This window comes from Collinsella sp. AF31-11, assembly GCF_003475605.1.
Classification (GTDB): Bacteria; Actinomycetota; Coriobacteriia; order Coriobacteriales; family Coriobacteriaceae; genus Collinsella.
Genome location: NZ_QRQS01000002.1, coordinates 173,242 through 221,090, shown reverse-complemented (window position 1 = coordinate 221,090; position 47,849 = coordinate 173,242). Strand labels below are relative to the sequence as shown.

At 58.2% G+C, this 47,849-nt stretch carries 36 protein-coding genes, 5 tRNA genes and 3 pseudogenes (1 of these 44 running past the window's edge); 21 read left to right on the top strand and 23 right to left on the bottom strand.

Annotated elements, in window-relative coordinates; translation table 11 throughout:
• Positions 1–685 precede the first annotated feature (685 nt).
• The 10 genes from DWZ22_RS02045 to DWZ22_RS02000 form a co-directional block, all read right to left on the bottom strand.
• Positions 686–761: transfer RNA gene (locus DWZ22_RS02045), tRNA-Lys, on the bottom strand.
• 28 nt (positions 762–789) lie between these two features.
• A complete protein-coding gene (locus DWZ22_RS02040) occupies positions 790–2,070 on the bottom strand; it encodes an aminopeptidase (protein WP_118098374.1) in 1,281 nt (426 codons plus the stop codon).
• A gap of 89 nt (positions 2,071–2,159) precedes the next feature.
• Positions 2,160–2,735, bottom strand: coding sequence for a hypothetical protein (locus DWZ22_RS02035; RefSeq protein ID WP_118098372.1), 576 nt, complete (start codon positions 2,733–2,735; stop codon positions 2,160–2,162).
• On the bottom strand, positions 2,736–3,614 hold the full coding sequence (locus DWZ22_RS02030) for a phosphoribosylaminoimidazolesuccinocarboxamide synthase (RefSeq protein ID WP_118098370.1): 879 nt from the start codon (positions 3,612–3,614) through the stop codon (positions 2,736–2,738).
• Between the two features lie 118 nt (positions 3,615–3,732).
• Entirely contained in the window at positions 3,733–5,298 is a 1,566-nt protein-coding gene (locus tag DWZ22_RS02025; RefSeq protein WP_117734831.1) for a cell wall metabolism sensor histidine kinase WalK, read from the bottom strand.
• An 11-nt stretch (positions 5,299–5,309) separates the two neighbouring features.
• Positions 5,310–6,032, bottom strand: a complete 723-nt coding sequence (locus DWZ22_RS02020) for a response regulator transcription factor (protein ID WP_117734830.1) — start codon at positions 6,030–6,032, stop codon at positions 5,310–5,312.
• Between the two features lie 152 nt (positions 6,033–6,184).
• Positions 6,185–7,396: a twin-arginine translocation signal domain-containing protein gene (locus DWZ22_RS02015; RefSeq protein WP_117734829.1), complete on the bottom strand. Its 1,212-nt coding sequence runs from the start codon at positions 7,394–7,396 to the stop codon at positions 6,185–6,187.
• Positions 7,396–7,659: a TIGR03905 family TSCPD domain-containing protein gene (locus DWZ22_RS02010; protein WP_117629999.1), complete on the bottom strand. Its 264-nt coding sequence runs from the start codon at positions 7,657–7,659 to the stop codon at positions 7,396–7,398. The genes DWZ22_RS02015 and DWZ22_RS02010 overlap by 1 nt, the downstream gene beginning before the upstream one ends.
• Positions 7,660–7,787: 128 nt before the next feature.
• Entirely contained in the window at positions 7,788–9,134 is a 1,347-nt protein-coding gene (gene purB, locus DWZ22_RS02005; protein ID WP_055251306.1) for an adenylosuccinate lyase, read from the bottom strand.
• Between the two features lie 555 nt (positions 9,135–9,689).
• Positions 9,690–9,764, bottom strand: a tRNA-Gly gene (locus tag DWZ22_RS02000).
• 297 nt (positions 9,765–10,061) lie between these two features.
• Between DWZ22_RS02000 and DWZ22_RS01995 the strand changes: the two genes are divergently transcribed.
• On the top strand, positions 10,062–13,493 hold the full coding sequence (locus DWZ22_RS01995) for a SpaA isopeptide-forming pilin-related protein (RefSeq protein WP_118405300.1): 3,432 nt from the start codon (positions 10,062–10,064) through the stop codon (positions 13,491–13,493).
• A gap of 66 nt (positions 13,494–13,559) precedes the next feature.
• Here DWZ22_RS01995 and DWZ22_RS01990 read toward each other — a convergent pair whose 3' ends face one another.
• Positions 13,560–13,778 carry a hypothetical protein gene (locus tag DWZ22_RS01990; protein ID WP_118405299.1) on the bottom strand — a complete coding sequence of 73 codons (219 nt, stop codon included), beginning with the start codon at positions 13,776–13,778 and terminating at the stop codon, positions 13,560–13,562.
• Between the two features lie 21 nt (positions 13,779–13,799).
• On the bottom strand, positions 13,800–16,997 hold the full coding sequence (locus DWZ22_RS01985; protein ID WP_118405298.1) for a hypothetical protein: 3,198 nt from the start codon (positions 16,995–16,997) through the stop codon (positions 13,800–13,802).
• Positions 16,998–17,195: 198 nt separating this feature from the next.
• Here DWZ22_RS01985 and DWZ22_RS01980 point away from each other — a divergent pair, with 198 nt between their 5' ends.
• Positions 17,196–18,218, top strand: coding sequence for a YafY family protein (locus tag DWZ22_RS01980; protein WP_117855532.1), 1,023 nt, complete (start codon positions 17,196–17,198; stop codon positions 18,216–18,218).
• Positions 18,205–19,122, top strand: a complete 918-nt coding sequence (locus DWZ22_RS01975) for a YafY family protein (protein ID WP_117855531.1) — start codon at positions 18,205–18,207, stop codon at positions 19,120–19,122. The genes DWZ22_RS01980 and DWZ22_RS01975 overlap by 14 nt, the downstream gene beginning before the upstream one ends.
• Here the strand turns inward: DWZ22_RS01975 and DWZ22_RS01970 are convergent.
• Together DWZ22_RS01970 and DWZ22_RS01965 are read right to left on the bottom strand one after the other, a co-directional pair.
• A complete protein-coding gene (locus tag DWZ22_RS01970) occupies positions 19,119–22,013 on the bottom strand; it encodes a helicase C-terminal domain-containing protein (protein WP_118405297.1) in 2,895 nt (964 codons plus the stop codon). The two genes, DWZ22_RS01975 and DWZ22_RS01970, sit on opposite strands and share 4 nt — an antisense overlap.
• Positions 22,007–22,972: a D-alanine--D-alanine ligase gene (locus DWZ22_RS01965; RefSeq protein ID WP_118405296.1), complete on the bottom strand. Its 966-nt coding sequence runs from the start codon at positions 22,970–22,972 to the stop codon at positions 22,007–22,009. The genes DWZ22_RS01970 and DWZ22_RS01965 overlap by 7 nt, the downstream gene beginning before the upstream one ends.
• A gap of 85 nt (positions 22,973–23,057) precedes the next feature.
• On the opposite strand from DWZ22_RS01965, the gene rlmN reads away from it, so the two are divergent.
• Positions 23,058–24,110, top strand: a complete 1,053-nt coding sequence (rlmN, locus tag DWZ22_RS01960; protein WP_117794613.1) for a 23S rRNA (adenine(2503)-C(2))-methyltransferase RlmN — start codon at positions 23,058–23,060, stop codon at positions 24,108–24,110.
• A 199-nt stretch (positions 24,111–24,309) separates the two neighbouring features.
• Here the strand turns inward: rlmN and DWZ22_RS01955 are convergent, their stop codons facing one another.
• The 9 genes from DWZ22_RS01955 to rpmH form a co-directional block, all read right to left on the bottom strand.
• The gene (locus DWZ22_RS01955) at positions 24,310–24,564 is read right to left on the bottom strand and encodes a hypothetical protein (RefSeq protein ID WP_022093798.1); all 255 of its coding nucleotides are present in this window, start codon (positions 24,562–24,564) and stop codon (positions 24,310–24,312) included.
• Positions 24,554–25,459: a ParB/RepB/Spo0J family partition protein gene (locus DWZ22_RS01950; RefSeq protein WP_199406604.1), complete on the bottom strand. Its 906-nt coding sequence runs from the start codon at positions 25,457–25,459 to the stop codon at positions 24,554–24,556. Before DWZ22_RS01950 ends, DWZ22_RS01955 begins: the two co-directional genes overlap by 11 nt.
• Positions 25,452–26,252, bottom strand: a complete 801-nt coding sequence (locus DWZ22_RS01945; RefSeq protein WP_117734820.1) for a ParA family protein — start codon at positions 26,250–26,252, stop codon at positions 25,452–25,454. Before DWZ22_RS01945 ends, DWZ22_RS01950 begins: the two co-directional genes overlap by 8 nt.
• A gap of 134 nt (positions 26,253–26,386) precedes the next feature.
• Positions 26,387–27,118 (bottom strand): 16S rRNA (guanine(527)-N(7))-methyltransferase RsmG, encoded by a 732-nt coding sequence (gene rsmG / locus DWZ22_RS01940; RefSeq protein WP_233546424.1) that lies wholly within the window; start codon positions 27,116–27,118, stop codon positions 26,387–26,389.
• 102 nt (positions 27,119–27,220) lie between these two features.
• Entirely contained in the window at positions 27,221–27,790 is a 570-nt protein-coding gene (locus DWZ22_RS01935) for a R3H domain-containing nucleic acid-binding protein (RefSeq protein ID WP_022093802.1), read from the bottom strand.
• A gap of 44 nt (positions 27,791–27,834) precedes the next feature.
• Positions 27,835–28,605 carry a YidC/Oxa1 family membrane protein insertase gene (locus DWZ22_RS01930; RefSeq protein ID WP_117734818.1) on the bottom strand — a complete coding sequence of 257 codons (771 nt, stop codon included), beginning with the start codon at positions 28,603–28,605 and terminating at the stop codon, positions 27,835–27,837.
• Between the two features lie 29 nt (positions 28,606–28,634).
• Entirely contained in the window at positions 28,635–28,859 is a 225-nt protein-coding gene (gene yidD / locus DWZ22_RS01925; protein ID WP_117734817.1) for a membrane protein insertion efficiency factor YidD, read from the bottom strand.
• Positions 28,856–29,194: a ribonuclease P protein component gene (rnpA, locus tag DWZ22_RS01920; RefSeq protein ID WP_117734816.1), complete on the bottom strand. Its 339-nt coding sequence runs from the start codon at positions 29,192–29,194 to the stop codon at positions 28,856–28,858. Before rnpA ends, yidD begins: the two co-directional genes overlap by 4 nt.
• Before the next feature lie 20 nt (positions 29,195–29,214).
• Positions 29,215–29,349: a 50S ribosomal protein L34 gene (gene rpmH, locus DWZ22_RS01915; protein ID WP_019127408.1), complete on the bottom strand. Its 135-nt coding sequence runs from the start codon at positions 29,347–29,349 to the stop codon at positions 29,215–29,217.
• A 345-nt stretch (positions 29,350–29,694) separates the two neighbouring features.
• Here rpmH and DWZ22_RS01910 point away from each other — a divergent pair, with 345 nt between their 5' ends.
• The 17 genes and pseudogenes from DWZ22_RS01910 to DWZ22_RS01830 all read left to right on the top strand — a co-directional run.
• Positions 29,695–30,840, top strand: coding sequence for an ATP-binding protein (locus DWZ22_RS01910; RefSeq protein WP_118405294.1), 1,146 nt, complete (start codon positions 29,695–29,697; stop codon positions 30,838–30,840).
• Positions 30,841–30,855: 15 nt separating this feature from the next.
• The gene (locus DWZ22_RS01905; RefSeq protein ID WP_118405293.1) at positions 30,856–32,580 is read left to right on the top strand and encodes a DnaA ATPase domain-containing protein; all 1,725 of its coding nucleotides are present in this window, start codon (positions 30,856–30,858) and stop codon (positions 32,578–32,580) included.
• Between the two features lie 238 nt (positions 32,581–32,818).
• Positions 32,819–33,922, top strand: a complete 1,104-nt coding sequence (dnaN, locus tag DWZ22_RS01900; protein ID WP_117734813.1) for a DNA polymerase III subunit beta — start codon at positions 32,819–32,821, stop codon at positions 33,920–33,922.
• 9 nt (positions 33,923–33,931) lie between these two features.
• Positions 33,932–35,038, top strand: a complete 1,107-nt coding sequence (locus DWZ22_RS01895; RefSeq protein ID WP_117734812.1) for a DNA replication/repair protein RecF — start codon at positions 33,932–33,934, stop codon at positions 35,036–35,038.
• Entirely contained in the window at positions 35,025–35,588 is a 564-nt protein-coding gene (locus DWZ22_RS01890) for a DciA family protein (RefSeq protein ID WP_117794617.1), read from the top strand. Before DWZ22_RS01895 ends, DWZ22_RS01890 begins: the two co-directional genes overlap by 14 nt.
• A gap of 105 nt (positions 35,589–35,693) precedes the next feature.
• The gene (gene gyrB / locus DWZ22_RS01885) at positions 35,694–37,724 is read left to right on the top strand and encodes a DNA topoisomerase (ATP-hydrolyzing) subunit B (protein ID WP_117734810.1); all 2,031 of its coding nucleotides are present in this window, start codon (positions 35,694–35,696) and stop codon (positions 37,722–37,724) included.
• Positions 37,725–37,765: 41 nt separating this feature from the next.
• Positions 37,766–40,516, top strand: coding sequence for a DNA gyrase subunit A (gene gyrA, locus DWZ22_RS01880; protein ID WP_199406615.1), 2,751 nt, complete (start codon positions 37,766–37,768; stop codon positions 40,514–40,516).
• Positions 40,517–40,528: 12 nt separating this feature from the next.
• Positions 40,529–40,753: pseudogene (locus DWZ22_RS01875) on the top strand (dTDP-glucose 4,6-dehydratase); the annotation flags it as partial.
• A gap of 1,061 nt (positions 40,754–41,814) precedes the next feature.
• Positions 41,815–43,467: an RNA-binding domain-containing protein gene (locus DWZ22_RS01870; protein WP_117734808.1), complete on the top strand. Its 1,653-nt coding sequence runs from the start codon at positions 41,815–41,817 to the stop codon at positions 43,465–43,467.
• Between the two features lie 769 nt (positions 43,468–44,236).
• Positions 44,237–44,953 (top strand): annotated as a pseudogene (locus DWZ22_RS01860) (dTDP-glucose 4,6-dehydratase); the annotation flags it as partial.
• 971 nt (positions 44,954–45,924) lie between these two features.
• Positions 45,925–46,074, top strand: a pseudogene (locus DWZ22_RS10370) (IS256 family transposase); the annotation flags it as partial.
• A gap of 249 nt (positions 46,075–46,323) precedes the next feature.
• Positions 46,324–46,770 (top strand): VanZ family protein, encoded by a 447-nt coding sequence (locus tag DWZ22_RS01855; RefSeq protein WP_233546423.1) that lies wholly within the window; start codon positions 46,324–46,326, stop codon positions 46,768–46,770.
• A tRNA-Ile gene (locus tag DWZ22_RS01850) sits at positions 46,735–46,811 on the top strand. Before DWZ22_RS01855 ends, DWZ22_RS01850 begins: the two co-directional genes overlap by 36 nt.
• A 67-nt stretch (positions 46,812–46,878) precedes the next feature.
• A tRNA-Ala gene (locus DWZ22_RS01845) sits at positions 46,879–46,954 on the top strand.
• A gap of 4 nt (positions 46,955–46,958) precedes the next feature.
• Positions 46,959–47,035 (top strand) — tRNA-Ile (locus DWZ22_RS01840).
• Positions 47,036–47,220: 185 nt separating this feature from the next.
• A complete protein-coding gene (locus tag DWZ22_RS01835; protein WP_118405292.1) occupies positions 47,221–47,721 on the top strand; it encodes a bifunctional nuclease family protein in 501 nt (166 codons plus the stop codon).
• Positions 47,722–47,849: the beginning of a hypothetical protein gene (locus tag DWZ22_RS01830; RefSeq protein ID WP_118405291.1), read on the top strand. 262 nt of this gene lie beyond the right edge of the window; only the first 128 of its 390 coding nucleotides appear in the window; it begins with the start codon at positions 47,722–47,724; its stop codon lies beyond the right edge, outside the window.

Below are 47,849 nucleotides of genomic sequence, written 5' to 3'. Positions count from 1 at the left end.
AGATATATTGCCAGACCGGAGGGGCCCCGGGGGCGGGAATCACGCACTCCATATTTTGTTCACAAATAAATAGATCCCTCAGTCGCGTCACTGAGGTTAAAACTGAAGCATTGGCTTCTGATATTGGCGATGACCAGCTGTTTTACGAGTATTGAGACATCGGTCATCTCTGGAGCGCTACTTTACTCCAAAAGTATCAGCTATTTGTTTCTCATCGGTAAAAGGCGGGTTTTGTTCGCCAAGCGTTCTTATATATAGATAGATACGGGTTCGAACCCATGAAAGGGCGAAAAAAAGACGGCCAACCGAAGTTGACCGTCTCAACAATCTTTGGTGGGCCGTCAGGGGTTCAGCCTGCTTCGCAGGCGGCCGCTGCGGCGCTTTCTCGCCTCGCGCGCTGCGCTGGCAAACGCTCTCGCGTTTACTCAGCTCCGCGCCCCGACGGGTTCGAACCCGTGTACCGGCAACAAAAAAGCGGCCGGCATCCGCCAGTCGCTTTTCTTTTCTATGGTGGGCCGTCAGGGGTTCAGCCTGCTCCGCAGGCGGCCGCTGCGGCGCTTTCGCGCCTTGCGCGCTGCGCTGGCAAACGCTCACGCGTTTACTCAGCTCCGCGCCCCGACGGGTTCGAACCCGTGTACCTGCAACAAAAAAGCGGCCGGCATCCGCCAGTCGCTTTTCTTTTCTATGGTGGGCCGTCAGGGGTTCGAACCCTGGACCTTGGGATTAAAAGTCCCCTGCTCTGCCAGCTGAGCTAACGGCCCGCGGGTGGCATTGTACCACGGTCTGGGTCTATTCCCAACTCCATTGGCCGTTCTGGAAAATCACAACTTCACGTCCATCAGGCGTAATGCCCGTAATATCGATGTCGTCCGTGCCGATCATAAAGTCAACATGCGTGCTCGAGACGTTAACGCCATGCTCCAGGAGCTCCTCCTTGGACATGTCATACCCGCCCTCGATGCACTCGGGGAAGCCGACACCCAGCGCAAGGTGGCAGCTGGCGTTCTCGTCATAGAGCGTATCGTAGAACAGAACGCCACTTTCGCGGATCGGCGTGTTCTTGGAAATGAGCGCGACCTCTCCCAGATGAGCAGCGCCCTCATCGGTATCGATGATGCTCGCAAGCGTCGCCTTGCCCACGCGGGCGTCGTAGTCCACCACACGGCCGCCCTCGAACTTAATCCAAAAATCGTCGACCTTGTTACCGTGGTGGATGAGCGGCATGGCCGAGTACACGATACCGTCGGCACGCATGCGATCGGGCGAAGTGAAGACCTCCTCGGTGGGGATGTTGGGGAAGAAGGGATGTCCATCGGGCGTCTTACCCTTGCCGCCGGCCCACTCGTGACCCTTCGTCATGCCAATCGTCAGATCGGTTCCATTTGCCGCGGTGTAATGCAGCCGGTCAAAACGATTGTCGTTCAGGAAGCGCAAGTTCTTTTCGAACGCCGCGTCATGAAGCTCCCAGTCGCTCTCCGGGTCCTGGCCATCGGCGCGAGCGGTGTGCAGAATCGCATTCCACAGCTTATAGATTGCAACCTCATCGGCGTCTCCCGGGAACACCTCGTGCGCCCAAGCCACGACCGGAGCGCCGGCGATGCACCACGGATTGATGTTGTAATCCAGTCCACGGCGGAAAACTTTGCACTGCGTATTCCTCGCCTTGGATGCCGCGGCCGGCTTGGCTGGATCGATGCCCTTGAGGGCTGCGGGATCCGCACCCTCGATAAAGATAAAGCAGGCACCGTCCTGGGCTAGGGAATCCAGCTGCAGGCGCTTCCACTCGGGCGTCTGCTCAAAATAGCTTTTATCGACATGCTCGTACGTGAGCCTCGTCACGGCATCATCGGCCCAAATGACCGTCACGTGGCCGGCGCCGGCAGCATAGGCCTCCGCGACCACCACGCGCGCAAACGGCGCGCACTCGACCGGAGACTGAACGACGACTTCCTGGCCGGGCTTGACGTTTACGCCCTTGCAGACAACCAGGCGAGCGTAGTTTTTAATCTTGGGCTCCAGGGCCTTCATGCCCTCCAGAGCTTCTTCAACCGTCAGGGCAGCTCGAATCATGTGCCACTCCATCTATCTATAGAACAGTAAAAAGGCGCGTCGCAAAAACGACGCGCCTTATATCTTAGCGATAAGTATGAATGCAAACGCTATTTCTTCTTGGAGTCCTTTTTGTCCTCCTCGGCAGCCGCGCGCTCAATAAGAGCGTTGAGCTTGTTCTCGGACATGCCCTCGGCCTGCGTGCGGTACATGTTGCGTAGGGGGCGGATGCGCACGAAGTCATAGATAAAGTCGCCCAAAATGATGACGTAGGACAAAACGATGCCGACCATCTGGACGGGGCTGGACACCATGCCAGCGGGAGCGAAGTACAGCGAAGCCCAAATGGCCACGACGAGCACCATGCCAATGGCGAGCACAATCCACCAGATGCGACGGCGCTTGGTGTAGTCCTCGTCCTGCTTGAGGAGGATATTCGACACCGTATAGATGCGGTCCTCCTTGGCGCGCTGCTTAGCCTTGCGGGCGCGCTTCTCCTCTTTAGAGAGGCCCTCGAGGTTCTCACCCTTCTCGAGCTCTTTGCGGCGTGCCTTAGACGAAGCCGGCACGACGCGAACGGAGCTCGCTGCTTGGCGGGCGGGCTTAGCAGATGCGGCAGACTTGCGCGCAACCCCGGTAACTTCGTGGGATTGCGTGCGCTTGTTCGTGGCGCTACGGGTACTCACTTATGCGTTCTCCTTCATGCTTTTGAACTGGGAGCCCGTGATGATCTGGAAGGCCTCGCGATAGCGCTCAGACGTGCCATCGATGACCTCGGCGGGCAGGTGCGGGGTCTCCCCCGTCATATCCCAGTTGGCCTTGAGCCAATTGCGGACGAATTGCTTGTCGTAGCTAGGCTGGATCTTGCCCTCCTCGTAGCTGGCAGCAGGCCAGAAACGGCTGGAGTCGGGCGTGAGGCACTCGTCGATCAGCGTGACCTTGCCATCTATGACACCAAACTCAAACTTAGTGTCGGCAATGATGATGCCACGGGTCGCGGCGTACTCAGCAGCGGCCTTGTAGATCTTGAGAGACAGGTCACGAATCTGCGTGGCGATGTCCTCGCCCACGATCTCGCAGCAACGCTCGAACGAGATGTTCTCGTCGTGGTCACCGATCTCGGCCTTCGTGGACGGCGTGAACAGCGGCTCGGGAAGCTTGGAAGCCTCGATCAGGCCCTCAGGCAGCTGGATGCCGCAGACGGTGCCGTTCTCGTCGTAGGTCTTCTTGCCCGAACCGGTCAGATAGCCGCGGACGATGCACTCGATAGGAATCGTCTGGGCCTTCTTAACCAGCATGGCGCGGCCAGCGAGGTAGTCACGATACTCAGCAAACTCCTCGGGGAAATCCGCCGGGTCGATGGAGACGAGATGGTTGGGGACGATATCGGCAAACTTGTCGAACCAGAACGCCGAGATGCGATTGAGCACCTCTCCCTTAAACGGAATCTCGTCGGGAAGAATGAAGTCGAACGCAGAAATGCGGTCGGTGGCGACCATCAGCAGGTTTTCACCGGCATCGTAGATATCACGAACCTTGCCACGGGAATCCGGACGACGCTCCATCGTTGTCACGTGAGTCACTCCTTACCTAAATACGACAGAAATGCGGGTTCTTTCCCACACGTTTTCGCAAACTCGGAGCGGCAGGGACGCGGCCCCTCCTTCACCGAATAGCGAAAAGCTAGTGCTCCATTGTAGTAGATGCCGCGTCCGCCGTGTGCTCGCGGGGCAGATGAATTGTAAAAGTCGTACCCTTTCCAAGCTCCGACTCCACGGATATGTAGCCATGGTGACGCTCGACGATCTGCTTGGTCACGGCGAGGCCAACGCCCAGGCCGCCAGCTTCGCGGGCGCGGCTGGCATCGGCGCGCCAAAAACGGCCGAAGATGCGCGACAGATCGTCCTTGGCAATGCCGATACCGGTATCCGAAACGGCAATACTGACATGCTTGCGGTCACTGAGCACCGACACCACGACCCAACCGCCCTCGGGGGTGTAGCGCATGGCGTTGCTCATGAGGTTGATGACGCATTGCGTGATCATATCGGGGTCGGCCTCGACGACATCATCGTGACCTTGGGTCTCGTCTGCAAAGCGCAAGCGCAGATCGCGGTCGACAAACAGGCGCTCCTGAGCGTTGACGATGGAGCGCACGAAGGGGACCATGTCCACCTGCTCAAGGTTGAGCGGCGCCGTGCTGTTTTCCATGCGCGAAAGGTCGAGCATCTGCTGCACCAGACGGGCAAGTCGACGCGTCTCGGAAGCAACGGTTTCCAAATGCTCATCATCGGTGGGATACACGCCGTCCTGCATGGCCTCGACCGTTGCAAGCATGGCCATAAGCGGTGTGCGAAGCTCGTGCGCGACATCCGAGGTCAGGCGCTTTTCGTGCTTCATATCCTTCTCGAGCGAGGTGGCCATCTCGTCAAAGGTCTCACCCAGCTGATCGATTTCGTCATCGCCGCGCAAGCCCGTGCGAGCGGATAGATCGCCATCGCGAATTTGCTTGGCCGTGCTGGTAATACGATGAATCGGCTTGGTGAGCATGCGCGACATGAGCGATCCGATAACGACCGAGATGCAGACTGCCACAACCGCGGCAAGGGCCATGGCGTTAAAGGTCTTCTCTCTAAACGCAGAATCTGCCTTGGTGAGCAGGGCGTCGGAGCCGATGGCCCATAGCTTTACCTGTCCGACATGCTCGCCGGAAGACGTTATGATTTCGACGTTGGCAACACTATCGGAGTCGGTGGGCGCCGACGAAACCGGGCTATGCGAGGCCTTTTTACCGCTCGAGCTGCTCGACGCCGATTCGCTCTCGCGCACATCGGCGGTCGCACTTGCCGAAGGCCATGAGTCGTCATAAACGATCACGCCCTTTTTGTTGACGACCTGCATGCCCAGATCGTCGGACACCAAACTCGATGTCGCGACCGTGCGCAGCTCGCCCGCCGTCCAATTGCCGTTTTCCTCGTACGACGTCGCAAGCTTTTCGGCGGCAGAATTGGCGATCTCAACGATATTGGAACGCGTGTAATCCGAAAAGACGGTGCCCCATACAACGGAGACAACGCCCACCAGCACCAATACCGTCATGAGCGACGTCAGGGCAAAAGCCAGGGCCATACGCGAGGGATAGCTCATCGTTGGCCGTGAATCGGAACGAGGCGTGTTCCAACTTGCTTTGGAACCCGCCTCGTTCTCCTGCTTGTGCTTTTGTCCGATTTCAAAGCGCGCAGGTGTCATATGTGATTTCCCTATTTCTCGTCCGCCTTATCGGTCTTGGCCGGGGCCTCGAAGCGATAGCCAACACCGTGGACGGTGTAGAGCCACTTAGGCTTCTTGGGGTCGTCGCCCAGCTTGGCGCGAAGGTTCTTCACGTGGCTGTCGATGGTGCGCTCATAGCCCTCAAAGTCGTAGCCGAGAACCTTCTCAACCAGCTCCATACGGTTGTAGACACGACCGGGATGACGAGCAAGCGTGGTGAGCAGCTTAAACTCGGAAGCGGTCAGGTCCACTTCCTTGTTCTCGACCAAAATCTTGTGGCCCGAGATATCGATGACCAGATCGCCGAAGTCGAGTACCTCGACGGCGGGCTCGTCGGCCTGATGGGCACGGCGGAACAGAGCGCGAACGCGCGCAACAAGCTCGCGCGGCGAGAACGGCTTGATCAGATAGTCGTCGGCTCCGAGCTCGAGGCCGATAATACGGTCCTCGATCTCGCCCTTGGCGGTAAGCATGATAATAGGCACATCCGAGGTGTCGCGAATGGTGCGGCAAACGCGCTCGCCGGGAATCTTAGGGAGCATGAGGTCGAGCACGACCAGGTCGAACTGATGCTTCTCGAACTCCTCGATAGCAGACTGGCCGTCGCCCACGCCCACAACCCAATAGCCCTCGCGCTCGAGATAGGCAGCGACAGCGTCACGGATTGCCTTCTCATCCTCGACCAGCAGAATCTTTTTTGCATCTGAAGCCATAACACGGCCCCCCTGTCTCAATTAGCTAAGAACAAGCCCATTTTAACGCACCTATGCCCACCGAGCACCGCTGCAGTGCGGCGGCTCGGCGGGCGGTACTCACAATTACAACGCGTTTATTCCCCCGTTGGCGCCTTTTTAACCCCTCGGTACTAAAGAGAGAATAGGCGGGCAGTGACCGTCTCGGGGATTCCCTGGCTGTTGCGTACCGTGGCATAGGTCAAAAACGTATTCGATTTACCCGCCGTAGCTGGATAATCGCCATATTCAAGGGCGCGGTCGGGCGACAGCAGCGAGCCATAGGTTTTGGCGGAGGTATCGATCAGAAAATGCGATGCCTGAACCTTAACCAGATATTTGTTCTTCCTGCCGGCAGCACATGCAAGCGGCTCACGCGACAGGAATAGGAAGGTCCCGTTCTCGTTGCCAATATAGGTGCCCATGTTTCCAAGACTTCCCACGCCGTTATAGGTCGCCTCGATGGAGAACACAAATGTGTCACCCATATATACGGCCTCAAAGGGAGACACCGAGGAGGGAAGGACCAGCTGAGCCCTTTTGGTATTGTTACCGTCCGTCAGGTCAATCGCCGTCATGCCGTAGTAGACACCCTCGTCATTGCGCACGCGCGGGGATATGGTCAAGATACCGTCACTCACGCGCGGGGCAGATGCAAAGCGACCCGTTGACTTCCAAATGGTCTCGACCTTTGCCTCATCGAGCGAACGGCGGTAGCAATACGAATCGCTACTCGTCTTATTTCCGCCCGTTGAGGGCATCTTGTACCAAATGACAGACGATTCGAACGCCGTAAACATCGGCGGATCGTAGTCCTTGCCGCCTCGGTCGAGCTCAACCACATCGCCGACAAGCGACGCGCCTGCCATACTTTGCGCATAGAGCTTCCATGACGAGTTCGCAAAGTTCATCTCGACCCAAGCAAACACGCCATCGCCGGCGCGGACATCGTAAAACGAATATCCCGTACCTTCGACGGGATCCTCGATAAGCGTCGTGAGCGAGCCATCGCCCAGGTTGAGCACACCAAGCGTATTGGCATGCAGGGCAGAAGCAGGCGCCATCATCGCGGCAGCGTAGTCACCATCGCAGTAGTACAGTAGCGTGCCCAGCGGCAGCGTCCACGAGGCCGCAGGCTCAAGATCGATATCAACAGCTTCGTACTCATCCGTAATCGAGACAATCTTTGAGTCGTCTTTGATAACCTGTGGCTCGCCGGCAGCGTCGTCGCTGGTACCCGTTTTCTTTGAGCATCCGGCAAGCACCGTGGCAGCGCCCGCGGCAGCCCCTCCGAGCACAAAGCCGCGGCGCGATATTCCGTTCTTGATCTGGTCGGCGATACTCATTAGGCGATCTCGGCGCGAGCGGCCTCGATAGCGCGCGTGAGCTGATCGGCGCAAGAAGTCTTCTTCATACCGCAGGTATTACCAGCGAGAACCTCGATGACGCGATCGGCAGGAGCGCCCTCGACCAGCTTGGAGATAGCCTTGAGATTGCCGTTGCAGCCACCGGTAAACTCGACGCCCACCACCTTGTTGCCGTCATCGGACAGGTCAAGGTGAATATTGCGAGCACACACGCCCTGAGGCTTGTAATCAAACGAAATCATGCGATCCTCTCTCAGAATGTTATTCGAGACGACTATTATCCCCGTCTTTCCCTAAATGCAACGAGGCGCTTTGCCGGCAACACACATTACCAGCAAAGCGCCCTAAAAAGCTAACGTTATGCCCGAACCTACTCGAAGCTCAGCTGCTCCAGGCGATCGAAGACCGTGTCGATACGGGTGAGGAAGTCCCACGGATCAAAGATCTCGTCGAGCTTCTCCTGGCTGACGGTGCAGCGCGGGTCGGCCTCGAGACGCTCCTTAAAGGTGGGACCGGAGACGCAATCCTGCACCTCGTGCCAGGTAGCCATGGCGTTTTCCTGCACGATGGCATAGGCATCCTCGCGGGTGATGCCCGTATCGACGAGGGCCAGCAGGACCTTGGAGGAGAAGATGAGGCCGCGAGTCTTGTTGAGGTTGGCCATCATGCGAGCCGGATACAGCTGCAGGCCGTCGATAACGCGGATAAGGCACTGGAACATGTGGTCGAGTGCGATAAAGCTATCGGCCTGGGCGACGCGCTCGGCAGAGGAGTGCGAAATGTCGCGCTCATGCCACAGGGCGACATTGTCGAAGGCAACCTGGGCATTGGACTTCACGACGCGCGACAGGCCACAGACCTTCTCCATGGTGATGGGGTTGCGCTTGTGCGGCATGGCGGAGCTGCCCTTTTGGCCCTTGCGGAAAGGCTCCTCGGCCTCGAGCGTATCGGTCTTCTGCAGGTTGCGGACCTCGGTAGCAATGCGCTCGCAGGTGGCCGCTGTAGTGGCAAGGACGCCGGCCAGGTAGGCATGATGGTCGCGGCTGATGACCTGCGTGGACAGCGGATCGTGAACCAGACCCAGGTGCTCGCAGACATATTCCTCGACAAACGGCTCGATGGAGCTATAGGTACCGACGGCACCCGAGATAGCGCCAAAGGCAACGTTCTTGCGGGCGTCCTCAAGACGATCCAGATCGCGCTTGAGCTCCCATGCCCAAGAGCCAAACTTCATACCGAAGGTCATCGGCTCGGCATGGATGCCATGGGTGCGACCGGCACAGAGCGTGTTGCGCTCCTCGAAGGCGCGGCGCTTGCAAATCTCGCCGAGTTTTTTGACGTCCTCGATAATCAGGTCACAGGCCTGGGTGAGCTGGTAGCACAGAGCCGTATCGCCCAGGTCGGAGCTGGTCATGCCATAGTGAACCCAGCGGCTGGGCTTGGGGTCGCCCTCGGGGACATCGGCGTCGATGTACTCCTTCATGTTGGTCAGGAAAGCAATAACGTCGTGGCGCGTGACTTCCTCGATCTCGTCGACCTTTGCCTTCTCAAAGTTGGCGTGGTCGCGGATCCACTGGGCTTCGTCTTTAGAAATGCCGATCTTGCCGAGCTCCGCCTGGGCCTCACAGGCCAGGACCTCGATCTCCTGCCAAATGGCGTACTTATTCTCGAGGGAGAAGATGTGTCCCATCTCCGGGCGGGTATAGCGATCGATCATAGCGGCTCCTTTTTGGTTATTGGCACGTTGGTCGTAACCCAACCATTGTACCGTGCGCGGGTGCGAGTATGGACAGTAGGCATGAACCTAACATTTTGGAATTGGAGCGGGCAACGGGACGTCCGCGCGCCCGCGTCGCGGACGCGCACCGGCTGTGGGCGATCTCCTCGGATTCACGGAGACGATGGGGAGGCTTTGTTGAATTGGCCGTCCCGAGGTCTCCCACGCTCGATGGAGCGGGCAACGGGACGTCCGCGTATTTGCTTCGCAAATCCGCACCGGCTGCGGTCGGCATGCTCCGGTCCACGGAACCGCTGAAGGAGACCCGGTCGAGCCGTGTGTCCCAGCGTCTCCCTTTGCTGGGGGAGCGGGCAACGGGACGTCCGCGTATTTGCTTCGCAAATCCGCACCGGCTTCAGGCGCCTGCCGGCGCCTTCGCCTGCTCGCTACAAACGCTTCGCGTTTGCTTTACGCTCGCACCCTGTCGGGTTCGAGTCCCGGCACTTTATTGAAAAAAGCACGGCACCGTGATGGTGCCGTGCTTGTGCTCTTAACTGGAGCGGGCAACGGGACTCGAACCCGCGAGTGTCAGCTTGGGAAGCTGATGCCTTACCACTTGGCGATGCCCGCTTGTGTGTTGGCTAGTATAACGCGGTTGTCTTGTTCGATACAAGGGTGGCGATGCTTGTTTTAGCTGTGGAGATTCGTTTGAATATCACATCAATTGTGGAGACGAGGACCTTTGACCTCCTGTTCTCCCTATCTTCTACCTGCGCTTTTGTCTGATTGTTGTATTTGAGCTCAATTTGTCAGGAATTGGGCAAGCTTTTGGTCAGGCTCCGGTACTTACCCGCATGAACCTCGGCTGTAGCCTCATCCTACGCGCCGCAGCCTCCCCGTGCGGCGCACGAGGGATAAGGAGCAGCCATGTCCAACGCACCCACGCACTCTGTCCACAGCGCAATCGCAACAGGTCCGCTGCTCCTGCTCCTCTTCCTGCTTTTCAGCTGTCTGGCACCGGGAGCCGCATTTGCCGTCGATGGCTACGATCAGCTCGGCTTCCGCACCATTAGCGACGATTGTGGACCCTTCTTCATCGGCAAATATGAAGCTCAGGACGCCTCGATTGCCTACTGCATGAACCAGGAACGCCCCGGGCCCACCAAGCCGGGCGGCCCATGGCTCAACTTTGATCAAGGCTGGGTGTGGCTCGACGACGAGTTCGCGGCAATCGTTTGTCACGGATATCCTACCGCCGCGTCGTTTGGCGGTTATCATCTTTCACCAGATCGCGCCCGCGCCGCCACCCAGCTTGCCGTATGGATGCTCAACGGCACTACCCATGTCGACGGCACCTACTCCTACACGACCGCTCAGGGCAAAACCAAGAGTGGGCACTTTACCGCCGACAATGAAGTCGTGGCGGCTGCGCGGTGGCTCCACGACAACGCAAAATCAGGAAGCATCAAAGCTGCTCCGCACCGCGCGCGGCGCTATTTTGGAACCGTATCGAGCGGCAGCAAACGTCAAGACATGCTCTATGTACTGCCGGCGGTCTCTGTTTCCTTCCAAAAGCAGTCTGCGAACACCGTTATTACCAGCGGAAACAATACCTATCAGTTTGACGGGGCAACATTCGCTGTTTTTGAGAGCGCCAGCGACGCACGTGTCGGCACCATCCAGATGGACGGCAACGGTCGAGCGCAGGCAGCACTTCTGCCCAATACGGCATACTACCTAGTTGAAACGAAGGCGCCGGCCGGCTATGTCCCCCGTCGTGATCGCATCGCCTTTACCACGGGGAATGACGGTGGACAGGTCGCCATTGATGAACAGCCCGGCACCATCAACCTGTGTATCGTAAAACTCGATGCCGCGACGAATGCCGGCCCCCAGGTGGGATCTTCACTCGCAGGAGCAGAGTTCACGTGTGTGTCGCAATCAACCCCCGGATGGGCGCAAATCCTCACGACCGACGAAAGCGGTCGAGCCACCCTCACCGATGTCCCCCTAGGAACCTTTACCATCTATGAATCAAAAGCCCCCGAGGGCTACCTGCCATCCAACGACAGCTGGTCCTATACCGTTGGAGCCGACCAGCTCGGTGATTCAGGCGTGGTCGAGATCGAATCGCGCGTTTCCGATATCCCCATTGCGTTTGACCTTGAGATTTCCAAATTCAAGGACTACGGCAATAGCGATCAATCCGGCCTGGAGCAGCCGGCGGGAGGTGTTGTCTTTGAGGTTGTCAGCAACAGCTCTCAGCAGGTTGTTGGCACACTGACCACAAACATCTATGGCTTTGCCTCCACCAAAGATCAGCCCGAGGCATGGCTCGGCGCAGGCAAGCGACCCGCCGGTGTCCACGGAGCCATCCCATACGACCGCGCCGGCTACACGGTTCGCGAGGTTCCGGAAACCGTCCCCGAGGGTTTTAAACGGGCAGGGGAATGGACCGTCGGGGCCAATCAGATTTCCGACGGCGCCGAGCTTCAATATATCGTGGACAACCACGCTCTGTCGACGCATCTCCAAATTGTAAAACGCGATGCCCAAACAGGCGCTTCTGTTCCACTAGCCGGATTCACCTTCCAACTACTCGACAGCAATCACGAACCTGTCTCACAAACTTGCTGGTATCCAGCACATAACGTAATGGACACCTTTACGACTGACGCGACCGGGACCATCACACTGCCCGAATCGCTCGTGCCGGGCACCTATTATGTACGCGAAACCTCGGCCAAAGAGCCCTATCTCGTCGGCAAAGAGATCGAGGTAAGTATACCCGCCGACATGAACCTAACACCCGTTGCAATCGCCTCGTATTATGACCACGCCGCGACCGGAAACATCAGGATCGTTAAAACCGATGCCGTAGACGGCAGCAGCCTCGCGGGCGCCATCTTTGAGATCCGCGCCTCGGGTGATATCGTGCGCCCCGACGGTAGCATTGCCGCGCTCGACGGTGAGACTGTCACTACTGTCATTACGGATGAAGCTGGAGAAGCGCGCGCGGACGACCTCCCGCTGGGATCTGGTACCGCGCACTACGAGGTTGTCGAGACTCAAGCGCCGGCAGGCTTCTTACTCGACCGGACGCCCTATATCGTAGACCTCGCTTATGCCGACCAAAAAACGCCCGTTGTAGAAGCACGGCTTAACGTATCCGACGATTACACCAAGGTTGATATCTCCAAGGTCGATGCAAGCGGAGAGCAGGAAGTGAAAGGCGCACAACTCACCTTATATGGTCCCGATAAAACCGAAATAGACTCCTGGACCTCATCCGACAAGCCGCACCGCGTCGAACATCTTGCACCCGGCACCTACTCGTTGCGCGAAATGATGTCTCCGCGGACCTATGACCTTGCCGAGGAGATAACGTTTGAAATAAAGGATACGGGAGAAGTCCAATCCGTCGCGATGAAGGATGCGCCCATCGAGATCAAAGGACAGGTCGACAAGCGTCAGGAGCTTGTCCAACCTATCGGGAAGGGTCTGCTGGCCAACGGCGATGGTAAAAATCGCGCCGCAACGCAAACCAATACGGACGGACTTTTCTCCTATACCATCGACGCTCGAAACGATTCAGCTACCTGGGTTGATGAGTTCACAATTACCGATGATCTTGAGTGTGCCGAGGACGATGCGGCGAGATTCGTCTCAATCGAAACTCCCGTCGCCATCGGCGACCTCAACGGTCTGTGCAACGTGTGGTATCGCACGACGCCGTTGGACTCGACAGACGTCGATGAGCCGGCAAACGCGACACTTGACGATGGGCACGAAAATCCTTGGCTTGAGTCCGACGAGGTAAAGGAGAGCCTTGGTGAGGACTGCCGCCTCGTCGATTACGACGGCTGGCACCTCTGGAAGGCGGATGTCTCGACCACGGAATCCACCACACTCGAGGCGAAAGAACTCGACCTTGCATCCAATACCGTCGTAACGGGTATTCGCATTGAATACGGTGCAGTAGCCGCCAACTTTACGACTCGAAGCGATGCAGATTCCTGGACCCGCGATGATCTCAAAGATGAGCACGACGACCTTGACGATGCCAAAGCAATCCTTGGCACAGACGCTCGGGGCGCAGTCGTGCACATGCAGGCAACGTCGGCTTATACGCCCCAAACCGCACTCACCAACAGCGCGCGCGTCGATCTTTGCCGCAACGGCGGCGGCGATAAACTTGAGTCACATGACGAGGACCGTGTCATTCAACGCTGTACCCTACCGCAGGACCTACCGGCAACAGGATCAGTTCCCATCGCCGCTTGCATCACCGCGCTCCTTACCTCGGGTGCCGCAGCCATATGGTTCGCTCGCCTTAGGTCGATCCCAAAGAAGCTCTAGCGCGATAAAAAAGCGGGCGCGCCAGTCCCCCGGCTCGCCCGCTTTCAATCATTTAAATCGCCGTATCTACTCTGCAGACGAAGATCCACCATCAACGATTGCCTGCTCGGACTCAGGAATCCCATCGGCACCCGTGCTCTGTTCTTGCTCCACCTCTTCGCTGATTACGGAGGCGGGGGTCGAGCCCTTCGCACCCACGATGTAGGCAGCCCCAAATCCTAACGCAATGGCGATCAAGGTCAAAATCACGTAGACAGGCCAATGGCGCTTAATATACGAAAACACGTTGACTCCTTAGAGCTCCGTCTACGAACGGCGGATAACCTCGGTCACGACCTCGGATACCGTGGCAATGTTCGTCGGGTTGACATTGTGGGGCAGGTCGTCCTCGGTACGAGCGCAAGCCAGGCGCGTGCCGTCCACGCCGGCGATGGTGAGGGCTCGGCGGCTCGCCTCGAGCGCGGAGTAGGCATCGGTCTTGGCATAGGGCATCTCGAGCGCGCCACAATCGACATGGAACGACTTGCACACCTTGCTGACCAGGTTCATGATGCGGCGATCGCCCTTGAGCAGCTGCTGTTCGCCCTCAATCGTCACCACCGAAAGCCTACCGGCGCCGACGGATTCAAGATTGATGAAGAATACGCCGCGGAGCTTATCGCGATGCGAAGCCAAGAAGGCCTTCATACCGGCGCCATCACAATCCGAGGCGCCCGTTGCCACAAACCAGATATCGTGACCGAGCAGCTCATCATCGCCCATAGAGGCGACAGCCGAGAGCATATCTTCGGAAGAAGCGCCGTCGGAAGACGTAGCGCCGCCCTTCCAGCCATCGTTATCGTCCTCGAAATTATCCCACGAACCGATGCCGCGACCGGACTTCTTGGCATCGTAATCGTCTTCGACGCCCAGCCAATCACTCATGCTGTCCTGTTCGTTTTTCTTTTTACGACCGAACAGGCCGCCCAGGCCGCGCTTGCGAGACTTGGGTGCCGCCGGGGCGGGAGCCGAAATAGTCTCGATCGGCTGAGCGCCCGACGCAACGGGCATAGGAGGCGCAACGGGTGCCGATGTGGGTTCGGGACCCTGAGCGGTAGCAAAGGGGTCGTTGACCTGTGCGGAGGGGTCGGGAAGGTCGAACAGCGACGTGCGAGACGCAACGTTTGTCTGCTTCATCGACGGCAGCGACGGATCGGGAACCGAAGCCAGCGGAGACGAGGAGGGTGCAGGCGACGGTGCCGACGCCGGATCGGGAACATTCATCTGCGGACGCGGCGATGCTTGGGAGGAAATCTGGGCCATAAGGGAATCGACCGTTTCGTCCTGAGTGGGAGCGACATCGACAACCGTGGCACCGGAACCACTCGGGATCGGCATGGTGAAAATCTGCGTGGAGTAAGGCCTCGACCCATCTGTCTCGGGAGCCTCGGAAACCGCAGGCACTTCCTCCTGCTCGACCTCGGTCGAATCACCTTGATCGGCTGCCGCGTATTGCTCTTCGTCACAGTTGACCTCGACGGGCTCGTGCCCGACGACATCTTGGATTTCGGCAGCATCAATAGGCTCGTCATCGTCTGCCGCGTCGCCCTGCTCATCGGAAACAGGAAGGGGCTCGGCAATCGCGGTGCCTTGCTTTTCAAACGTTATCGTGGAATCGAACTGTGCGGCATCAAACGACATGGTGCTATCGACGTGCTGCTGAGCCTCGAAAGACGTCGTCGCCTCAGCAACATCCGCGGACGCCGGTTGCTGGGACTCAAAGGACGTCGTAGCTTCGGCAGCGTCGACGGGCACGGACTGCATAGCCTCGTTCTGCTCGAGCTCTTGCGCCGCGCGCTCACGTGCCGCCTCGGCTGCCTGCTGCTGAGCGATAGCCTCCTGCTCGGCAGCCTCGCGTGCGGCAGCGCGCTTCTCCTCGAAATCGTCGACAAATTTCTTGCCCTTTGCAAGCGCACCCTTAAAGAAGTTGGAAGCACTGGCGCCAATCGAAGAGAACGCGGATGCAATATCGGCATGGGGCGTTGCCGCGGGAATCTCGGCCGAGAAATCAGTATCGCTCTCGTAAGACACGCGCCTCGGCTGTTCAACGTAATCGTCGTCAGACTCGTCCGTAACGTCTTGCGCCGGCGCGGCGGGAGCCAAAATGTCCAGTCCTGCCGCGGGATCGATCGCGGACACCGCCTCGGGCTCGGCAACGGCAGCGGTAACCGCGGCAGACTCATCATCCACGGCGACAACGGGCGCAGGTGCAGTCACGACGGGGGCAGGCTCGGGCTCAAACGTCGGCTCCTCGCCTTCCTCGTAATCGAGCGTGCAGGACTCGGGAAGCATTCCGAGCGCACGGATGGCATCCGAACCAAAGCGGATGTTGCCGGCGGCATTGCGATAGAGCTTGGGCTCGGGCTCGGCCGCGACAGGCTCCTCCGCCGGCTCGGCAGCGGGAACCTCGTCATTGAACTCTTCGGCCTGGACAGCCTGATTCTGATCCTCGGGCACGATGGCGCCAATCAGCGTCTCGTCGGCAGACGCACCCTCAAAGCCCTCGATCTGCTCGTCGAAAGCCTCGCCCTGTTCGGGCTCGGTCTGAGCGTCGGAAGCAATCGGCTGGCCGAACTCGTCCTCGGCGTAGGTAGGCTCTTCATACTCGATGGTGTTGCCGTAGTCGTTTTGCTGTTGGGCCGCGGCATACTCCGCCGCTGCGCGCGCCATTTCCTCGGCACGACGCTTCTGCTCCCCAAAATAGGTATCGAACGGAACATCGTCGGGAAACTCGTTTTCGCCCTGGAAGGGAGCAACGTTGTCCATAACGCCGAGCATAGCGGCGACAGAAGACTTGTTGCACACTGCGCCGGACGTATAGGGAAGCACAAAACGGTTAGAAATGATGTTTGCCGCGTTGGCGAGCGCAACGAGGGAAGCGAGGATCGCGACAATCCACAGCAGAACCTTGAGCGCGCCGGGGAGCGGCAGGATACGCAAGATGGCAACGGCAGCAGGGGCAACCGTGGCAACGGGCAACAGCTTGGCGATGAGCGCACGATAAGAAGCATAGGGCTCGCGGGCGAGCAGCTCAGCACGGGGAGAGTCGTAGTGTGCGACAACGACCACCGGGCGGTTGCGCGGAGACGCGAGCGGGCCCGAGGCCTTGTGGTAGGCGATGACATTTTGGCTCACGCCCGTCTTGCCCAGGCGCGAAACCACGGGGTGGCCCGTGCGTTCGAGCACGTAAAGAACGGCGCCGGCAATGGCCAGCAAGGTGCCGACCAAGCCGTTGCCGCCGCCGATGCCCATCAGTAGGGCGCCGGCAAACGCAAGAATACCGGTAACGGCAAATGCCAACCTACTGGGCGCCGGGGCATTGAACTCCTGAACCTCTGGATCAAAGCCGTGGTTGCGGAAGATCTGAGCGATATCCTCGGCAGCCAAGCGCTCTTCTTCGCTGCATGCCGGCGTAATGCCGGTGTTCTGCAGCAGGTGGTTAATATAGTTCTGGGTGTTCGCCATGTGCGCTCCACATCCATAATCCGACAAATAGGCCCAATGCATGCACATTAGAACCGTATATAGTCGAAAGTATACCCCGAGCGAGCGCAAACGACCGAATTCGGGCCATCTTAACGCCCCGAGCGGACAAGGATATAGCCTAATCTCCATATCGGACTAAAATCATGGCAGCAAACCACCTTCTCATGCGAGGACTCTATGACGGCAAGCGACGCGACCGCGACAATTAAAAAGGAAAATTCGGAGCCCAGTTTCGATAAAACGGCTCAGCGCATCCTCAATCTTTTCTTTGTGCTCAACAGCTCCCCCGAACCGCTGACGACCGAGCAGATCGTCTTGGATTCTGACCTGGGATATGGCTCGGGCAACATCGACTCTGATAAGCGCAAGTTTCGGCGCGATCGTGACAAACTGCTCGAACGCGGCATCCTAATCAAGGAGGTTCGCCCTGCCGGCGCGCAGGAGACCGAGGAAAGCTCGTGGACAATCGACCGCGAGCACACGTTTGCAGCAGGTGGCCTCATCACCGCAGACGACGCCGACATCCTACTCAACGCCATCGACCAAACGCTTGCAAGCGGCTCTTCCACCTTTGCCGCACCACTTGCCGATATTCGCTCCAAGATTGCCTACCTCACCGGCAGGACGACGGCGGACGAGGCGACGATCAGCCGCTCTCCCACCGTCGATGCGGTTTGGAGCGCCTTTGCCGAGCGATGCGCGCTGCGATTTTTATATCAGAACGGACGCGGTGAGCAAAAAGAGCGTACCGTCTGCGTCTACGGCATGTTCGAGCGCGAGGGCGTGGCGTACTTCTGCGGCCTCGACAATGCCACCGACGACATCAGGACATTCCGCTGCGACCGTATCGTTCGCGCTTGGCGTCCTTCGAAGGCCTACACCATCCCTGCGGACTTCAACCTCAACGACTACCTGTTCTTTGAATTCGATTTTGCCGACCGACCGTCCGTTGCAGCTACGTTCTCATTCGCCCCTCAGACGCAGATCGATATGATCAACGGTCTCACGCGCGGGCGAGGTAAGCTCGCACACACCGATGCGGGATGGATCTGGACCGTTGACGTGCGCGACCTTGAAGCCGCCGCTTCATTTTGCATGGCCCACGCCATGGACGGCATGAGGCCCATGGCCCCCAAATCGCTCAAACAGGCGTGGAACCACCTCATCGAAAGGACGGTGCACGAGCATGCCCGTGCGTAAACTCACCAGCGAGCAGAGGCTCTCGCGCGCCATCGACATCATGGAGGCCCTCTACGCCGCCGGCGAGAACGGCATGACTCGAAACGAGATTTGCAGTCGCTTTGACATCACGGGGGCGTCGCTCGACGAGATTCTCGAGATCGTCTCGACGCTCGCGGACCGAGAATCGGGCGCGCGCATCATCTGCGAATGCCACGGCGAGCGTGTGGTCCTCACCGGTGACGCCGGTCGTGTGCTACCGCTGCGCCTGAGTGCCGCCGAGGGCGCCGTGCTCAACCACGAGCTTGAATCGTTGGGGATCGAGCCGCAGACGGCGGCTCGGATTCGATTTGCTCTTCTACCCGAAGAGCTCGGCTATAACCAGCGCGTCTTTGACACCGTCAACCACGGGTCGCACTGGCAGCAGCTGAGCTGCGCCATTCAGGACGGCGTTCGCTGCCGTATCTCGTATCGCTCGATGGACGATGCACGGCCACGCGAGCGTCTGGTCGACCCCTTGCGCATTACGGCAAACGGCGACCAAACATACCTGATTGCCTGGGACATCGCAGTCGATGAGCAGCGCACCTATCGCATGGATAAAATCGAGGGACTCGCCTTAACGGAAGACTCCGTCGTGCCTCACGCACCGGACGTCGCATCCCTCCACGATTCCCTTGCCCGGACGCAGCGCAGCGCAAAGCTCTTGATGCCATTCGATATGGCGGAGCATCTGGACTGGGCCGGCATCACCCTAATCAAGCGCAGCGGGACAGACATGGCAACGGTAACCGTACATTACGGCTCCGAGCGTTGGCTGCTGAGCCAGATAATCGCAGCGGGCGGAGCCATCCGCATCTTGGATGACCCCGCCCTGTCAAAGCGTCTGTGCGATATGGCAAAAACCCTCGTCTGTCCGCTTTAGCGCCGCCGCTCGTGGCGTGCACGCCACAGCTGTAGATAGTGCCCAATCTGCGCCGATTCGATGCGCTGGTAGGAGCTCGTGGGCAGCGACGTTAAGAACTTCTTGCCATAGCCCTTCGTCACCAGGCGAGGATCCGCCAAGATCAGCACACCGCTATCGGTCGACGAGCGAATCAAACGCCCCGCGGCCTGCTTAACCTCGAGCACCGCCTCGGGCAGCGAATAGCGCGCCCATGCGCGGTCTTCGCGCAGGTTGCGCTCGCACGAGAGCGGGTCCGTGGGGCTTGAGAACGGCAACTTGGGAATGATGACGCAGCGCAGCGTCTCGCCGCTGGCATCAAACCCCTCCCAGAAGGCCTTGAGCGCAAAAAGCGACGAGGTCGGTTCGTTGATAAACCGGTCGCGCAGGCGACGAGGAGATGAGTTGCGCTGCTGGCAGTTGAGCTCCAGACCCGCACGGGCCATCTTGGGCTCAACGCGGGCGTATAGGTCCTCCATGTCGCGCCGATTGGTGAACAACGTGAGCACCGATCCGCCCATGGCAAGATGGGCGTCGACCAGTACGCGCTCGAGCGCCGTAAGATAGCTCTCACGATCGCGCGGATCGGGGATATCGCCCGCAACGACTACAGCCATGTTCGAATCGAAGTCGTAGCTCGAATCCAAGTGCAGCGATGACGACGTTGAAGCACCGATGCGATCAAGGCCGACCGCATGGTTAAAGTGCTCAAAGCTTTTGGACACCGTCATGGTCGCCGAGGCAAAGATAGCCGTGTGAACCTCGGGTAGCCACTCGGTTGCCAAAGCCTCGCCAATGTCGATGCGCTCTGCGGTCATCGACTCTCCGCCGGCACGAAGTCTGCGATTGACCTGCAGCGAATACACGTAGTGCTCATCGGTGCCATCAATGATGAGTTTGAGGTTCTCGGCCAGCTCGTGCAGGCGGCGCGAGATATCACCCAGGTCGACAACAACCTCGGGCTTGTCGGCGGCGACGGCTTGCACCAGCGCGTCGACGCTCTTGTCAGCTTGTTCCAATGCGTCGATGCCAGTGTAGGCCGACTGTAAGAAATCATGCCAGTCGTCTGATTCGCGCAGCTCGGGGCCAATCCATAGATTGGCATTGTCATAACCCCCACGCGCACGGCGGCCGAGCTCGCGAACGCCATCGAACACGTCGGCGATTGCCATGCTCGCGCGGGCAACCGTCGACGTCGCCTTGGCAGTAAGGCCCAGATAGAGCGTAGAGCCCTCGGAGGTTGCCAAATCACGGGAAACCTGGCTTAGCGCGCCGGTGCTCGAGCCACCCAGGCGCTCGAACAGGACGCGTGATTCGTCCGCCGACACCACGCGCGCCCACTGACGGCGCGCCTCGCGCTCGATGGAATGGGCCTCGTCGATTACCCAATGACGAATCGGCGGCAAAATCCTGCCCTCGGCCGCGACGTTGCGGAACAGCAGGGAATGGTTGGTGACCACCACATCGGCATGCGTCGCACGACGGCGAGCGCCGTGGACCAAACATTTATCAGGGAAAAACGGGCAGAGGCGACGAGCACACTCGCGCGAGGCCGTCGTAAAGTCGGGACGGTTGACGCTGCGCCACCGAATGCCGAGCGAGTCGAGGTCGCCATCGGCTGATTGGCAGACGTACGCCATAATGACCGCGACCGCCGTGAGCGTGTCCGCCGGATCGCGCTTGGTGGTAATCTCGACCTGGCCGCGGCTCATGCGCTCAAGCTTGCGCAGGCACGGATAGTGGTCATACCCCTTGAGAGCGCAAAATGACAGACCACCGTCCAGTTGCTCCGCAAGTTTTGGCAGCTCATGGTACATGAGCTGGTCGGCAAGATTGTTCGATTTGGTCGCAATACCAACCGTGATGTTGTTACGGCGTGCTGCCTCGGCAAAAGGCACCAGATAGGCCATCGATTTGCCGACGCCGGTGCCTGCCTCAATTACTCGATGAGTGCCCGTGACCAGCGCATCGCGGACCTCGAGCGCCATCGCGATCTGCTCATCACGCGGCTCGTAGGTGGGATACATGCGATTGACCAGGCCACCTGGCGCATAGTCTGCCTCGATCTCCTCACGACTCGGCATCTTGAGAACCGGCAGTTCATCGGCGTCCACCCGATCGTCGGCGCGATCGGCCTTGAGAACGTCAGCACGAGCGGCGCTGAGAGAGAAGATGGAACCAGGGTTCTGCCCTGCCAAGAATGAGAAGATAGGACGATAGGACCAAGGCACGTCCGGATGCATGTCGGCTAGGCGCGCCATGAGGCCCTGGGGCAAGTCGGTGAGCGCCACGAGCAACACGCGCCATACGCCACACAGGGCGTCGACGTCGGCATTGGCACGGTGTGATACCGAGTCGCAGCCAAACAGATCGGCCATAAAAGACAGCTTGTGCGAGGCCAGGCGCGGAAGCGCGATGCGCGACAGCGCCAGCGAATCGATCCAAATATCGCTCACGTTGACGCCGCCTTTGACCGACTCGATAAACGAGCGGTCGAACGTGGCGTTGTGTGCGATCACCGGGCAGCCACCGACAAAATCGGCGAGAGCGGCGACGGCCTCAACCGCCGACGGGGCATCTGCAACATCGGCATTTGTAATGCTCGTGAGCTCGGTAATCTCGGCGGGAATCAGCTGCCTGGGATGCACGAAGGTATCGAAGCGGTCGATGACCTCGCGGCCCGAAAGACGGGCCGCCGAGATCTCGATCAGCTCGTTGTCCTGCACCGAAAGACCCGTGGTCTCGGTATCGAGGATAATCACATCTTCCTCGATAAGGCCGAAGGACTGCGTTTTGGCGCGGTCGGCAAGCGTGGCATAGGAGTCGATGACAAACTGCGGCGTTCCCGACGAAACCGCGTCCTCGATTAGCATGCAATGCCCGCTCGACGAAGGCCCATACGGATCAGGCTGTCACAGACCTGCGGGAACGTCATGTCGTCGGTGTGGCGGATCTCATCCGGATACAGCGACGTATCGGTCATGCCGGGAATGGTATTGGTCTCGAGGATAACGGGGCCGTCCTCGCTCACAATAAAGTCGCTGCGCGAGATACCCAGGCAACCGAGGGCCTTGTGAGCGGCACAGGCAAGTTCCTGAGCGCGAGCGTAATTCTCGGGTGAAATCTGCGCCGGAATGCGATGGATATCCGTAGGGTCGACATACTTCACGTCCAGATCGTAGAACTCGCAGTCCTCGGGCTTACGAATCTCGACAATCGGCAGGGCGCGTACGTCATCTTCGCCGTATACGCCGACGGTGATCTCGGTACCCTCGATGCACTTCTCGACCAGCACTTTGTCGCCGTACTCAAACGCCTTGGCGATTGCCGCGGGCAGCTCGGAGGGCTCATGGACCAGGGAAATGCCATAGCTGGAACCGTTGACGGCCGGCTTCACAAAGCAGCGCTCGCCACAAACCTCGACGATGTGATCGATATCGACTTCGTCGCCCACCTCGAGCGCAAGGCCGGGGGCAATGGGAATGCCCGCCTTGGCATATAGGAGCTTAGAGACCTCCTTGTCGGCACCGCAGGCGCTGGCAAGTACGCCCGAGGCCGTGTAGGGGATACCCAGGGTCTCCATGGCACCCTGCATGGCGCCATCCTCACCGCCGGCGCCGTGCATGGCGATAAATGCCACATCGAATCCGCCGGTCGCCATGGTTACCATAAAGTCATCAGCGGCCGTGTCAAGCAGCTCCACCGAGGTGTAGCCGGCTTCCTTCAGTGCCGCCACGACGTTCTTTCCCGAATTGAGCGAGATCTCGCGCTCGGCGGAATGACCGCCCGCCAAGACCGCTACGTGCATGTTCTCTAGGCTTTTACCCGGCATGGGCAGACTCCTCCTCTATAATTTCTGCAGCTGATACCATATTGTAGCGATACACTCTACGTTTCCCCAAAATCGAAAGGCTTCCATGAATCCCAGGACTAAATCTCAGGACATTCGCGACTTGAGCCAAAACGATATTCGCGAGCTCGTGGCCGAACTCGGCCAGCCCGCCTTCCGCGCAAAGCAGCTCATCGAATGGGTCTTTGAGAAGAACGTTTGTTCGTTTGACGATATGACCAACCTTCCTAAGGCTTTCCGCGAGCAGCTTAAAGGCGCTTTCGCCTTTGACACGCCGACTGAACTCACCAAGCAGGTTTCCAAAGATGGCTCTCGCAAGTATCTGCTCGAGTACCACGACGGCATTTCCGTCGAGACCGTCGGCATGCCCCGTCGTAATAAGCTTTCCGTCTGCGTTTCCACCCAGGCAGGCTGTGGCATGGGCTGCGCCTTTTGCGCTACTGGCCTCAACGGCCTCAAGCGCTCTCTGACCGCTCAAGAGATCGTCGACCAGGTACTTCATGTATCCAACGACTTTGGCGAGCGTGCCACGAGCGTTGTCTTCATGGGCCAGGGCGAGCCGTTTGCCAACTACGACGAGGTTCTCAAGGCACTGCGTATCCTCAACGACCCCGATGGCATCGGTATCGGCGCCCGTCACCTCACCGTCTCTACCAGCGGCGTTATTCCTGATATTCGCAAATTTGCCGACATACCCGAACAGTTCACGCTTGCCGTTTCCCTTCATTCCGCCATCCAGTCAACGCGCAATAAACTCATGCCAGGTGTTAAGAAGTACACGCTGCTTCGCCTTCACGAGGCGCTTCAGCTCTACACCGAGAAGACTGGCCGCCGCCCGACCTATGAGTATGCCATGATTGAAGGCGTCAACGATACGAATCCCGAGATGCAGGCGCTCTGCGACTTCTGCGAGGGAACGCTGTGCCACGTTAACTTGATTCAGCTTAACGACATCGAGGGCAGCCCGCTCAAGCCGTCGCCGATTCATAAGGTTGAGGATCTTCAGCGCCGCCTTGAGTCTCGTGGCATCGAGACCACAATCCGTAATTCTCGCGGCAATGATATTGATGCCGCCTGCGGACAGCTGAAGCAGCGCTTCAAAGTTCAAAAGAACGCATAGGGGAGTCACACCCCAAAACGTTTCATGTGAAACATCGAGCAGCCCCGGTTGCAGGATATGCAACCGGGGCTGCTTCATTTATTGACTTCGATTATAAATCAGCTGCTACTGGTCCCATTAATAACAGCCAAAATAAGGGGTCCTTGTCGTGTGAATCAGACAAGGACCCATCAAAAAGTGCTGGGTAATTGTTAGGTACCTAATAGCCTACATTTTCCCATTGATTGCTAACCCAACCTTGATTAATTTTGGGATTCTTCGTTACCTGAGCAGTACGCATGGCAACATCTTCTGTCATAACATCCATTTTCTTCTTGGACGTATCAACGATATCTTGCGCACCACGAAGCAAACGACCTCGGAGCTCATCGTCTGTCGCAATCTTATAGCCAGCAAAGGCACCAGCCGCGACAGTCGTCGCCAATGCAATCGCAGTTAAAATCTTATTCCTCATCTTGGTCTCCTTGATCAAACTGAATCATTTCACCAAGAATACGAGAGAGCTCTTCCTCGTCTTTAAACTCAATCTCAATCTTATTCTTTCCACGTGAGCTCTTCACACGTACGTTGGTATTAAATACCTGACGAAGTACGCGGGCAGCCTTTTTAAAAGACTGAGGCGTGGCAGGCCGCGGCGTCTTAGGTGTCTCTCCGGCAGAAAACAACGGAGCAAGATTTTCTGTCGCTCTAACGGAAAGGCCCTCTGCAACAACCTTCTCAGCAAGTCGAATTCGAGCATCCTCATAGGGAACTGCAAGAATAGCACGTGCATGACCAGCTGTAAGTTTACCTTCAAAAATCATCTGCTGAACAACTTCGGGGAGATCGAGAAGGCGCAGCGAGTTTGTAATTGCAGAACGTGACTTGCTTACCGCCTTCGACAATGCCTCCTGGGTCATACCGCTGGCATCAATGAGCTGGCGATACCCCTTGGCCTCTTCGACAGGATTCAGATCAGAACGCTGAAGGTTTTCGATAAGTGCAAGAGCCAGCATCTCTTCATCATTAACATCTTTAATGATGACAGGCAGCTCCTCAAGACCAGCAAGCTTTGACGCCTGGTAACGACGCTCACCAGCGATGATCTCATAGCCGTTTCCATGCTTGCGAACCAAAAGCGGCTGCAAAACACCATGTTCTTGGATTGACTCACTCAACTCGCGAAGTTCAGTTTCGTTAAAGTGAATTCGTGGCTGATTTGGGTTAGGAACGATATCCTCAATAGGTAGTTTTGCTTCAGATGCAGCATTTGAAGCAGATGCAGCCGAACCACCGGTCTCATACTCGGCCTCTGAGACCAAAGCATTGAGTCCACGTCCCAATCCGCCACGTTTCTTTGCACTAGGCACGCTTGATCACCTCTTTTGCAAGGTTCATATATGCTTTTGCACCCTTATTTTGTGGCGCATAGGTAATTACCGGCTCTCCAAAAGACGGAGCTTCGGAGATTTTAACCGTACGGGGAATCAGTGTCTTAAACGCCTTATCACCAAAGTACGATTGAACTTCCTCAACAACCTGATTCGACAGAGAAGTACGCGAGTCATACATAGTCATAAGCACTCCATAGGTGTCTAAGCCCTTGTTCAGACGTGATTTGACCATCTTCATTGACTCAAGCAGCTTCGTAACACCCTCGAGTGCGTAATACTCGCACTGGATCGGAATCAATACGCTATCTGCTGCAGTCAAGGCGTTAATAGTAAGCAGGCCGAGCGATGGAGGACAGTCAATAAAAATGAAATCGAACTCATTCTGAATCGGCTCAAGCAAATCTTTGAGGCGGGTTTCACGAGCAATTGCACTTACGAGCTCAATTTCGGCGCCTGCAAGCTGAATTGTAGCAGGAATTACGAATACCTTTTTGCAATTTGTATCAAGAACAAGCGATTCTGCCGGCACATCATTCAACAATGCATCATAGATGCAGTGATCAAGGTCTTCTTTTTCAATTCCAAATCCACTGGTGCTATTTCCCTGCGGATCAAAATCGACAATCAGTGTCTTACGACCCTGCTCACCCAATGCTGCCGCAAGGTTTACAGCCGTCGTCGACTTACCAACGCCGCCTTTTTGATTGATGATTGCAATGATACGCGTGTCTTTTGCGCTCTTAGAGCGCTTAACGTCGCGAAATCCCACGGTCCCTCCTGGTGTGTATTAAAGCTGTCAAACGGAGGATGTTTCACGTGAAACATTCCGAATCGATATCAACCGCCATGTTTCACGTGAAACACTGCAAGTTGTTAATATCCATTATGTTTCACGTGAAACATCTAGGCAAGCGGATTCTTCTTTGCCATGCCATTTGCACGAGGCAATGAAACGGATGCCGGATGACTCTTTTTAAGAACAATAAACTCCCTGTGGCCCAAGCCCTCAGGCAAATCGATTGCATCATTCAGAAGCAAAGTGAAGCCGCAGATCTTAGCTGCTGACATGCCGGAAGCAAGCTCCTCATCCGAAGGATTGCCTTTGGTGACAACAAATAACCCTCCATCCTTGAGATACGGAGCCGCATACTCAACAAGAATCGGTAGAGGGGCCAGTGCGCGGGCGGTTACGACAGAGAACTGCTTCTTATGGCTTCGAGCATATTCTTCAAGACGATAATGAACCGCATGAGCATATTTCAATCCAAGAGCATGAACAAAAGAATTAACGGCATCAACCTTCTTGCCAACAGAGTCAATATAAGTAGCTTTACGATGCGTGGTTATGGTTAAAGGAATACCAGGGAAGCCAGCACCTGTTCCCATATCGAGCAAAGCCCCATCAGGAGCCTTATTGATATAGGGGAGCAAAACTAGTGAGTCGAGGATATGAAGTATCGCAGCATCTTCTACGTTAATGATGCGGGTAAGATTCGTTGTCTTATTTGTTTCCAGAACTAAATCCAAATGCTGAATACATTTCATCAGCTCAACATCAGTTACGCTCAAGGAATACGCATTGCAATAGGAAGTTAGACGACTCAACATCTCGTCAGCTTGCTGATCAGTAAGCACTAACAACGAAAGCTCCTTTCTGACAGAAATCAGTGTATCGAGAACTTTTGACAAAAAAAGGGGACGTGGAAACCACGTCCCCTAAGCATAAGCTCGAGTAGATTATCGAGCAACAATCACAACATGGCGATCGGGATCAGAGCCCTCGGAATGAGTGTCAACGGCATCGTTGCCGCGAAGGGCAATGTGAACCAGTCGACGCTCATAAGCATTCATGGGCGGCAAGGAAACACTCTTATGAGTGCGAATGGCGCGCTCGGCAGCGGACTGCGCCATGGAAGCAACCTTGTCCTGTCGGCGGCTCTTATAACCCTCGACGTCCACGACGACCGGATACCTAAAGCCAAGCTTGCGGCTCACCAGCAGCGAGAACATAACCTGAAGGGCATCGAGGGTACGTCCATGACGCCCAATGAGAACAGCAAGATCCGGAGCCGTTACATCCAAAATCAGCTCACCCTCGTCGCCCTCATACTCATCGATAGGAGAGTTGGCGGCATCGAAGTGCGAAAGGATGGAACGCAGGATGGAAATCGCGACATCGGCAATGGTGTCGAGCTCCTCGTCTGTCAGCTCTTCACCAGCCTTGTAGCGCTGTGCAATCTCGGGATAATCGCCCGCGACCTGCGGGGCAACCTCCTCAAGCATATCCTCGATGATCTCTTCAGACATAACGTACTCCAAAAGTTAGGTACCTAAATAAGATTACTGTCCCATTACTTCTTCTTGTGCGGGCGCGGCTTCTTCTCGCGACGAGTGACCTCGACCTGCAGCGGAGCGTTCTTAAGACGCTCCTCCTCATCGGCCTTAGCCTTGTCAATAACCTTCTGCGTCACGAAGATCTGCTGGATAACCTGCCAGGCAGAGGACACATCGTAGTACAGCAGAACGCCGACGGGCAGGCTCCAGCCCATCCAAAGCATCATGACCGTCATGACAACGGCCATCATACGCATGCTCTGCGCCTGCTGGCCGGTCTGATTGCGCGACATATAGAGCTGCGGAATCAAGGTCAGGACGGCAAAGAGGATCAGGCAGATCAACGCAGGCAGTGCGACCATAAAGCCATCGGCAAAAGAGGCGCTCGGCGTGGTGGTCAGGTCGGGCAGAATATTAAAGAACGAGAACGTGCCGTCGTTAAAGTAGTCCGGCAGGTTACGCAGCAGCGTAAATAGGGCGAACAGGACAGGCATCTGGATCAACAGCGGCAGACAACCAGCCATGGGATTGAACTTGTTCTCGCTGTAGAACTTCTGCATCTCCTCGGCCTGACGCTGGGGATCGTCGGCATAGCGCTCCTGGATCTCGAGCATCTTGGGCTGCAGCACTTGCATGCGAGCCGTCGACTTGGTCGACTTGAGCATAAGCGGCGTCAGCAGCAGACGGATGATGACCACCAGGATGATGATGGACAGGCCCCAGTCGACCGCAAAGGTCTGGATGAGCTTGAGCAGCTCGAAAAGGATGTTAACGATCCAATCCCACATGTAAGTTTTCCTCCGATAGCGAGTGCCCGCTAAGGCACAGGGTCATAACCGCCGACGTGCAGGGGATTGCAGCGAGCGATGCGCCTCACGGCAAGCCAGCAGCCTCTCAAAACGCCGTGCTTCTCAATCGCCTGGACGGCGTATTGCGAGCACGTTGGGTAATAAATGCAGGCGTCAGGCAATAAGGGCGAAATAACCTGTTGATATATGTGAATAGGAGCGATGGCAACACGTCGCAAAACGTGATTGCTCATCGCTCCTCCCCGGCAACGCCGGCGCGTTTCATAAGCGAATGCAATGCCTTGTCCATCTCCTGCGGCGAGGAATCCCTCGTCTTGGGAGTTGCGAACAAGATGATGTCATAACCAGCAACGGGAAATCCACAGCTGCGGGCGGCCTCGCGCATCACACGCTTAGAACGGTTGCGCACGACAGCACAACCGAGCCGTTTAGCACCAACGAAGGCGACCCTTCCGGAGTCGCCTTCGCCAACCGATTCACATATGGTCATTCGAATCAGAGGGTGATTGAAACGACGCCCCTGACTGAACACATGCTCGAAATCTTGCCGAGACTTAATAGTCTTCATGCGAGATGTGTGTATCGCTGCTAGACAGTGAGACGCTTGCGGCCCTTGGCGCGGCGACGGGCGAGCACGGCACGACCACCCTTGGTGGCCATACGGGCACGGAAGCCATGGGTCTTGGCACGCTTACGCTTATTAGGCTGATACGTACGCTTCATCTTAAGTTCCTCCTGCTGCATTTCGAGTGTCCGCGGGGGCGCGGACGCAGATATAGACACGTGAGCTTGAAGATTGTAGGGAAATCAATGTTCAAATGTCAAGAAATCAAAGGTAAAAGGTTGCGCAGTTCACACGGTTCCCCCATAAGCCGAGCTCGATTTAGCGGTGCGTGGCAACTTTTCACGATATTTCATCGAGTTTTCAACAGGTCATGTTGGCAATGTTGATAACTTTTCGTCCGTTTTCCAAAGTTTTCAACAGGTTTTGAAAGTTTGTCGAAAGATGAGAAACATTGCACGGTGAGCTACTATTTGTTCGAAACCTATTGAAAGATTGCGAGCGGCATGTCTGACGACTTTTACACCATGGTCGATTCCGGAGACCCGGCACCCGACAACGAGCACATCACCGGCGTGCGCGAAGAGCGCGACGAAGGCGAGCAGACGACCACGCAGGCGCCAAAAGCCATGTACGCCGCACGCATAGCGGTCTATGACGATATGCTGTCGACGCCGCGTGTGATCGTCATAGATCCGCAAGATGTCCGCACGTATTTGGAAGAGACAACCAACACCGTCTACCAGTGCATGAAAGAACAAGGTGGCCATATCTCGCTCATGGTCATCCGCGAGATTGTCGAAAACTTTATCCACGCCCACTTTGCCGAGCCCATCATCTCGATCCTGGACGGCGGCGACACTATCCGCTTTGCAGACCAAGGACCGGGCATCGATGACAAGGAACGCGCTTTCGACTTTGGCGTGACCAGCGCAAACAGCAACATGAAGCGATACATTCGCGGGACTGGGGCTGGGTTTCCCATGGTGCAGGAATACCTGGAAAATGCCGGCGGCGCCGTGTCCATCGAGGACAACATGGGCAGCGGCACCGTGGTTACGGTAAGTCTGGACCCCAAGCGCGTGCAGGAAATCGAGCGTGCCGGCGGACGCGGTGCTGCCGTGCGGCCCGAGACGGAGCAGCCCACATATCCCCTGCCGGGAGCTTTTGCGCAGCAGCCCATGGCAACGCAGCAGATGCCGCCACTGGGGTATGGCCAGCAGTTCCCGCAGCAGTACCAGCAGGGATATCAGCAGCCGTACCAGCAGATGCCGCAGCAGCAGTACAACCCCTGGGCCCAGCAGATGCCTCCGCAGCCTTACCAACAGTGGCCCCAAAGTTTTCAACAGCAAATGCCGCCGATGCAGAGTTCTCAACAACCAGCAGCTCAAATGATGTATCCTAATGCAGCAAATCAGTATGCGCAGCCACAACCGGACGTGTTCGTAAGCGATCGCGGCAACGCCGCGCTGGGCTATCTGGCGCAAAATCAAGCGTGCGGTGCTACCGATCTGGCGAGGGCGTTTGGAAACTCGGCCCCCACTTGGTCACGCACGCTCAATGACTTGGCGCAGGCCGGCTTGGTCATCAAGCATGGCCAGAAATACCATCTGACCGAACTCGGCGCCGCTCGCGTGCGAGCTCAGAGCTAAAGAACGGGAGAGACAGTGGACGAGGAAGCAAGCATCATCCTGGGGGATGCCATCGCCTTTTGCCAGCGCGACGGCCAAGATGCACGCCTCATCAACATGCTGGGGCAATCGCGCGCCATAAGCCTGACCGAAGATACGCTCACGATCGAGGCCCCCTCGCGCTTTGCCATCGCGCAGCTCAAAAAGCATCAGCCGACTATTGAGGCCTATCTGGAAGAAATCGCCTTTGCACCGATTGCGCTCGACATCGTGGCACCGCAAGGAGCCGTGGCGGAATCCGCTGCTGCGACGGCGCCCACCGCGGCTCCCGCTGCCTCCCCGGCGGTGCCGGCCTCCGCAGGCGACGTGCCGACAATCGAGCACCAGCACGGCGATGTTTCCCGTGAAACCATGGCACCGTTGCCGACCGCGGCGGCGACGTCAACGAACGCACCCGTCACGCACATGCCTATCGCTCACGACGCAGCGGCGGGCGCGGATTCGGGCATTGCAATCAAGAACACGCTCTCGGCCGATGATTTTCGTCGCATGATGAACCAGATGAAGGGCGGAGCGCCGACTAAGTCCACGCCAGCTGCGACCCCCGCTTCACCCATGCCGGCACCGACCGTACCGGCCGAGCAGAATGCGGATGGAGCCCCGCTCGCCGCGAACTCAAAATTTACCTTTGAGAACTTTGTCTACGGCCCCGAGAACAGCCATGCCTATCGCTCGGCACTCAAGTTTGCCGCCCTCGCGGACGAGCGTGGCACGTGCACATCACTGTTCATCTACGGCAAATCGGGCCTGGGCAAGACGCACCTGCTGCTTGCCATCAAAAACGAGCTCGCCGAGAAGTCGCCCGAAATCAAGGTCAAGTATGCCAACTCCCAGGCATATCTGGACGACCTGATGACCGAGTTCGACCGCCAAAAGAAGAGCAACGCCCCTATCATGCAGGCATACCACGGCGTGGACGTGCTCATCATCGATGACATCCAAAACATCATCGGCAAGCGCGCGAGCGTGGACTACTTTTTCCAGCTCATGGACGAGTTCATCCGCAACAACAAGAAGGTCGTCATCGCGGCAGACCGCGCCCCCAAGGACCTGAGCATGGACGAGCGTCTGACCAGCCGCTTCAACGCCGGCATGCTCTGCTTGGTCGCAGAGCCCAGCTACGAGATGAAATACAAGATCTTGCAGCGCTATTACGAGAACACCATCGTCGCCGCTCCCGAGGCAGGCGACGACTCGCTGCTGGCGGCCTATGGGGGCGACGGCGGGCACCTGACCGACGAGCACTTTAAACACATGGCCGAGGTCTCGGGCACCAACATCCGCGAACTCGAGAGCTTCTGCGAGCGCTGCGCCGGCGAGGCGGGCGACCGCGAGCGCGAGGGCGGGGAGCTCACCTTTGACGATATCGACGCCATCGCCAGCCAGTACTTTGACACATCGGCCAAAAAGATCAACGTCCAGACGGTTCAGTCCGTCATCGAAGAGCAGTACGGCGTGACGCACGAGGAGCTCATCGGCCCGCGGCGCAACGCCAACATCGCCAAAGCACGCCACATTGCCATCTATCTGGCAATCGAGATGTGCGAGATGACGACCACGGCAGTGGGCGCCGAATTTGGCAACCGCAACCACTCGACCGTCAGTACAAGCTACAAAAAGGTCCAGAAGATGATCCAGGAAGACCGCACCGTCACCGAAGACCTCAAGTCGCTGCGCGATAAAATTACACTGCGCTCGTAGGGAAATAGAGACACCTGTTGAAAACTTGTCGAAACCACGGGCATAAGGTGTCTAAAACCCAACCCGCGGTGATGAAAAGTTTTGCGCAGGTTTTGAACGTGGAAAACCACCCCCGTTGCACACAGGTTGCTGTCGATTCTCTTTTTGGGTCTGACCTGCGTCTTTGGGAGTAATCAACAGTTTCGTCAGTGCTATTACTATTATTAAGATATTTATATCTATAGAAAGGTATTAAAAGATGAAGTTCACCGTCAGCCAGAGCTCGCTTACACAAGCCATCAGCGTCGTTATGAAGGGTGTCGCTTCGGCATCCACCCTTCCCATCCTGTCGGGCGTGCTCGTTAAGGCGCAAGACGGCATCTTGGAATTCCAGACCTCTAACTACACCATCTCGATCCGTCATCGCATCGCGGCGCATGTCGAAGAAGAGGGCGAGATGGTTATCCCCTGTAAGATGCTCTCCAATATCACCAAGACTCTCCCCGATGCCCCGGTCACCTTTGAGCTGTCCGAGCGCCAGGTGCTGATTGGTTGCGAGAAGAGCTCTTTCCGCCTGAACACGCTCGATGCCAATGACTTCCCCGAGTTTCCGGCCTATGCCATCGAGAGTGCCGTGGAGCTGCCGACCGATATCTTGTCCGAGATGGTCGGCCGCGTGTGGCGCGTCACCTCGACCGACAAAGCCCGCCCCATCCTGGGCGGCGTGCACATGAAGGTCGAGAACAACACCGTGCGCCTGGTGGCGACCGATTCCTTCCGCTTGGCCGTGTGCGATACGCAGGTCGAGACCTCGACCCTCGAGGGCTCCTTTGAGCTCAACGTTCCGGCGGACGCCTTTAACGACGCACTGAACATCATGGCCAGCCAGGCGACCATCATGATCGGGGCTACCGACACCCAGGTCGTCTTCGAGGCCGGCAACACCACCTACGTGTCGCGCCGCATCGAGGGCGTGTACCCCAACTACAAGCAGCTCATCCCCGATTCGTGCGTGACAAGCGTCAAGATCGACGTCGCCGCCTTTAACGCCGCTCTCAAGCGCGTGGCCGTTATCGCGAGCGCCAACCCCGCCGTCAAGTTCGAGATCGATGTCGAGAACGGGCAGATGGGCTTGTCCTCCATTTCCAATGACCAGGACCTTGCACAGGAGACGATCGATGTCGAGGCCGAGGGCGAGTCGGGCACCATCGCCTTCAACTACCACTACATCTTCGGCTGCCTCAATGCCCTGTCCAAAGAGAAGGAGATCACACTGGAGCTCAAGAGCTACTCGCAGGCGGGCATCTTCAAGTCCTACGACAAGATCAACTACCTGTACCTGGTCATGCCGGTCCGCATCTAGCGCTGCGCCATGACCATATTCGCCCGCGATCTTTCCGTCGCGCACTACCGCAGTTTCGATAGCTATCGCCTTGCCCTGGACGAAGGCGTGACGATACTTGCGGGACCCAACGCGGCGGGAAAGACCAATCTCATAGAGGCGCTGCAGCTGCTGACGAGCGGCGTCTCGTTTAGGCATCCGACCGCAGCCGAGCTCGTCCATGACGGCGTGGGCTCGTGCAAGGTCGAGCTGAGACTCGAGGGCGACGGCCGCGTGCTTGATATGGGATTGAGCGCGGAGGACGGTAAGCGCTCGTTTAGCCGAAACGGCAAGAGATGCTCTGCCGCCGGTGTGCGCGGGGTTCTGCCGAGCGTGCTGTTTTGCCCCGACCATCTGGACATGGTTAAGCGGGGCGCCAGTGTGCGCCGCTCCGCTCTCGATGACTTTGGCATGCAACTGAGCGCGCGCTATGCCGATCTTGTGAGCACCTATGGGCGCTGCGTGACCCAGCGCAACGCCTTGCTCAAGGAGACCTGGTGCTGCCGTGAGATGCTCGGCGCGTGGAACGATTCGATTGCCCGCGCGGGCTCGGCTCTGCTCGTGCACCGGTTGGCCCTGCTCGACCGGCTGGCGGGCCATGTGCACACTGCCTACGGGCAAGTGGCGTCCGGCGAGGCCGCCAACGTGACCTATGCGTCCACGCTGGGGGATTTGCCCCAGGTCGAGGATCGCGAAGAGCTGAAGGGCTGGGCGTACGAGCGCATGCTGGCTGCCCTTGATGAGCACGCCGACGAGGAAATTCGCCGCGGCGTGACGCTGGTAGGACCGCATCGCGACGAGATCGAGTTTACCGTGGCGGGTCGCTCCGCCCGTTCATTTGCCAGCCAAGGACAGCAGCGAACGTTGGTACTGTCCTGGAAGGTGGCCGAGGTGGCCGTGGCTCGCGATGTCCTGGGCACCGCCCCGCTGTTGCTTCTGGACGACGTGATGAGCGAGCTCGACGGCGAGCGCCGCGGTGCTTTCCTGCGTCTGATCGGCGATGATATCCAGACGGTCATAACCACGACCAACCTGGGGTACTTTACCGATGACCTGCTTGATCGAGCCAAGGTGGTGAGCATGGGTGAGACGTGCTAATTACGAGCGCGAGAGCGAGACGGTCGCCTTCAGTGGCTTTTTGAACGCAGAGCGCCAGCGCATCCTGGCGTCGGCGACGCCTAAGCGCCGTGCGCAGATGGAGGCTGCCGAGGAATCGCGCGCGGTCTATCGCGCGTGGAACGCGGTGTGCTCGGGCACGCGCGAGGGGCGGCATGTGACGGGGCTGCGCTACCTGCCTGAGTCCAATGAGCTGCTGGTGTATCTCGACTCGCCCTCGTGGACGCAGGAAATGACGCTGTTGCGCGAGATCATCCGCGCGCGCATGGAGCGCGCCGGTGCGCATGTGGACGGCCTGGTGTTCAAAACCACCGCACCCGGTCACACACCGCCCGTCGCCAAGGAGCGCCTGCGCCCGGCGACGACCGAGCGCCCGCCGGCCCCGCACGCCGACCTAAGTGAGGCCGAGCGCACCGAGATCAAGCGCCAAGTGGCGCCCATCGAAGACCAAAAACTGCGCGAGGCCCTCGAGAACGCCATGAGAGCCAGTGCCGAGTGGGCCAAGGGCGTGCAAAGCAAAAAAGAGCCTTAAATCGCATCTGGTGGCCTTGTAGAGCCAAATACCCTCGTTCCCGAGGGTATTTTTTTACGATAAACTAGTAAGGCTGTACACATTTTCTTGACTGAAGGAGGACGTGTGGCAAACGAAAACGATTACGATGGCGGCGAGATTAAGATTCTCGAAGGTCTCGAGGCCGTTCGTAAGCGCCCGGGCATGTATATCGGTTCGACGAGTGCCAGCGGTCTGCATCACCTGGTGTGGGAGATCGTTGACAACTCCGTCGACGAGGCCATGGCCGGTTTCTGCACCGAGATCCAGGTGACGGTCCACGCCGACAACTCCATCACGGTCGTCGACAACGGGCGCGGCATCCCCGTCGACGAGCACCCTGTTAAAAAGATTCCGACGCTCGAGGTCGTCATGACGATCCTGCACGCCGGCGGTAAGTTCGATAACTCGGCCTATAAGGTCTCGGGCGGCCTGCACGGCGTGGGCATCTCCGTCGTCAATGCACTGTCCAAGCGCGTGGTCGTTCAGGTTCGCCGCGATGGCAACACCTACGAGATGGAGTTCTCGCGCGGCAAGACTGTCAAGAAGATGGAGGTCGTGGGCACCTCGGATTCGACGGGCACCACCGTCACCTTCTGGCCCGACGACGAGATCTTCGAGACCTGCATCTACGATTTCGATACGCTGCACAACCGTCTGCAGGAGACGGCGTTCCTCAATAAGAACCTCAAGATCGTGCTGACCGACGAGCGCGAGGCGACTCCCCACGTGGAGGAGTTTTGCTACGAGGGCGGCATCATCGACTTCGTCGAGTTCCTCAACGAGGGCAAGGACGTCCCCGAGGCCTTTAAGGAGCCCATCTACATCGAGGGCAAATCGGACCCGGACGCGCCTGTGGCCAAGATGGGCGAGGTCGAGGTTTCCCTGCAGTGGAATAGCGGCTACGGCGAGAACGTCATGTCGTTTGCCAACGATATCTACACCCCCGAGGGCGGCATGCACCTTGAGGGCTTCCGCACCGCGCTTACCCGCGTAATCAACGATTACGCGCGCAAGCAGAATCTGCTCAAGGAAAAGGACGCCAACCTGACCGGCGACGATGTGCGCGAGGGCCTTTCGGCCGTTATCTCGGTCAAGCTGCCCGACCCGCAGTTTGAGGGCCAGACCAAGGCCAAGCTCGGCAGCTCCTATATGCGCGCGCTGACGCTCAAGATCGTGACCGACGGCCTCGCCGATTACCTCGAGGAGCACCCTAAGCCTGCCCGCGAGATCGTCAAGAAGGCCCAGCAGGCCTGCAAGGCCCGCAATGCCGCCCGCAAGGCGCGCGAGGCGACGCGTCGCAAGAGCCTACTCGAGACGGCGTCCCTGCCCGGTAAGCTCGCTGACTGCTCGGTGCGCGATGCCGAGCTGACCGAGCTCTTTATCGTAGAGGGCGACTCGGCAGGCGGCTCGGCCAAGGACGGCCGTCGCCGAGACATCCAGGCGATTCTGCCCCTGCGCGGCAAGATTTTGAACGTCGAACGCGTTGGCGACCACCGCGCGTTCTCGAGTGACACCATCCAGTCGCTGATTACCGCGATCGGCTGCGGCGTTACGACGAGTGCCGGCGACGGCGGCGACTTCGATATTGCTAAGGCGCGTTACCACAAGATCATCATCATGACCGATGCAGACGTCGACGGTGCGCATATCCGCATCCTGCTGCTGACATTCTTCTACAAGTACATGCGTCCGCTGATCGATGCCGGCTACGTCTATGTTGCCTGCCCGCCCATCTTTGGCATTAAGGTGCGCAACAAGATCCACTACGTGTATCCCAACGGCCGCCAGCCCGAAGACGAGATCCTACGCGACACCATCCAGAGTCTGGGCCTGAACCCCGACGACAACGACGAGGACGGCAAGGCCAAGGATGGCAAGATCACCAAGAAACGCAAGGGCTATACCGTCCAGCGCTACAAGGGCCTGGGCGAGATGGACCCCAAGCAGCTTGCCTCGACGACGATGGACCCCAAGACCCGTATTCTGCAGCGCGTGTCGATCGAGGACGCCGTGGTGGCAGACCGCGCCGTGCGCGAGCTGATGGGTTCCGAGGTCGGCTATCGCCGCGAGTACATTGAAAAACATGCACATGATGCACGATTCCTTGACGCTTAAGAGGAGGTAACGTGGCAGACGATATCAACAATAACGAGGGTATGGGCGAGGCCGGCGATGCCGGTATGCCCGACGATCTGAAGCGCCTGCTTGCCCGTGCTGAGCAGGGCGAGGACGGCGATCCGGACGCCTATAACCCCGATGCCGATGATGAGGAGGAAGAGGACGACGACGCCGAGCTCGAGGAGAGCTTTGGCGAAGTCGACCGTGGCGCCTCGGCCGGCGAGGATATCAACGGCGGCCAGCTCCAGATTTCGGAGTTCGGTCGCGAGATGAAGCAGTCGTTTATCGAGTATTCGATGTCGGTCATCACGGCGCGCGCCCTGCCGGACGTGCGCGACGGCTTAAAGCCGGTGCACCGCCGCATCCTGTACGCGATGAACGAGAGCGGCATCTACCCCAACCGCCCGCACAAGAAGTCGGCGTGGACGGTCGGCGAAGTTATCGGTAAGTACCACCCGCACGGCGATTCCGCGGTCTACGAGGCCATGGTTCGCCTGGCGCAGTGGTTCTCCATGCGCACGCCGCTCATCGACGGCCACGGCAACTTCGGCAACATCGATGGCGACGGCGCGGCGGCCATGCGTTACACCGAGAGCCGCCTGGCAAAGCCCGCCATGGAGCTTCTGCGCGACCTGCAGAAGGATACCGTCGACTGGCAGCCCAACTACGACGAATCGCTCGCCGAGCCCCAGGCGCTGCCTGCGCGCTTCCCCAACCTGCTGGTCAACGGCAGCCAGGGCATCGCCGTCGGCATGGCCACCAACATCGCCCCGCATAACCTCACCGAGGCGATCGAGGCCACCTGCTACCTGATCGACAACCCCGACGCCACCGTCGACGAACTCATGCAGATCATGCCCGGTCCGGACTTCCCCACCGGCGCCATCATCATGGGCAGCGCTGGCATTAAGCAGAGCTACGAGACCGGCCGCGGCTCCATTACCGTGCGTGCCAAGGCACATGTGGAGTCCACCAAGACCGGCCGCAGCCGCCTGGTCTTTACCGAGATTCCCTACATGGTCAACAAGGGCACCCTGCAGGAGAAGATCGCCCAGCTCGTTAACGACAAGCGCATCGAGGGCATCTCAGACATGCGCGATGAGTCCAACCAGAAGGGCATCCGTCTGGTCATCGAGCTCAAGAAGGGCGTCATTCCGCAGGTCGTGCTCAACAACCTGTATAAGTACACCTCGCTGCAGACGACCTTCGGCGCCAACAACCTGGCGCTTGTCAACGGCGTGCCCAAATGCCTGAGCCTGCGCGAGATGCTGCAGCACTACATCGACCACCAGGTCGACGTCGTCACCCGCCGCACCCGCTTCGACCTTAAGAAGGCCCAGGCCCGCGCGCATATCCTCGAGGGCTACCTGATGGCCCTTGACCATATCGACGAGGTCATTAGCATCATCCGCTCCTCGCAGACCGACTCCGAGGCCAGCAGCCGCCTGATCGAGCGCTTTGGGTTTACGCCCGAGCAGACCACGGCCATCCTTGAGATGAAGCTCCGCCGCCTCACCGGCCTGGAGCGCGACAAGATCGAGGAAGAACTCGAAGGCCTGCGCCGCGCCATCGCCTACTACGAGGATCTGCTTGCGCACGAGGAGAAGATCCTCGGCGTGATCAAGGAGGAGATGCGCGAGATCGCCCGCAAGTTTGGCGACAAGCGCCGCACCGAGATCACCCACGCCGAGAAGGACCTCGACGTCGAGGACCTCATCGCCGACGAGGACATGGTCGTGACCATCACCCACACCGGCTACGTGAAGCGCATCCCGGTGGCCGCCTACCGCGCCCAGAAGCGCGGCGGCAAGGGCGTCTCCGGCGTGAGCCTCAAGGAAGACGACGTCATCGACGAGATGTTCATCGCCAGCACCCATGAATACGTGCTGTTCTTCTCGACGCGCGGCAAGGTGTACCGCCTCAAGGTGCATGAGCTGCCCGTGGGCACCCGCCAGGCCCGCGGCACCGCGATCGTCAACCTGCTGCCCTTCGAGGAGGGCGAGAAGATCGCGAGCGTCATCAGCTGCCGCGAGTTCCCGGCCGACGAGTACCTGATGTTTGCCACCAAGAGCGGCATGGTCAAGAAGACCGTGATGAGCGCATATGACCGCAGCCGCCGCGACGGCCTGATCGCTATCAACCTGCGTGACGACGACGCGCTGCTGAACGTGCGCCGCGTGCGCGAGGGTGACAAGATCATCCTGGCCACCACTGCGGGCAAGGCGATTATGTTCTCCGAGGAGCAGGTGCGCGCCACCGGCCGCGACACCAGCGGCGTTCGCGGTATCGGTATGAAGGACGGCGTGAGCGTTCTGGGCATGGAAGTCACTAACGGCAACGGCGATCTGTTCGTCATTACCGAGCGCGGCTACGGCAAACGCACGCCGGTTGCGGACTACCCGGAGCAGAATCGCGGCGGCCAGGGCGTCTACACCATCCAAATGACCGAGCGTAAGGGTAACCTCGCGGCCATGAAGGCGGTGGGCCCGCAGCACGAGCTGTTCATCGTGACGGAAGGCGCGACGGTCATTCGAGTCAAGACCGACGAGATCAGCCAGACCGGTCGCGCGACCCAGGGTGTGAAGATGATGAGCGTGGGAGATGGCGACCGCGTCACCGCTGTGGCTCGTATGACGAGTGCCAAGAAGAAGGCCAAGGTTCCGGCCGTTGCCGAGGGCCAGGAGTCGCTCGACCCGCTGGCCGCCGGCGCGATGGAAGCCCCGGCCGATGACGACCATGTTGACATCGGCTCTGGTGACGAGGCGCTGGAGGACCTGCTCGAGGAGTAAGTGAAGGCCTTCGGCCGCCCCGAGGACGACTTCGACTGGGTGCGCGACCGCCCCGGCCACGACCGCCGCTACGCCATCGACGCGGCCAAGCTCCGCCGCGAGCTCGGCTGGGAGCCGAGGAACACCGACTTCGCCGCGGGCCTCGCGGGGACGATCCGCTGGTACCGCGCCAACGAGGCCCGGCGGCGCTCCGCCAAGGAGGCCACCGAGGCCAGGTACAAATCTCAGGGGCAGTAGGACCGCCCGCGTCAATACGGCGGGCCTCTCTGGCGTCTTCCGAAAGGGCCTGTCTCGCCTGAGGCTTCCATTGGTTTGACGATGCCCCCGTGGACCCAAATGATGGCGGGTCCATGGGGGCGTCTCATTTCGTGGGTTGGTTAGGCATGGAGCGGCCTCTTCATCCGTGTCGATTTGCGATGCCATTCGTCCTAATCCTCAGCGGCACTTCAAGATTGTCAATTATCCAGCCCCCTGGAGAGCCAATGCCTATAACATTCACACCCATCTCCGACCGTGTATCAGGGTGTCGGATATATCGAGATCGCATGTCGCCCATGGTATCGGAAGGCTTATCCCATAGAAATTAATCGGAGAGGTGTCTATTGTTTCGAGGTGGCCGTTCGCCCTACGGATCCACGATGTGCCACGGGCGTCGGTAAAAGCAATCTCTGAGCCAAGAACAATTCCCATTCCGCGCCCGTGAGTTGGCAAAAGAGTGGACCAGGAACCCGGAGGAAGAACGGATATGTAAGAACGACATTCATAGTCAGGGCCGGCGAGTTCACCGTTAGGTTTAGGGCCGCTTCCCTGGATTCCAACACAAGTTATGACGACGTTGTAAACCGGAGATTCACTTTTGTTTGACAAGACAGTCCGCATGTATAGGAAAGCGCTGTCGTATGGGTGGTCGTCGGGCCCGAGATCCTCAAGCCAGCACGAGACGCCTTCCACCTGAGCGCCGCCGCATATCTTCATCGTGTACATTTCTTGCGCGATGAGAGTCTCGGAGTGCGACTATGACCGCTGTGGCAGTTGCTATCGCGCTTATGATTTGAACTGCTAACTCTATGAGTCGATCACAAGTCATGCCGTCTCCATTCATATTGCGTGCATGTTAGGTCCTTGAAAGGGCATTCTAGTCTCACGATATCGAAAAAAAGCCGTTCCCGAGGAATTTGGAATTAATTGCTGGAATATGCCCCGTCGTGAGGCGATATATCAAACTATATCTATACTATCGATATATATATCTGATTACAGATATAATCTGATACAGATTCAGATATAAGGAGTTGGATATGAGTGTCCCGCAGCGCGAATCTTTAATTGTAGAATTTAAGAGCGATCGTAAGACCATCTCCGAAAATGTCATCGTAGATGAGGTGGTTGCCCTCTCCAACACCGATGGAGGGGAGCTGTACATTGGTGTCGAGGACGACGGAACGCTCACCGGTGCTCAGCCTCAACATCGAGACCCGTTGCAGATGAGCGCCATGATTGCGAACAAGACAGTGCCTTCTGTCTCCGTGCGAACGGTCGTCCTTGTGGAAGACGAAAAGTACATTACTCGAATAGAGGTTCCGCGTTCCACGAGCGTCATCGCTTCCGCCCAGGGGCGTATCCTGCGCCGGCGTCTCAAGGCCAACGGCGAACCTGAGAGCATACCAATGTATCCGTACGAGATATCGACCCGCCTCTCCGACCTTGGTCGCTTGGATTACTCCGCCCAGCCCGTCCCGGATACTACGCGTGAAGATTTTGATCCGTTGGCGATGGAAAATCTTCGTAATGTTGTGCGGAAATACAATAACAGCGATAAATCGCTTCTAGAGCTCGACGATGAGGATCTTGAGAGGGCGTTGGGGTTTGTCGCAACCGTTGGAGACCAAACAATTCCAACTTTGACGGGACTGTTGATGATCGGCCGCGAAGATGTTCTTGCCAAGGCCGTCCCCACTTCCGAGGCGACCCTTCAGGTGCTGGAGGGCACGAATGTGAGGGTAAACCTTACCTATAAAGGCCCCCTGCTCCGCACTATCGAGCAGGTCTCCGAGGCGATCATACCGTGGAATCCCGTCACCGAAGTATCTTTGGGGTTGTTCAGCGATCCGATTGAAACGTTTAACGGCCGCGCAATTCGCGAGGCGCTTGTAAACGCATTCGGGCACAGGGATTACTCGATGTTGGGTAGGGTCCGCGTTCTGATTGACGACACGGGTTTAACCATTTCGAATCCGGGCGGTTTTATCGAAGGCATATCGATCGATAACCTTCTCACTGCCGATCCCCATGGAAGAAATCCGAGTCTCATGGACGCCCTTAAGCGCATCGGCCTCGCAGAGCGAACCGGGCGAGGGATCGACCGAATCTATGAAGGCTCCCTGCTTTCGGGCAGGCCTCTCCCGGATTATTCCGAATCCGGTTCGACGGGCGTCAGCCTGTTTATTGCGCGCAGCAAGCCGGACCAGGAATTCATCAAGCTCATTGCGGAAGAGTCGGAGAAGAGATCTGCGCCGCTTCCCCTGCAGACCCTGCTTGTCCTCGATGCGCTCAAGCGCCTGCGTCGAGCTACGATTGAGGTGCTGACAGAGCATGTTGACGTTCGAAAGGCTCAACTCATCCAGACGGTAGAGCTGCTGGTCGAGTCTGGTCTGGTTGAGGCAGTTGGCTCGGCGGCGCATAGGGAATACCGTATGAGCTCAAAAGTATATAAGCGCACGGGAAGAGTTAAGGAGTATGTACGTCAGGCGGACATCGATTCGATTCGCTATCCAGAACTCATTTTAAGACTGGCGCGGGAACAGGGGCGTGTGACCAAGCAGGATGTGGCGGAGCTCCTTCACGTTAATCCCGATGTTGCTTACTATGAAATTCGGAAGTTGATCAAGGCTGGAGAGCTTAAGTCGGCAAAACGCGGTCCGGACGCCCATTACGTCCTGAGCTCCCAGTAGTGGGGCTCAATATCTATATCGAACTATATCTGGAACTCTGACATCTATATCGATACCACAGAGATAGTCCGATATAGATGGGGTGATGTTAGATATCGTCTCAAAAGGCTCATAGCTGACGGTGTAGTCACTGTTGATGTTCACTAAGATGTGGTCCGAATGACCACCGCTTCCTGAGTGCCGTGGTCATTGAGAATTGAGCAGAGCATGCCCCGGAAGGGTAACTGCATCGACGACGGCGCCATGGAGCAGGTCTTCGGCCACATGAAGGACAAGTTCTTCCGGAGGGATGTGGCCCGACTTCGAGTTCTTCAAAGCGGACCTCGACGCAATTATCTTTCTATTCCTGCAAGATGTAATAGCTTGAGCGTAATCAGCGCGAGGTTGTATGAAATCCAGTGAATGTCCAACTTCATGCCTTTGAATAGGGAGCTGCCTTCCGCACCGCCGTATTCTGGATACCGAAAGTATTCAATGTGTCCCTCCTCAACGCACTTTTGGTATAACGTGCAGAAATCGACAATCCAATCGCAATACGCCGGTAGCGGGCTATATGCGTTATTGACCTTCTCGGCAAGAACACCGAGGTTGTGGGTTCTAATGAAGGAGTTGGTTTTGGCGAGCAGGAGATACTCCTATTTCAAGTGTGCTCGGGGTTTGATTTTGCGCCCGTCGTACGCTTTGTTTTGGCGCTTGAACCGAATGGTCGTTGGGGCGTATGGACTCGCGGTGCGGTGTGAATCCGATTTGCCAGGTGAAGGGGTGAATCATGTCTAGCTCCGTTTTCATGCTCCGCCGCATCGTCGTCACCGGCGGCTGCGGCTTCATCGGCTCCAACTTCGTCCACCACGTGGTGCGCGAGCACCCCGGCGTGCACGTGACCGTGCTCGACAAGCTCACCTACGCCGGCAACCCCGACAACATCGCGGGGCTGCCCTCCGACAGGGTGGAGCTCGTCGTGGGCGACATCTGCGACGCCGCGCTGGTCGACCGCCTCGTGTCCGAGACGGACGCCGCGGTCCACTACGCCGCCGAGTCCCACAACGACAACTCCATCGCCGACCCCTCGCCGTTCCTGGAGACGAACGTGCGGGGCACCTACACGCTGATCGAGGCCTGCCGCAAATACGGCGTGCGCTACCACCACGTCTCCACCGACGAGGTCTACGGCGACCTGGAGCTCGACGACCCAGCCCGCTTCACCGAGGAGACCCCGTACCGCCCGAGCTCGCCCTACAGCTCCACCAAGGCGGCCTCGGACATGCTCGTGCGCGCCTGGGCCCGCACCTTCGGACTTGCGGCCACCATCTCCAACTGCTCCAACAACTACGGCCCCTACCAGCACGTGGAGAAGTTCATCCCCAGGCAGGTCACGAACCTCATCGACGGCGTGCGCCCCAAGCTCTACGGCGACGGCCGCAACGTCCGCGACTGGATCCACACCGAGGACCACAGCTCCGCCCCGACCTCGGCTGGGAGCCGAGGAACACCGACTTCCAGCCGAACGCCGGCACGGGGACGAGGAGGTTGCGCCGGAGGAACCCCACGGCGTTCTCGACGGAGCCCTTCTCGTTTCCCGAATAGGGGTTGCAGTACCGGCTCTCGAAGCGGTAGTGGGCCTGAACTGCGAGAACAGCCTCGATTCCGTGACCTCCCCGCGCACCATCCTGCCCGCCTCGGTGGCGTTGTCGAGCACCATCGCCGCCGGGGCGCGGCCCCAGCGGCGGAAGATCTCGAGCAGCCCGGCGCACAGGCACTCCGACCTCTGCGACATGAGGGCGACGCACTGCCGGTCGTTCGAGTGCGGAAGCGTCGCGACCAGCAGCTTGAGGTCGAGGGTCCTCCCGCCGACCGCGGCGCGGAAGTTCCCGAAATCGACCTGGCAGGTGCCGGGCGCCCACTCGAGCTCGAGGTACCCCTCTCCGCCCGCCGCCGCCCGGGCAAGCCTGAACTCGCGGACGAACCTCTGCACGGTGGAGTACGAGCCGCCGTAGCCGCGCTCGGCGACGAGCCTGTCGTAGATCCGCCTGGCGGTGTGGCGCTGCTTCCTCGGGGCCCCGAGGTCGGCCTCGAGAACGCCCGCGACCCATTCCTCGTTGCCCTAGAGCGCGGGCCTGCCCCTCCTCTGGGGCATCGGCGCGGCGGGCGACATGTCCTCCATGTCGGCGTACTTCGCCACGGTGTTCCGGCTCACGTGGAGCATTCGGGCGATCTCGGACCTCGAGCGCCCGGCGGCATCCATCGACCGTATGTCATTCACTGTGTCCAGGGGCACGGTCATCTCCTCCATCCTTCCCGGGCGGGCTCGCCAGAGTAACCGCCCGGGGAAACCATACGGCGAGGGCCGCGCCCCCGGTCCCCGGGGCGCGGCCCTCTTGCTTAAACTGCTCAATTTTTCGTGCTCACGGTGCTTATTTCCCAGTGATCACTCGGGCCACTTCTTAGTGAACATCAACAACCAGGGTCCAGAGGTGCACCTTCCATGCCTTCTCGCAGGCCAAGCGCTACACGACGACGCGGCCAAAGCTCCAAGCGGGGCGCGAGCTCTACGCCATCGCGCGCGACCTCATGGGCATCGAGACGCTGCGCCAGGCTGAGCTCTGGGTCGAGCGACAGGGCGGTGTGGGAGGACCTTCACCATAGGGATCCGTACCCGTTCTGGCTGGATTAATGGATGGGAACTGGCGTTCTGTCGGGACACACTATTTGTCCTATAAGCCAGAAAAAGCAAACTGCATTCTATATTGCTCCTTGTGTTCAGTGTCTTGTTCTTCGTCTCCGCATATATGGTCTATGGGATCATATCGCTGGCTCATCGAGAGCAGGATACCTTTGAACGGCTAGAAGAAACGATGTGTGATCCTGATATTTTTTATAGAATATATGGAGCAGGCGCACGTGGTCGAATTTGCCATTTTGGGCGGAGTGATAGCCCTCAACGTGCTCGCCTGGATGTCTGGATGGGCGCACCGTCGCAGCCGTCGAGGCCACATTCATATATGGAGAACGTGGCTCATGTATGCCCTGACTATCCTGGCCTGCGCGGCGGCGTCGTTTGCCGACCAGTATCACAAGCTGTATGTGCCTGGTTGTCACTTCGACAAGCTCGATTTGTTTCTGGATGCCTCAGGCTACATCACGGCTGTTACCTGCGCCTTTATAGCTTGGAGTATTGGCTCATTCGTGTACCGCCTCATTTTTCAAAACAAATTTGTAAAAAAGTTGTTGACGCGCCACCGACCTCTGGGCTATATTAATCCCCGCGATGGACCTGTAGCTCAGTTGGTTAGAGCGTCCGGCTGATAACCGGGAGGTCACAAGTTCGAATCTTGTCAGGTCCACCACTTTCTTTCGCAATAAACACCCCAGCGAGAGCCGAGTCGCCGCTGGGGTGTTTATTACTGTCTCCGTGGGGGTTTAGCTCAGCTGGGAGAGCGCGGGCTTTGCAAGCCTGAGGTCAGGGGTTCGATCCCCCTAACCTCCACCATGATGGACCTGTAGCTCAGTTGGTTAGAGCGTCCGGCTGATAACCGGGAGGTCACAAGTTCGAATCTTGTCAGGTCCACCATCAAAACTGTGAAGAGCCTCGGGGCAATTGCCTCGGGGCTTTTTTTTACCTACTGAAAGTAGTCAAAAAAGCCCCGTCCCTAATTAACTACTTTAATTTTGTGTGCTGTGCGAAAGATTGGGTAGTATAGCTATTCAATGCGGTGGAGCTGCCGCGTGTTAACCGCTACGTACCGGAGGTGTTCCATGGTTCGTGTCGACATAGAGACCATCGTCATGGCCGCCGGTCCCGTGCCATCGCTTATCGTGCTTCGCGAGCGCTTCAGCAAATCGGACTCGCCCGCGCCGCTGCGTTCCCTTTCCATTCAGACTGGTTCGTTTGAAGCTGCTGCCATCAGCCGCGGCATCGATAGCGGCCGCGCCGAGCGCCCTATTACCCATGACCTGATGCTCGATACTGTTGGCGCCCTGGGCGCCAAACTCGAGCGCATCGAGATCGTCCGCGCCGAGCCGCCGGTGTTTTACGCGACGATCGTCGTGCTGGCCGATGGCGAGGAGCGTAAGATCGACGCCCGCCCTAGTGATGCCATTGCCCTTGCCGTGCGCAGCAATGCTCCCATGTTTGTGGAGGACGACATCATGAATCGCCTGGGCACTGTTTCTACCCACGCCGAGGAAGTTGACGACGAGCAGGAGTTCGAGAAGTTCGACGAGTTCGTCCATACGCTCTCCCCCGATGACTTCTAAATGCGGGGCGTCCAGGTTGCGGAGCGTTCGCTGATGGCCGGCGGCATGTCGGCCGAGGCGGCCGCCATCGCGCGTGAAGCCCAGATGCGCTCGGAAGCATCTGAGGCGGCTCGCATTGCCTATGTGAC

What these genes read in the sequence shown, in the direction of transcription:
- DWZ22_RS02040 (WP_118098374.1), bottom strand. Translation starts at nt 2,070, where the DNA reads ATGATTCGAGCTGCCCTGACGGTTGAAGAAGCTCTGGAGGGCATGAAG.
- DWZ22_RS02030 (WP_118098370.1), bottom strand. Translation starts at nt 3,614, where the DNA reads ATGGAGCGTCGTCCGGATTCCCGTGGCAAGGTTCGTGATATCTACGAT.
- DWZ22_RS02025 (WP_117734831.1), bottom strand. Translation starts at nt 5,298, where the DNA reads ATGACACCTGCGCGCTTTGAAATCGGACAAAAGCACAAGCAGGAGAAC.
- DWZ22_RS02020 (WP_117734830.1), bottom strand. Translation starts at nt 6,032, where the DNA reads ATGGCTTCAGATGCAAAAAAGATTCTGCTGGTCGAGGATGAGAAGGCA.
- DWZ22_RS02015 (WP_117734829.1), bottom strand. Translation starts at nt 7,396, where the DNA reads ATGAGTATCGCCGACCAGATCAAGAACGGAATATCGCGCCGCGGCTTT.
- DWZ22_RS02010 (WP_117629999.1), bottom strand. Translation starts at nt 7,659, where the DNA reads ATGATTTCGTTTGATTACAAGCCTCAGGGCGTGTGTGCTCGCAATATT.
- purB (WP_055251306.1), bottom strand. Translation starts at nt 9,134, where the DNA reads ATGATCGATCGCTATACCCGCCCGGAGATGGGACACATCTTCTCCCTC.
- DWZ22_RS01995 (WP_118405300.1), top strand. Translation starts at nt 10,062, where the DNA reads ATGTCCAACGCACCCACGCACTCTGTCCACAGCGCAATCGCAACAGGT.
- DWZ22_RS01985 (WP_118405298.1), bottom strand. Translation starts at nt 16,997, where the DNA reads ATGGCGAACACCCAGAACTATATTAACCACCTGCTGCAGAACACCGGC.
- DWZ22_RS01980 (WP_117855532.1), top strand. Translation starts at nt 17,196, where the DNA reads ATGACGGCAAGCGACGCGACCGCGACAATTAAAAAGGAAAATTCGGAG.
- DWZ22_RS01975 (WP_117855531.1), top strand. Translation starts at nt 18,205, where the DNA reads ATGCCCGTGCGTAAACTCACCAGCGAGCAGAGGCTCTCGCGCGCCATC.
- DWZ22_RS01970 (WP_118405297.1), bottom strand. Translation starts at nt 22,013, where the DNA reads ATGCTAATCGAGGACGCGGTTTCGTCGGGAACGCCGCAGTTTGTCATC.
- DWZ22_RS01965 (WP_118405296.1), bottom strand. Translation starts at nt 22,972, where the DNA reads ATGCCGGGTAAAAGCCTAGAGAACATGCACGTAGCGGTCTTGGCGGGC.
- rlmN (WP_117794613.1), top strand. Translation starts at nt 23,058, where the DNA reads ATGAATCCCAGGACTAAATCTCAGGACATTCGCGACTTGAGCCAAAAC.
- DWZ22_RS01955 (WP_022093798.1), bottom strand. Translation starts at nt 24,564, where the DNA reads ATGAGGAATAAGATTTTAACTGCGATTGCATTGGCGACGACTGTCGCG.
- DWZ22_RS01935 (WP_022093802.1), bottom strand. Translation starts at nt 27,790, where the DNA reads ATGTCTGAAGAGATCATCGAGGATATGCTTGAGGAGGTTGCCCCGCAG.
- DWZ22_RS01930 (WP_117734818.1), bottom strand. Translation starts at nt 28,605, where the DNA reads ATGTGGGATTGGATCGTTAACATCCTTTTCGAGCTGCTCAAGCTCATC.
- yidD (WP_117734817.1), bottom strand. Translation starts at nt 28,859, where the DNA reads ATGAGCAATCACGTTTTGCGACGTGTTGCCATCGCTCCTATTCACATA.
- rnpA (WP_117734816.1), bottom strand. Translation starts at nt 29,194, where the DNA reads ATGAAGACTATTAAGTCTCGGCAAGATTTCGAGCATGTGTTCAGTCAG.
- rpmH (WP_019127408.1), bottom strand. Translation starts at nt 29,349, where the DNA reads ATGAAGCGTACGTATCAGCCTAATAAGCGTAAGCGTGCCAAGACCCAT.
- DWZ22_RS01910 (WP_118405294.1), top strand. Translation starts at nt 29,695, where the DNA reads ATGTCTGACGACTTTTACACCATGGTCGATTCCGGAGACCCGGCACCC.
- dnaN (WP_117734813.1), top strand. Translation starts at nt 32,819, where the DNA reads ATGAAGTTCACCGTCAGCCAGAGCTCGCTTACACAAGCCATCAGCGTC.
- DWZ22_RS01895 (WP_117734812.1), top strand. Translation starts at nt 33,932, where the DNA reads ATGACCATATTCGCCCGCGATCTTTCCGTCGCGCACTACCGCAGTTTC.
- gyrA (WP_199406615.1), top strand. Translation starts at nt 37,766, where the DNA reads ATGGGCGAGGCCGGCGATGCCGGTATGCCCGACGATCTGAAGCGCCTG.
- DWZ22_RS01870 (WP_117734808.1), top strand. Translation starts at nt 41,815, where the DNA reads ATGAGTGTCCCGCAGCGCGAATCTTTAATTGTAGAATTTAAGAGCGAT.
- DWZ22_RS01835 (WP_118405292.1), top strand. Translation starts at nt 47,221, where the DNA reads ATGGTTCGTGTCGACATAGAGACCATCGTCATGGCCGCCGGTCCCGTG.